The organism is Streptomyces sp. NPDC001373 (assembly GCF_042895815.1).
Classification (GTDB): domain Bacteria; phylum Actinomycetota; class Actinomycetes; order Streptomycetales; family Streptomycetaceae; genus Streptomyces.
Genome location: NZ_JBIAWQ010000006.1, coordinates 57231 through 114901, shown reverse-complemented (window position 1 = coordinate 114901; position 57671 = coordinate 57231). Strand labels below are relative to the sequence as shown.

General features: G+C 69.9%; 38 protein-coding genes and 6 pseudogenes (1 of these 44 only partly in view). 23 read left to right on the top strand and 21 right to left on the bottom strand.

Annotated elements, in window-relative coordinates; all coding sequences use genetic code 11:
* From ACFY15_RS15975 to ACFY15_RS15935, 9 genes are all read left to right on the top strand, one after another.
* Positions 1 to 12343 carry the 3' portion of a hypothetical protein gene (locus tag ACFY15_RS15975; protein WP_390825631.1) on the top strand. The gene continues 2432 nt to the left of window position 1, outside the view, so only the last 12343 of its 14775 coding nucleotides appear in the window; the start codon falls outside the window, past its left edge; its stop codon occupies positions 12341 to 12343.
* A gap of 262 nt (positions 12344 to 12605) precedes the next feature.
* Positions 12606 to 12944, top strand: a complete 339-nt coding sequence (locus ACFY15_RS15970; RefSeq protein WP_390688269.1) for a hypothetical protein — start codon at positions 12606 to 12608, stop codon at positions 12942 to 12944.
* A 46-nt stretch (positions 12945 to 12990) separates the two neighbouring features.
* Positions 12991 to 13311, top strand: coding sequence for a WXG100 family type VII secretion target (locus ACFY15_RS15965; RefSeq protein ID WP_390688268.1), 321 nt, complete (start codon positions 12991 to 12993; stop codon positions 13309 to 13311).
* 435 nt (positions 13312 to 13746) lie between these two features.
* Positions 13747 to 14205, top strand: a complete 459-nt coding sequence (locus ACFY15_RS15960; protein ID WP_390688267.1) for a type VII secretion system-associated protein — start codon at positions 13747 to 13749, stop codon at positions 14203 to 14205.
* A 55-nt stretch (positions 14206 to 14260) separates the two neighbouring features.
* Complete coding sequence (locus tag ACFY15_RS15955; protein WP_390688266.1) at positions 14261 to 17416, top strand: AAWKG family protein; 3156 nt, start codon at positions 14261 to 14263, stop codon at positions 17414 to 17416.
* On the top strand, positions 17413 to 17925 hold the full coding sequence (locus ACFY15_RS15950) for a YbaB/EbfC family nucleoid-associated protein (protein WP_390688265.1): 513 nt from the start codon (positions 17413 to 17415) through the stop codon (positions 17923 to 17925). The genes ACFY15_RS15955 and ACFY15_RS15950 overlap by 4 nt, the downstream gene beginning before the upstream one ends.
* The gene (locus ACFY15_RS15945; protein ID WP_390688264.1) at positions 17918 to 18280 is read left to right on the top strand and encodes a hypothetical protein; all 363 of its coding nucleotides are present in this window, start codon (positions 17918 to 17920) and stop codon (positions 18278 to 18280) included. The genes ACFY15_RS15950 and ACFY15_RS15945 overlap by 8 nt, the downstream gene beginning before the upstream one ends.
* A gap of 1067 nt (positions 18281 to 19347) precedes the next feature.
* Positions 19348 to 20394, top strand: a complete 1047-nt coding sequence (locus tag ACFY15_RS15940) for a ricin-type beta-trefoil lectin domain protein (RefSeq protein WP_390688263.1) — start codon at positions 19348 to 19350, stop codon at positions 20392 to 20394.
* Between the two features lie 289 nt (positions 20395 to 20683).
* The gene (locus tag ACFY15_RS15935) at positions 20684 to 21337 is read left to right on the top strand and encodes a TetR/AcrR family transcriptional regulator (RefSeq protein WP_390688262.1); all 654 of its coding nucleotides are present in this window, start codon (positions 20684 to 20686) and stop codon (positions 21335 to 21337) included.
* 127 nt (positions 21338 to 21464) lie between these two features.
* On the opposite strand, the gene ACFY15_RS15930 is transcribed toward ACFY15_RS15935, so the two are convergent.
* From ACFY15_RS15930 to ACFY15_RS15915, 4 genes are all read right to left on the bottom strand, one after another.
* Positions 21465 to 22058, bottom strand: coding sequence for an XRE family transcriptional regulator (locus ACFY15_RS15930; RefSeq protein WP_390825630.1), 594 nt, complete (start codon positions 22056 to 22058; stop codon positions 21465 to 21467).
* Between the two features lie 590 nt (positions 22059 to 22648).
* Positions 22649 to 23263, bottom strand: coding sequence for a response regulator transcription factor (locus ACFY15_RS15925; protein ID WP_390688260.1), 615 nt, complete (start codon positions 23261 to 23263; stop codon positions 22649 to 22651).
* 74 nt (positions 23264 to 23337) lie between these two features.
* On the bottom strand, positions 23338 to 24177 hold the full coding sequence (locus ACFY15_RS15920; protein ID WP_390688259.1) for an SDR family oxidoreductase: 840 nt from the start codon (positions 24175 to 24177) through the stop codon (positions 23338 to 23340).
* Complete coding sequence (locus tag ACFY15_RS15915) at positions 24174 to 26942, bottom strand: amino acid permease (protein WP_390688258.1); 2769 nt, start codon at positions 26940 to 26942, stop codon at positions 24174 to 24176. The genes ACFY15_RS15920 and ACFY15_RS15915 overlap by 4 nt, the downstream gene beginning before the upstream one ends.
* Positions 26943 to 27105: 163 nt before the next feature.
* Here ACFY15_RS15915 and ACFY15_RS15910 point away from each other — a divergent pair, with 163 nt between their 5' ends.
* From ACFY15_RS15910 to ACFY15_RS15895, 4 genes and pseudogenes are all read left to right on the top strand, one after another.
* Positions 27106 to 27735 carry a TetR/AcrR family transcriptional regulator gene (locus ACFY15_RS15910; RefSeq protein WP_390688257.1) on the top strand — a complete coding sequence of 210 codons (630 nt, stop codon included), beginning with the start codon at positions 27106 to 27108 and terminating at the stop codon, positions 27733 to 27735.
* A 183-nt stretch (positions 27736 to 27918) separates the two neighbouring features.
* Positions 27919 to 28029 (top strand): annotated as a pseudogene (locus ACFY15_RS15905) (hypothetical protein); the annotation flags it as partial.
* A gap of 116 nt (positions 28030 to 28145) precedes the next feature.
* Complete coding sequence (locus ACFY15_RS15900; RefSeq protein ID WP_390688342.1) at positions 28146 to 28271, top strand: hypothetical protein; 126 nt, start codon at positions 28146 to 28148, stop codon at positions 28269 to 28271.
* Between the two features lie 32 nt (positions 28272 to 28303).
* Positions 28304 to 28825: pseudogene (locus ACFY15_RS15895) on the top strand (flavodoxin family protein); the annotation flags it as partial.
* 117 nt (positions 28826 to 28942) lie between these two features.
* On the opposite strand, the pseudogene ACFY15_RS15890 reads toward ACFY15_RS15895, so the two are convergent.
* The 4 genes and pseudogenes from ACFY15_RS15890 to ACFY15_RS15875 all read right to left on the bottom strand — a co-directional run.
* Positions 28943 to 29323 (bottom strand): annotated as a pseudogene (locus ACFY15_RS15890) (trehalase-like domain-containing protein); the annotation flags it as partial.
* A 70-nt stretch (positions 29324 to 29393) separates the two neighbouring features.
* Entirely contained in the window at positions 29394 to 30521 is a 1128-nt protein-coding gene (locus ACFY15_RS15885; protein ID WP_390688256.1) for an enolase C-terminal domain-like protein, read from the bottom strand.
* A gap of 70 nt (positions 30522 to 30591) precedes the next feature.
* Entirely contained in the window at positions 30592 to 33663 is a 3072-nt protein-coding gene (locus tag ACFY15_RS15880; RefSeq protein ID WP_390688337.1) for an FAD-binding and (Fe-S)-binding domain-containing protein, read from the bottom strand.
* On the bottom strand, positions 33660 to 35444 hold the full coding sequence (locus tag ACFY15_RS15875) for a thiamine pyrophosphate-requiring protein (RefSeq protein ID WP_390688255.1): 1785 nt from the start codon (positions 35442 to 35444) through the stop codon (positions 33660 to 33662). Before ACFY15_RS15875 ends, ACFY15_RS15880 begins: the two co-directional genes overlap by 4 nt.
* 1004 nt (positions 35445 to 36448) lie before the next feature.
* On the opposite strand from ACFY15_RS15875, the gene ACFY15_RS15870 reads away from it, so the two are divergent.
* The 4 genes from ACFY15_RS15870 (at position 36449) to ACFY15_RS15855 (ending at position 41588) form a co-directional block, all read left to right on the top strand.
* Positions 36449 to 37267: a polyprenyl synthetase family protein gene (locus ACFY15_RS15870; protein WP_390825629.1), complete on the top strand. Its 819-nt coding sequence runs from the start codon at positions 36449 to 36451 to the stop codon at positions 37265 to 37267.
* 57 nt (positions 37268 to 37324) lie between these two features.
* On the top strand, positions 37325 to 38398 hold the full coding sequence (locus tag ACFY15_RS15865; RefSeq protein ID WP_390688253.1) for a hypothetical protein: 1074 nt from the start codon (positions 37325 to 37327) through the stop codon (positions 38396 to 38398).
* Between the two features lie 155 nt (positions 38399 to 38553).
* Complete coding sequence (locus tag ACFY15_RS15860; protein ID WP_390825628.1) at positions 38554 to 39924, top strand: NAD(P)/FAD-dependent oxidoreductase; 1371 nt, start codon at positions 38554 to 38556, stop codon at positions 39922 to 39924.
* A 293-nt stretch (positions 39925 to 40217) separates the two neighbouring features.
* Entirely contained in the window at positions 40218 to 41588 is a 1371-nt protein-coding gene (locus tag ACFY15_RS15855; RefSeq protein WP_390688251.1) for a histidine-type phosphatase, read from the top strand.
* Positions 41589 to 42332: 744 nt separating this feature from the next.
* Here ACFY15_RS15855 and ACFY15_RS15850 read toward each other — a convergent pair.
* From ACFY15_RS15850 to ACFY15_RS15805, 10 genes and pseudogenes are all read right to left on the bottom strand, one after another.
* Positions 42333 to 42533 (bottom strand): annotated as a pseudogene (locus ACFY15_RS15850) (IS701 family transposase); the annotation flags it as partial.
* A gap of 43 nt (positions 42534 to 42576) precedes the next feature.
* Positions 42577 to 42636 (bottom strand): annotated as a pseudogene (locus ACFY15_RS15845) (hypothetical protein); the annotation flags it as partial.
* 143 nt (positions 42637 to 42779) lie between these two features.
* A complete protein-coding gene (locus ACFY15_RS15840) occupies positions 42780 to 43382 on the bottom strand; it encodes a recombinase family protein (RefSeq protein WP_390688250.1) in 603 nt (200 codons plus the stop codon).
* A gap of 177 nt (positions 43383 to 43559) precedes the next feature.
* A complete protein-coding gene (locus ACFY15_RS15835) occupies positions 43560 to 44987 on the bottom strand; it encodes an MFS transporter (protein ID WP_390688249.1) in 1428 nt (475 codons plus the stop codon).
* Positions 44984 to 45640, bottom strand: coding sequence for a TetR/AcrR family transcriptional regulator (locus ACFY15_RS15830; RefSeq protein ID WP_390688248.1), 657 nt, complete (start codon positions 45638 to 45640; stop codon positions 44984 to 44986). Before ACFY15_RS15830 ends, ACFY15_RS15835 begins: the two co-directional genes overlap by 4 nt.
* Positions 45637 to 47153, bottom strand: a pseudogene (locus ACFY15_RS15825) (transposase). Before ACFY15_RS15825 ends, ACFY15_RS15830 begins: the two are co-directional and overlap by 4 nt.
* Positions 47154 to 47472: 319 nt before the next feature.
* Positions 47473 to 48426, bottom strand: a complete 954-nt coding sequence (locus ACFY15_RS15820; RefSeq protein ID WP_390688246.1) for a ribosome-inactivating family protein — start codon at positions 48424 to 48426, stop codon at positions 47473 to 47475.
* Positions 48427 to 48483: 57 nt separating this feature from the next.
* Positions 48484 to 48945, bottom strand: a complete 462-nt coding sequence (locus ACFY15_RS15815; protein ID WP_390688245.1) for a ricin-type beta-trefoil lectin domain protein — start codon at positions 48943 to 48945, stop codon at positions 48484 to 48486.
* Between the two features lie 37 nt (positions 48946 to 48982).
* On the bottom strand, positions 48983 to 49453 hold the full coding sequence (locus tag ACFY15_RS15810; RefSeq protein WP_390688244.1) for a ricin-type beta-trefoil lectin domain protein: 471 nt from the start codon (positions 49451 to 49453) through the stop codon (positions 48983 to 48985).
* 242 nt (positions 49454 to 49695) lie between these two features.
* Positions 49696 to 49914, bottom strand: a complete 219-nt coding sequence (locus ACFY15_RS15805; protein WP_390688243.1) for a hypothetical protein — start codon at positions 49912 to 49914, stop codon at positions 49696 to 49698.
* A 168-nt stretch (positions 49915 to 50082) separates the two neighbouring features.
* Between ACFY15_RS15805 and ACFY15_RS15800 the strand changes: the two genes are divergently transcribed.
* On the top strand, positions 50083 to 51393 hold the full coding sequence (locus tag ACFY15_RS15800) for a LuxR C-terminal-related transcriptional regulator (protein WP_390825627.1): 1311 nt from the start codon (positions 50083 to 50085) through the stop codon (positions 51391 to 51393).
* Positions 51394 to 51795: 402 nt separating this feature from the next.
* Here ACFY15_RS15800 and ACFY15_RS15795 read toward each other — a convergent pair whose 3' ends face one another.
* Positions 51796 to 52215: an arsenate reductase ArsC gene (locus ACFY15_RS15795; protein ID WP_390688241.1), complete on the bottom strand. Its 420-nt coding sequence runs from the start codon at positions 52213 to 52215 to the stop codon at positions 51796 to 51798.
* Positions 52216 to 52318: 103 nt separating this feature from the next.
* Between ACFY15_RS15795 and ACFY15_RS15790 the strand changes: the two genes are divergently transcribed.
* Genes ACFY15_RS15790 through ACFY15_RS15780 form a run of 3 tightly spaced genes read left to right on the top strand, consistent with a single transcriptional unit; the run spans position 52319 to position 54539 of the window.
* The gene (locus ACFY15_RS15790) at positions 52319 to 52633 is read left to right on the top strand and encodes an ArsR/SmtB family transcription factor (RefSeq protein WP_390688240.1); all 315 of its coding nucleotides are present in this window, start codon (positions 52319 to 52321) and stop codon (positions 52631 to 52633) included.
* A gap of 50 nt (positions 52634 to 52683) precedes the next feature.
* Entirely contained in the window at positions 52684 to 53487 is an 804-nt protein-coding gene (locus ACFY15_RS15785) for an aquaporin (RefSeq protein WP_390688239.1), read from the top strand.
* Entirely contained in the window at positions 53484 to 54539 is a 1056-nt protein-coding gene (locus ACFY15_RS15780) for an ArsO family NAD(P)H-dependent flavin-containing monooxygenase (protein ID WP_390825626.1), read from the top strand. The genes ACFY15_RS15785 and ACFY15_RS15780 overlap by 4 nt, the downstream gene beginning before the upstream one ends.
* A 6-nt stretch (positions 54540 to 54545) precedes the next feature.
* Here ACFY15_RS15780 and ACFY15_RS15775 read toward each other — a convergent pair whose 3' ends face one another.
* Together ACFY15_RS15775 and ACFY15_RS15770 are read right to left on the bottom strand one after the other, a co-directional pair.
* A complete protein-coding gene (locus ACFY15_RS15775) occupies positions 54546 to 55046 on the bottom strand; it encodes a GNAT family N-acetyltransferase (protein ID WP_390688237.1) in 501 nt (166 codons plus the stop codon).
* A complete protein-coding gene (locus ACFY15_RS15770; protein WP_390825625.1) occupies positions 55043 to 55411 on the bottom strand; it encodes an ArsR/SmtB family transcription factor in 369 nt (122 codons plus the stop codon). The genes ACFY15_RS15775 and ACFY15_RS15770 overlap by 4 nt, the downstream gene beginning before the upstream one ends.
* A gap of 166 nt (positions 55412 to 55577) precedes the next feature.
* On the opposite strand from ACFY15_RS15770, the gene ACFY15_RS15765 reads away from it, so the two are divergent.
* Positions 55578 to 55916, top strand: coding sequence for a hypothetical protein (locus ACFY15_RS15765; RefSeq protein ID WP_390825624.1), 339 nt, complete (start codon positions 55578 to 55580; stop codon positions 55914 to 55916).
* Positions 55913 to 57292 (top strand): FAD-dependent oxidoreductase, encoded by a 1380-nt coding sequence (locus tag ACFY15_RS15760; RefSeq protein WP_390825623.1) that lies wholly within the window; start codon positions 55913 to 55915, stop codon positions 57290 to 57292. Before ACFY15_RS15765 ends, ACFY15_RS15760 begins: the two co-directional genes overlap by 4 nt.
* Positions 57293 to 57671: the final 379 nt, after the last annotated feature.

Genomic DNA, 57671 nt, shown 5'->3' with positions numbered 1-57671 from the left:
CCCGGTCCAAGGCGCCACTTCTTCACCCGCGTCCTCGCCACAGACCCTCACCCCGGTCTCCGCCTCTGCCTCTGCTCGGGGTGTGAACCAGCCCGGTACCGATCACGGCCGGCAAGGTAACCCTGCTCCGGACCGGACCGTGAACGAGTCGTCGGATTCCCCCGGCCGGATCCCTACCGTGTCCCAGCCCGGCAGCCGAACCGCGGTGGACGACGAGTTCTCCATGGGTCGATCGGGTGCGTTGGGCCGTGGTGGGGCGCCCGCTGAGCCGGATATGGGTCCGGATGAGGCTCAGGTGTTGGGTGAAGGGGTTGAGGCCGGGCCCGATACGGCGCCCGCGGTGAACTACAACATGGTGAGTGAGGAGGACCTCCCTTACGTTCGCGAAGCGGAGAGCCGTGTCGGCGAGCAGCTGTGGCGGTTCTCGGACAGCCCACCGGAGCAGGTCTTCGGAGAGGGCTTCCGGTCTCCTGACCCCGACAACGTCGTACCAATCTTCGAGTGGGTGACCGAGAACCCGCCGGCACAGTTCGTCGGGACCACTCGGAACCGTGAACTCTGGTACGGAGACAGACGTTACCGCTACCAGATCGACTCGTCCCGCAACGAGGACCCCACCGGGGTAGATGTCAACGGCATGATCGGCATGCAACTCGACGAAGAGGAGGTTGCTTTCACCGGCCGGGTCGACGCGCAGGCCATCGTCAGCGTCTATGACGGGAAACTCAACCGCACGGGAACCTGGAACCCGGCCACTGGGACCGTTACGTGGGCCGATGGTGAGCTGTGGGGTTCGGGTGAGGTGAGTACCGATCTCTGGATTCCGTTCGGTGGCGCTGGCGTGGGGTCCCAGGCGTTTGAGTTCATCCCCGCCGGTCCTGGGGCGCGGAAGGTGGAACGGCTTGTCGACGGCGAGCTCGTCGAGTTCGACGCGCCGTGGCTGGTGCGTCGGCCCCCGATCTCCGGGGAGCGGACTCAGGTCGGCTATTCCTGGGCGTGGTACCGCGGTGCCACGCCCGCGCAGGACACCGTCCACATGACCCGCCGGGTGTATCTGGTGGCGCATCCAGACGACGTGGTGACCGCGGACCAGCTTGCGGCTTTGCGGCGTGGTCTGCGCCAGGCCGTGGAGAGCGTGGTCAACCAGCGGGGCTGTCGTCTGCCGCTTCCCCAGGCCGACCAGGTCACCGGTCCGCAGTTGCCCGGTCCGCGGCTGCGGGTGGACGTACAGTTCGTCGATGCGAAGGACCAGGCGGACACGGTGGTCAAGGTCCGTAGCGGTCTGCCCGGTCCTGGGCGGCCCATGGTGCAGGACACCTGGTTCACCGGTGTGCATCCTGCCGCGTACGTGCATGAGATCGTCCACGGTCTGGGTGTCCGTGACGACGAGGCTGACCCGCGCGTCCTGCTCACCCCGGGGGGCGACGGACGGGTGGTCCTGCGGGCCTGGCAGCGCGGCGCCACGCCGGTGGACGATGTGCTGCTCGTCACGCGGCGGGTGCACCTCGTTTCACACGGCGTGGACGCGGAGCAAATGGCGGGATTGCGGGAAAGCGTTGCCCGGGCTGTGGAGGAAGAGGCACAAAGCCTTGAGTACCGCGTTCCGGTGGTGCGCCCCGATGGCGTGATCGGCCCCCAGTGGCCCGGCCCGCTGTTGCGGATGGAGGTGGAGTTCGTTGCTTCCCCCGCTCAGGCCGACACGGTGGTACAGGTCCGTGACGGGGTGCCCGAGCAAGGGCGGCCGAGGGCGAGGGAAGACTGGTTCACGGGCGAACCCGCTGCCAGGCATGTCCACCGGCTCCGGACCGACATAGGTGTGGGTGACGACGGGGCCAGGCGAAGGGTGCTGCCGCTCACGGACGGACGTAAACCGCAGATCCTCGGTGAGAACGAGTCCAGTCTGATGGGCGCCTTCACCGACCCCGAAGTGCAGTCCTTCGTCCTCACCTCCGACCATCTCCACCAGATCGCGGATGTCCTGACGCCCCATCTCCACCACAACGCCGTCAGCGACCCCTCCGCACAGACGATGCCGCTCACATCCAAGACGGCTGACCGCATGACGGACTCTGAGCAGGACGGCTTTGATGTCCCGCCGGCGGTGAACCCGGCGATGGTGCACCCTGACGAATTTGCGAACCTTGAGCTGGTGGCAGAGAGCCGGGTGTGGAAGTTTTCGAGCAAGCCGCCGGAGGTCATCTTCCGGGAAGGTTTCACGGCCGACTCCTCTGAAACCATCGTGGGATTGGTGGAATGGGTTGAGGAAAACCCCCCCGCACCGTTCCTCTCAACTACTCGAGATCCCGAACTGTGGTATGAGGGAAAGCGGTATCGGTACGAGATCATCCCTCACCTTGACCCCCATGACAAAATCGCGATCGACATCAACGCCAGCTTTGCCCGGATGGGCCGGGAAAATGAGATGGAGGAAGAGCAGGAGATCACCTTCACTGGATCCATCGACCCAAAGGCTGTTATCGCCGTCTTTGATTCGCGCAAGAATCTTACGGGTTTCTGGAATATGGAGGAACAGCGTGTCGACTGGCACGCCGGGAATCTTTGCCAAGTGCACCCCGAGGATCGTCCTCACATTGTGAAGTGCCTTGACGGGGAAACTCTGTGGGCATTCTCCGATGAGGATCCCAGGTTTTCGTTCTCGCGAGGTATCTATCCCGACGACCCCAATAGACTGGTGCGTCTGCAGGACTGGGTGGAAGCGGACCGACCTGTCGGGCCATTCTTTTCCGCCACGAGGAACTTCGCTTTTTCGAGCCCCAGCCGCTACCAGTACCAGATCAACGCGTCCGACCTCTTCGGTGTGGATGTCAACGCCACCCTGGAAAAACAAAGGCTGGCCGACGTCATCCCGGCGGAATGGGAACATCCCCGGGAAGATGACCAGGAGGTCGTCTTCGTCGGCAGAGTCAAGGCAGCGGCCTTCGTCAGCGTTTACGACCGAGTTGACGACCGTACCGGCATCTGGGATCCGAACACGTTCAGAATCGACTGGACCGACGGAAAATTCCCCGCGGACGATTTGGCCACGCTGGCTTCGCTGTTCGGGCTGGGCGGGGGGGAGTCCGCCGAGTCCATGGAGGGGATCGAAGAGGCCGGCGGACCTGCCGACCTCGACGTGTGGTCTGCGGCGAGCTTCTCCATGGAGGATGACGCGACCGGGCCTGACGCGGCGCCGGCGGTGGACTACCGCCCGGCGCCGTCGGCGGTGGCGTCGCAGACGGTCACCCCGGCTTCACAGGATGAGCAGGAGGAGGCTCGGCGGCCGGGACCATTCGCTGTCATGTCCGGTTCTTCTGCCGGTGACGGCCCGATGGGTACCGCTGTCCAGGGCGGCCGGGACGGTGGCGATGCGGTTGTAGACCGCGACGTCCCCGTGCCTGTCACGGATGAGCCGATGGTGCACCCTGCCGAGCCCGCAGTGCAGGGCGCCCAGGTGCGGGGCGTGCCGGAAGTACTCGCGGTTGCGGGCCGCGATGCGGAGTCGGCCCGTGGGCGCGCTCTCTTCGAGCGGGGACTCGGGGCCTACTATCTCGACGACCCCGCGGCGATCGAGGCCGCCCGTTCAGCTGTGAGGAAGCTGCGCGGTGTGCTGCGCGCCGCCTATACGCAGTACCCCGCGGAGGTGGTCGACGCGTCGTTCTTCACCACCGATCCGACCAGCGCGGGGCAGGTCGGTCTCCCTCTCCCGGGCGTCTCCACCACCCAATGGCTCGACTCGCTGCTGGCCACGGGCACGGTTCGTGAGGTGATGACCGCGCTCCTCAACGCCACAGGGAAGAAAGCGCTGTACGAGTCGGACCCTGACGTCCCCTCCTTGGGAGCTGTCATCAAAGCGGTTCTCGAAACCGGGCGGGAGGGGGACGCCCCGCTGACGGCCATCAGGGAGCGTGCCCGGCTACTGGGTCTCGACGGCGAGGCCCTGGCGAGCTACGCGGCGTTTCTGTACGAAGGTCCCCGAGCCCAAATCGAACAGCAAATCGGCGATGAGGAAACGACCCGTGATCAGGCCCACCTATTCGGCCTGGAACCCTACGCACTGGGCAACCTCGCGGTGCACAGCACGAGGGGGACGGTCAAGGATCCTCTGGAGATCGTACGCAGCCAGCAGGCCCGTATCGCCCGACTGGAGGCCGAGCGTGACAGGGGCCCCATGAAGAAGGGGCAGCGCGACTACCAGTATCTCGGTGCCCCGCTCAGCCGCCAGGAACGTACCTTCCTGCGGCAGCACGAGCGGCGGCTTTCCCTGGTGGGATTCGACATCGAGGACATACCGCTCGACACCTTGGAGTTCGACCCGAAGACAGGTGATCCCCTGCTCGAAGCGATACGGAGCCAGCCGGGTGTCATCACCGTCGAGGTGCGGCGCCGATCCCCGGGCGGCGAGACGGCAGCCCGGCCGGACGCGGACGCACAGCCGGCCGCAGCGGGCCCCGTCGAAAGGGTCATCGCCGTCCGCCGGGCCATTCACACGGCGTCGAACCGAAGAAAGGGGGACCTGTCCGGCAGCGGGGAGCAGGGGCCTGAGTTTCCGCTGGGCTGGGTCGAGGGGATCGCGTACTTCGACCTGGACGAACAGTCGCCGTGGTATCAGCAGTGGCATGGCGAGCGGGGCATGCCGCTGATCGCGGGCGTCTCCGGAACGACTCTGCGCATGATGCGGTCCTTTCAGTGGCTGGATGTCCGCGGAACGCACGCGGTTGACTTCCGCAAGGCGTTGATGGGATGGATGCTGCCTGGTCAGGACCACTCGCTGTTCGAGATCATGCGCGCCTGGCACCTCGCCGACGCCTCCTCGCCGGAAGAAGCTGCGGCACTGGAGGGAACCGTCAGCGATCTGTACGCGATCCCCCGCCTGGTGCCGGCCGACTTGACGCAGCGGGCCCCGCGACCCGAGTCCGATGCGGAGTCGGACGACACGTACGTGTCGGGGTCCGAGGGCGGCTACGAATCCGACGACGAGGGCCCGTGGACAACGTCGGTATCCGGTTCCGAGTCCGGCACCAACTCCTCCCGCGGCTCGGAAGGTGACTCCGAAGCCGATTCCGAGGCTTGGTCCGACAGCGAGTCCGAGTCCGACAGCGAGTCCGACAGCGAGTCCGAGTCCGAGTCCGAGGGCCCAGGCGCAGAAGGTGCCGAAAGCGGCCCGGACGACGGGGAGCGACAGGATGCCGTGGGGCCGATCGAGTCCGAACTCGACGTGCACCGGCCGGCCCGCATCGACCGTTCGATGCCGTCGCCGCAGTCCTCGTCGCAGGACGGACCGGTGCGGTTCACCGACGGCAGCCGGCTGCCCGAGTACATGACCACCGGTTACGGCACCGGTGAGGCCGAGGGACGCACGTACGGCCACAGCCAGGTCACCCTGCGCGGTACCGACCTGGTCGTCCAAGAGATCGCTGACCGGCTCGGCGACCCGTCCGCCATGCCCGGCCTGAGCGAGGTGCTCGAAGATCTGCGGCAGGCGCTCGGCACCGCCCCCCAGATCTTCCATGGTGACGGGTACGAATCCCGTTCCTTCGGTGAATCCGGCGCCCAGATGCTGCGGGTGGTCACCCGACCACACGGCAACTGGGAGCGGTTCACCGACACCCACGATGAGCAGGTCAAAGTGGACGCCGGTCAGCGCAGCCAGATCACCACGGGTGCGGGGCACACGGTGAGCACCAGGCGGCAGGCGGGAGCGGGCGTCGGAATCGGACCGCTGGGGGCCTACGGCGCGTTCGGCCGCTTCGGTGCGACCATCAGCGTGACCAGCTCGAACGAGTCCGTCATGCGCGACCAGGCCTTCAGCCAGGTGGAAACCCGTATGGCCGAGAAGTCACACCTGCATCTGGACGACGTGCGGTACGAGCTCTTGCTCAGCGGCGCGACCGAGCCCATCCATTCCTTCTCGGTGCGCAACGGGCTGGCGGTACGACTGGCCGACAGCGAGACCTCGCCTGGCGAGCCGGGACGTGTGCCGCAGAGGATGACGCTCGGTACGCGATCCGACTACCGACTGGTGCACACCGAGGGCTATGGGCCGCTCAGGCCGCTGCGGGACCAGCTCGCCGACAAGCTGGCCGTCGCTCCCGGCACTGCGGCGTACGAGTACATCACCGCGTTCCTCAGCTCCGAGAACTTCCACCGGATGGCGGACCGCCTCGCCAGGGGCAGCATCGCGGCGGACCCGCTGTTCGGTGGGGACGGATCGCCGCTGGGCGCCTTCGTCGTGGAGAGGGTGGTGCCCGGGGAGGCCGAGCTGCTCACCGAGAGCCGGGTCGCCGAGATGCGCAACACCATCCAGCAGACGGTCAGCAACGAAAGGGCACTGTCCAGGACCTCCGCTTGGGGCATCAACGTCATGGCCGGCCCCTCCATGGACCTCGGTTCCTGGGGCCGTCTGATGGCCGGCCCAACCGCCGGCCATGACCGCAGCATCACGCACAGCAATGTGTTCGGGGGCTCGGGAAGCCGCAAGGTCGTCAGCCGCGCCAAGAACGTGCCGACCGTCCTCTACCTGGTCCGCAAGACCATCCATGTGCGCAGGAGTGGAGAAAGCGAGAGCATTCCGTTCGAGACCTGGAGTCTGGACCGGATGACGCACACGGAGGCGCGGCGTCTCGCCGGCTGGGACGACGGCACGACACCGCGTGCCCGCAGCGAGAACGCACCTCAGGCCCCGGTCTACCTGACCGAGAAGAACCCCGTTGTGCTGGGTATGACCAGGCCCGAGGCCTTCACCTACGAAAACGGCGACCCGACACGGGGCGGGGAGCGGCCGCGTGGCTGGCTGGAGGCCTTCTCCGACAAGGTGATCCACGCCGCTGCCGACATATACCCGGGGGTACTGGCTCCTTTGGAGGAGTTCGGTGATCCAACGGACTCCCGCTGGCACGACAAGCAGCACTACTGCATGGCGCTGGCGAACACCTTGCGCGTGATGAACGCCCTGTCCCACCACGGCATCGCCGGCAACCTCGAGGTGCTCACCACGACAGGACTGTCGATCGGACTCGATGTCCCGCCCGGCGTCCTCAGCCGTTCGCACCTTTCCCTCCGTATCAGCGGCGAGCTGACCGGGCGCCGCTACGAAGGCACCCAGAACGACCTCCTCCTGCGCGCCAGCGCGCCGGGCACAGAACGCCTCGACGGCTCCCAAACCATGACCCGCACCTCGGGCGCGGGTCTCGACGTGGCGCTGCGCGGGATCGTCGGGCACGTCAACATCTCGGCCGGTCCCTCGTGGGCATGGTCCCGGGGTCGGGAGACACAGCACGGTGCCACCGCCTCCCACGAGCCGCTGGCCGCCAGCTCCAGCCCTTCCCATCTGTACAGTTACCAGCTGGCTCTCACGGCGGAGATCGAGGGCTTCTCTCGTTTCCGCACAGCGCCGAGGGCTCTCTCGCTGGGGATGCTGGGCGCGGGCCCCCAGGAGAGCACGGACCTGGTGGGTGGCAGCACCAGCGATCCGTTCCGAGGCCGGGTCGTACTTGCCGTACCCGACCAGCACACGCCCCCCGCCCCCACGGGACCGCAGACGCAGGCGGCGACCCGCACGGAGTCCGAGGTCCATGGGCGAAACGTGTTCGGTGATCAGCCGTATCAGACGCTCAGCGTCGGCTCGCCCGCGGCACTCGCTCGCGCCGCCGAGGAGCTCATGGCGGGTCTCACCGGCGGTTCGTGGCACTTCGCGAGGAACGGGGCAGCCCCTCACGACGCCATGGTGCGGGTCTTCCAGCCGCAGTCCCTCACCGCCGGCTTCGACCAGGCGTCCGGTCCCGCGGGCGCCCGGATCTCCCTGTTCGCCGAAGGCTTCCTGCGGAACAGGGTGGGCGAACTGGTCCACCGCACGCGGGTCCTGAACCTGCGTGTGGAGTCCGCGCCGATCAGGATGGGGATGGAGCTCGCGATCGGCGGCGACCTCCAGATGGCGGGGGTGGCGACCGCGGCCAGGAGTTCCAGTACGGGCCTGACCGGCAGTGGCATGGGCGGGACCGGGCTGATCACACTCGCAGGCCTGCACTACCGCAGGGGCAGCTCCCGCGCCGAGGCCACCAGCGTGACCCGCACGGTCACCTGGGAGGTCAACCGTGACGACGGCGGCTACCAGGTCCTGGTGTCCGGTGACATCCGGCACGACATCACCGGTTCCGTCCGCCCCCAGGGGCTGCTCCGCCGGGCGTTCGACCCCTTCTACCGTGACAGCCGGGGCGAGAGGCAGATCACGGTCCCCTCGGGCTACCTCGGCCACCTGCCGGAGAAGTCCGCGTACCGGCTCGGGCTCCTGGACGACGGGCTGGGCGAGGTGCCCCGCTACACGTCCCATGCGTGGGGACAGGCCAGGTGGTGGCACGACCACCCCTTCGGGTCGTATCCCGTCAACTCTCTGGACACCACCGCCGTGCTGGCCCACTTCGACGAGCAGCTGCGGCAGTGGAAGGTCGACGACGCGGACCGTGAGCGGGTGCGGTCTCTGGTCACCCCGCGAGCCGTGCGGGCCCTGCGTGAGCAGATGGCCTCCACCGGCACGGTGGCACGCGCCCGGGTCGGGCGCTGGCTGGCAGGCATCCGCATCGGCAGCCGCACCGGCTCGCTGCGGGTGGAGCTCATCGCGGAGGAGCCGCGCTTCGACGGTCTCGGCCACGGGGTCGCCGTGGAAGACTCCCGGACCTCCACCGTGACCGAGGCGGCGGGACACTCCGCGGGCTCCTCCCGTACGTTCGGGGCGAACGTCGTGCAGGGGGTGGCAGCCGCCTCCCCCGACGCGGTGCCGCGGCCGGGAGACCTCCAGGCCGTACGGGCGACGCTCGACGGGGGGATCACGAGCACGGGGACACGTTCCCGCAGCCTCTCCCGTACACGCACCATAAGGCGCACCTTCTACGCGAGGGAGCCGCACGCCGAATACCTCACCGGCTACACGCTGCGGCTGACCCTCGACACCGGAAACGGCGGACAGCTCTCCTCGGAGGGCGAGGTGGGCACGCTGCGTGAGCAGGTGCCGCTGAGCATGACGGTCCCGGACCAGGGCCCCGGCCGGGCGGACGATCCCCTCGGGACGCCCGCGGTGGACGCTCCGGCTCGTTCGGTCGTCGTGTGGGGGCAGGAAGCAGCCACCCAGCCGGCCATCGACGCCTGGCGTTCCCTGACGCTGCCCAACGGCGCCCGTGGGCCCTTCCAGCCGCCGTCCACCGGCTTCCAGGTCCGCCGGATCGTCGGCCGTGACACGCTGAGGCAAGCCGCCGTCCTGGCCGTCGCCGAGGCCTACGGACCGTCCGTGACCGCCGCCGCCCGCGGCACGCTCACGCTGACCGGCGAGGAGCTGGACGCGGCCGGGGCGAAGGCCGGCGACACCCGGCTGACCCGGTCCGGCACCGCCTCGGCGTTGGCCCTGGACAACGGAACCAGCGACGCCGCGCTGGCAGCCTTCTTCGAGGACAGCGGGACCGCTGATGGTTACATGGTCCCCGGACTGAACGAGGAGGGCGGCGCCCACGGCGAGTACCGGCTCTACTCCAAGCCCGACTTCACGCAGGCCGTACTGCTGGCGGTGGCCCCGGACACCACCATGGAGAGCGCCGAGCGCGACACGGCCGCCCGGAGCGCCACCGTCTCCCGTACGAGCGGGCACAACGCGGCGCCCGGTGCGCAGGCGGTGGTATCCGTCGGCGAGCCCGGCTCCGTCGCCCCGTACGCCTCTGCGCCGGGCCCGAACGCGGCCGAGACCGACCGCCGCGTCAGCTCCGGCGCGGAGGGCGCCCAGCTCACCGTCAAGCTGAACGGCCGCAGTTTTGTGTTCGCGATCCCGACCGCCTGGCTCGGCGTCGCCGACGTGGACCGGCCCAACCCCGTGTTCGGCCACATCAGACGCATGCGGGCCGTCGAGACACAGACCCGGGTCATCGCGCTCGTCCGTGAGGACAGGGCTCGGGAATGGGGCCTGATCGACGACGGGAACTTCCCGCCCGCGGTCGCGGACGCATGGACGCAGGTGGCCAAGGCGGGAAAGGCCTGGGTCGCCGCGGACGACGCCTACTGGGCCCAGCGCCGCGCTCTGGCCGCGTCGGGGGAGCGTACGCCGCAGACGGACGCCGGCGCGTCGCTGGAGTCGCTGCTGCGACGTGCTGAGGACGCGGCAGGCGAGTACCACCGCGTCCGGGCGGAGACCGACCGGCTCACCCGCTGGCACCGGCTGCCCCCCGAGGCGCACCGGCCCGGCCGGCCGCCGTCGCGCGCGGGCCAGCCCGAACCGCCCGCCGTGATGTTCTCCGCGGGGGACACGAAGGTGAAGGCCGAACGCCCCGTATACAAGGTGCTGGAGGGCGAGGCGCCCGGCGATCTCGGGCAGCTCGTCTCGCCGGAGGGCCACAGCTACCGGCTGTACGACGTTCCCGCCGACGGAGACGGCTTCTTTTACGCCCTGGCCGAGGGACTGCACCACGTCGACCCCGGTCTGCTCACGGGACCGCTGGAGGGGGTGACGGACCGGCGGCAGATGGCCGGCGCCCTGCGGGGTCTGTTCGCCACAGAGCTGCGCGATCACGACGACCCCCTGCTGGAGTTCACCTCCCCCGATACCAGGGACAGGTTCAGCGCCGGCGATTTGGATGAAGCCAAAATCGTTTCCAAGAAGACCGTCCAGTTCAACGCGCTGGACCCCGAGACGACGTACTTGAGCAGGCCCGAGCAGCGTGAGTTCTCCGACTCCGGCCACATACCGCTGCACACCGTGCTGCCCGGCCGGCAGCGTGCCGGTCTCGCCCGGGCGCAGCTGCTGCGCGGGGGTGACGCAGCCGACCGCGCGGGATGGGATCACGGTGCGGCCGACCTGCTGCCCGCGCTGGCCGCCCGGGCCTTCGGCGTGCGGGTGACGGTGGTCGACGCTGACGGGCGGTTCCAGGACTTCCGGCCCTTGCCCTACGACACGGAGGATTCCGCCTCCGGTGCGGGGGATCCTGCCTCCGATTCGGGGAACCCCGCCGGGGAACAGCTGCCGCACATCCTGCTGCACCTGAGCAACCGCCACTACCGGCCGGCCCTGCCCGTCGTCGACGACCGGCGGGAGCCTGCACTGCTTCCGGCACCGTCCCCGACCGCCGAGGGCGGCCGGGAGGCGGACGCCGCCCCGTCCGCAACGCCCCAGGAGCGGCCGCCGCGGCCTGCCCACGCCACTGCTCCGTGGGCATCCAGGTCAGCCTCCTGGCGCCTCACTCGCCGGGCCGGGACGACGGAACTGACAGGGCCGGACGGCACCGCCCGCACCCTCCGCGAGCCGACCGGTGACGGCAACGGCTTCTGGTCGGCCGTCACAGCGGGGCTGAGACCGCAGGGCGTCACCGAGCCGCAGGGGGTCACGGAGCGGGCCCTGCTCACCCGCCCGCTTCCCGAAGGAGCCAGGCTGGACCGCGGGGCGCTGTTCACGGACCAGGAACTCGCATCGGCCGGGCTGTCCGCGGAGACGATTGCGTCCGTGCGCCGCCGACGGGCCGACGGTGTGCTCCCGCACGACCTGGAACTCACCGCACAGCAGGAAGAGACGCTCATCCGCGAGCAGTTGCTCACCGCCCGCGGCTGGAACGAAGCGACCGAGCGGACAGCCCTCGCGCAGGTGGCGGCCTCCTTTGGCGTGATCGTCACCGTGGTCGGCGAGGACGGCACCTTGAGCAGCAGCCACGCCCGCAGCGACGGATCGGGCCGGCCCGAACTGATTCTTTACCGCAGAGGCCGGGAGTACCTGCTGGCCGAGCCGGTGACCGCTGACGACGCCCGGGGCACGGCGCCCACGGACGCCGAAACCCCGCTACGGGCGAACCCGCCCGTGAGGACCCCGCCTGACCGGCGCGACCATCTCGCGCAGGCCGCGACCGGCGACCGCCAGGACGGGACCGGTGACTCGGCGACCGGTGTCGTGCCGCACGGCTCGGCCGAGGCCGGCCCCGACAGGGCGCTGCCGGCACAGCCGGGCAACCAGACCGGAGTTTCGCCCGACACCGCCGATGGCACGGCGCGGCCCGCGCCCCCGGACGACACCGCCTCGTCATCCCCGGCGGAGGGGACCCCCGAGCGGGGTAGCCGCAATTCGCAACTGCGCCGGCTACTCGCGAACAAAGCCGTGCGGAACACCCTTGTGCAACGCCATCACGTGGAAGGTCGGCACAATTCGCGGTCATTCGAGGTCAGCTGGGACCTCGCACCGGGCGGACTGCCGCTGCACGTTCTCGCACTCACCCCGGAGGATTTTGCGGACCTGCTGAGTAGGCATCCGGAGCTCTTCCCCGCAGAGGCGCGGGGGATCCCTGACGGGGCTGATGACGGGGCTGACGGGGGCACGCTGCACGCGTAAGGCGCATACGGGACGCCCGCCGCCCCTGCCGTTCATGCCGCGGTGTGGACCGGACCTGCACTCGGCAGCGAGCGGGGCACGTCAGCCGCCAGCCGCCAGCCGGCGATGAGGGGCGGGGCGGGCTGACGTGGTGCGTTGTACGAAGGTGCAGAGATCGAGGGACCTACAGCTCAGATGTTCCTCAACGGCGAAGGGGCTCTTGGACCTTCGGCCCTAGCATCGTGCCGATCCCCCAGCGATACACCGACCAAGGAGCAAGCTCATGGCAGGCGGCGAACAGCAGTCAAGTGAACTGGCGACCCGGAACGGCGTTCAGGCGCTGGAGATGGCCTTCAGCGGCATTCTCAGGTGCCGTCAGGACGTCGACCACATCGCCGGTCAGCTCGCGACGAGTTATGGCGGCACCGATGGCAGCAAGTTCGGGGAGCTGCTGCGCGCCTGGGACGGGCAGGCCAACATCATCCTCAAGAACCTCGAGTCGATGGTTGAAGCCCTCAACATGAGTCTCAAGCAGCACAACATGACCCAGGGTGCGGCCGACGAGGCCATCAACCAGGCATACAACAAGTCGATCTCGGAATTCGACGCGCTGTACGGCTGACCTGCCCTGCCCCTCCGGCCCCGACAACACGAGAAGAGGTCTTACGATGTCCGATCTGACTGACGGTTATATCCACGTCCAGTACAGCGGAGTGAACAACGCCATCGACGACATGGTCCTCCAGACCAAGGCGATCGCCACCACCCTGTCGAACCTCGAGGCAGAGCTCGGCCAGCTCAGGCGGACGTGGGTCGGCGATGACGCTCGGACCTATGCAACGAAGCAGGCTGCCTGGAACAACGCGGTCGGCGCGATGGAGCGGATGCTCACGTCCAACGCCAGCCTGCTGGACAGCATCGGGGGCAACTACAAGTACAGCGAGGCCTCATTGTCCGCAATGTGGCAGGACGTCACGATCGGCCGCTGAACGGCGGACCGGACCATTCGCTGTGTGCCGTCCGTCAGAGCGCGAGAGGGCACACGGCGGATCCGCGGAAAGGTGACGAGGAACGGTTCACCCGGCGACCGGAGTGCGTGCGGCACAGGCTCCGCAGGGACCGGGCCGAATGAAGTGAAGGCCCGCCGCCGGTGGCCGGAGAACTATCCGCAGCACACCGACACTCACACGTACGTCACACCACACGGCCGGCTGCATCCGCGACCCGGTCACTGCCTCCGCCACGGTCGGACGGTACCGCCGTGAGTGCCGACCGAGATCTTCCGCATCCACCCGTGTGAGAAGTCGCCGTTCCGGCCGGGTCGAGGCCGCCATCGGTGCCGCCGCGCGGCGGACCGGCCCCTTCGCTTCGCGTGTGCAGACCGTACACGCCCGACGGTACCCGGAAGACTCAGGAGGTAAACGGTGGCAGACCTGACCCACCTCGACGCCAAGGGCCTGCAGACCTTCGTCGACAACGACGTCGCCGACTTCATCAAGGCTCTCAAGGCCATTCGCGAGGACGCCCCCAGCGGCAAGGCGCTCAGAAGCGCCATCGTAGGCAAGAACAGCAGCACCGGCGATCTGGGACGCAACAAGTTCCTGGTCATCGGTGGCATGGGCGCGGATGCGGAGTCCGAGCCGAACGGCAAGGTCCTGATCGAGGCCGTCAAAAAGGGCGCGAAGGCCATCGACGACATCCTCGTAGCGCAGCAGGCCATGTTCAAGGACATTGACCGCAACCTGACCGAGACCATCAGGACGCTGTTGAAGACGCAGGGTGCCTCCCTGGGCGGCATCAGTGCGGAGAAGCTTCTCGACATCTTCTCGGATGTTGACGGTGGCCCGGGGTCGACGGCCGGGTCAGGCGCTTCCGCGAAATAGAGCAGGCGGCGCACGCCCCCAACCATCCCCTTCCTACCTCGCGGAGCGCACTGCTGTGGCTGACACCGACTACTGGGCCAAGGTGGTAAAGCAGTTCACCGGATATCCCCTACCCGAAAGAGAGACGCTCTTCAAGGCGCCCAAAGACCTGGATGCCCCGCAGACCCCGCTCTTCGGGCTGGCGTTGCACCTCACCGAAATCCAGCCGGTTCATCTCAACGAAATCGGTTGGAACAAGACCAAGAACGATGAATACAACCTGGTGTTCTATACGACCGGGCAAGGGGATGGCGCACACACTGCCGCGTCGATGGTCCGGGCAGAGATCAACTTGGTCGCGGCCCCCCGGAGCGGGAGCGGCGAAGGATTGCGCAGCGACCGAATGAATTCAAGCAACACTCCGCTGGCGCAATACATCTGGGGAAGTAGGGCCGTGCTTGACCGGCTGTACTGCCAGCACACCACCGAGGGGTTCAGCGGAAACGGGCTGGGTGTGCCGTCGAGTAGCGTCGTCGACCTCAAGTCTTTCGACCGAACCGCCAGGGCGTTCGACAGGGCGAAGAGGTTCTTCGAAGCCCAGGCCGCCACGTTGGAGCAGTGGGAGAAGTCCTTCGGCGCGGAGCAGTCCTCATGGAAGGGGCAGGCGGCCGAGGTGTTCAGGGACCTGGTGGTCCAGGTACACCGGAACTACGAGAGCTACGTCAATCAGCTCGGAGGCAGGAACTACAAGCCTGCACACGTCTCCATCAACAGTGACCCGGCCACCTCCAGTCTCGGTGACGCGGTGATCGGAGCCCAGCAGGATGTGCTCCGTAACGTCCGTCATCTCAGAAGAGCTTGGGACAAGTGGGCCGCCGACGGCAAGCACCTCCCACACCAGTGGTTTGTGGAAGAGCTGGAAAAGCTGCAACAGTGGCTGTTCCAGAACAACATCACACAGGTCCTCACCACTCGGAGTGCGAGCCTGGAAGACGGCCGGATACTCATCGGATTCAAGACCACGTCTGCCTTCCGGCAGATCTACCCGGGCTACGGGGATATCTCGAATCCCGACACCTGGAAGAAGATAGGTGACAGAGCGGTCCAGCGATGGAGCGCGCACGCCGAGGCCGTGATCGACCAGCACGCCAAGAGCGCGTTGATGAACCTCAACAACCACTGGCTGGACGCCGCGACCGCCTTCGATGAGCCGCTTCGGACCAAAGGCGCGGGCTCTCGAAGCCAGACCAAGGCCCTCGGCGCCGGCGCCCAGGGCCTCAGCGGATCCCTTGGAGGCGCTGACGGCGCCATTGACGGCCTGAAAGCCGATATGGCCGCAATGGGCAGCCTCGGTGCCGCCGGACCGGCACTGAGATCCGCCAGCCTGAACGCCGCCCTCGACGGCCTCGGCGCGGGTCCGGGCGCCAAGGGGAATCTTTCGGACAGCCGAGACGCCGCCTCCACCGACACCAGCAGGTCCGCCGCTGCCGGCGCGTTCACCGACACCCTTCCGATCCGGTCCTTTGCGGCGCTGAACGACATCCCTGCCGACGCCATGGGGTCCCGCCCGGACTTCGGCACGACCGGCACCGACAGCCTCACGAATCCGGGCGGCGGTACGACGACCCGCACCGCCGACGGGTCACTGGCCACGTCCTACCCCAACGGCGTCCTCAGCCTCCTCAACCCGTCGACCGGGCTACTGACCACCACCTTCCCGGACGGCAAGACCAAGAAGAGCACCCTGGACCCAGGCGTGGCGGTGACCAACCCGGACGGCAGTACGTCGAAGCTGAACCCGGACGGTTCTATGACCACGACGTTTCCGGACGGGACCGTCCAGAGCATCGGGTCCGACGGGGCCGTCACCACCAGGCGGCCGGACGGTGCGGTCACCACGACGCACCTGAATCCGGCGGCAGGCAGCTTCTCCACGCCCGGTGGTGGTACCGGCCGCCTCAATGCGGACGGTTCGCTGTCCACGTTGTTCCCCGGCGGTGTCACGGACACGATCGATCCCAGGACCGGCACGGTGACCACGACTTCGCCGGAGGGGACGACGAGCACGAGCTCGCTGAACCCGGGGGCGGCGTTCACCAATCCGGACGGGAGTACCACGACCCTGGGCCGGGACGGGGCGCTGACCACGGTGTTCCCGGACGGTACGACACAGACGGTCGGCTCCGACGGAACGCTGACGACCACCCGGCCGGACGGTGTGGTCACCACGACGCACCTGAATCCGGCGGCAGGCAGCTTCTCCACGCCCGGTGGTGGTACCGGCCGCCTCAATGCGGACGGTTCGCTGTCCACGTTGTTCGCCGGCGGTGTCACGGACACGATCGATCCCAGGACCGGCACGGTGACCACGACTTCGCCGGAGGGGACGACGAGCACGAGCTCGCTGAACCCGGGGGCGGCGTTCACCAATCCGGACGGGAGTACCACGACCCTGGGCCGGGACGGGGCGCTGACCACGGTGTTCCCGGACGGTACGACACAGACGGTCGGGTCCGACGGAACGCTGACGACCACCCGGCCGGACGGTGTGGTCACCACGACGCACCTGAATCCGGCGCCAGGCGGCTTCTCCACAGGCGGTCGCGTCAGCTTGCCGGATCCGCCCGACCCCTACTCCTCCCAGCCCGACGAAACCGCGCTCAATGCAGACAGATCCGGCTTCTCCTCGATCGACTCCGAGGGCTCCGGCCCCTCCTCGCTCGACTCGACCACCGCCGCGTCTTCCGCCGGGGAGAGTTCCTACGAGGAATACGACAGCACTCCCTATAACGCAGGCTCACTCGGCGCACCCCCCGCCGAACCCACCGACTCCGCGGCGAGTACGACAGCCGGCGGCGTACCGCTGAACCCCATGGCTCTTGGCGGCATGGGCGGTATGGGCATGGGTGGTATGGGAGGGGCCGGCGGAGGCGGTGGGGGCGGATCGAACAGCGAACGGGTCCGCAATGTGCTGAGCGACAACGATGGCGCCGCGCTGCGCAGGTCGAGGTCGCGTACGGCGAGGCCCGATGAGGAAGACGACGTGGTCTTCACCCGAGGCGGACGCCCCGTCACCACGTCCTCCAGCCCGTATCTCCCGGCGGTCTCCCCGAGCGGTCAGGGCGGCCAGTCCACCGAGTCAGGCGACCGTCAGCGGGCCAGTTGGGTGCAGGAGGAAGAAGACGTGTGGGGCACGGACGAAGGAGGAGCGCCGGCGGTGATCGGAAGATGAACAAGGGCAACAGCGAAGACGACAGCAGGATTCGGCAGCCGACGGCGCCACTGGCCTCCATCGAGGAGAGACTGGCGCAGGCAAGGGCCGAACTCGAAGCGACCCAGAAGGCCGTCGCCAGGGCCGAGGCGGAACTGCGCGAAGCATCCTTCACCGTGCGCTCTCGGGATCGCGCGGTGGAGGCCACGGTGGGCCATCAGGGGGAGTTGACGGCACTCAGATTCCTGGAAGGCAAGTACCGCACCATGTCGGCGGGTGAACTCGCAGCCAGTGTCCTGGAGGCCGCGGAGCGCGCCCGGACACAGATGTCCCGGCAGGTGATGGAGACGTTCCAGCCCTTCACCCAGCCAAGCACGGCAGTGCCCGAGCTGACCGGGATGGACCTCGACTGGACCGCGATATTCGGCCCCTCCGTCCTGGAGGAGCCGCACCCCGCAGTCGGCCACCCCACCAGGAGCCGGCTGCATGACGAGATCGGCGAGGACATGGAGGACGAGCACGATGTCTGACCCCCGCAACGCCTACACTGCGAGCCCGTCCGATATCCGGGCTATGGCGGACGCCATGGACGGGATCACCGTCCTGTCCCGGTCCGTTAAGGCTAACCACGTTGCTACGTCGGTGCCCGTCGAGGGTATTGCGGGTAAAGACGATGCTTTTGCCAAGCAGGCGGGCCCGCCGTTGAAAGATCAGGATGCGATGACCATAAACGTCCTGGACGCACTTTTCGAGGCGCTCGACGCCAACACCAGGGCCACCCTCGGGAACGCTGGCGAAATCGAGTCCACCCAGAATGCGAACCTGGATTCCATTGGCCAGTTGACGGCCCAGACCGCCGCCGGTATCACCACGGGGAAACACTGATCACTTATGGCGATCCGTGTCTCCGAGCTTGACTGCTGCCCGGAAGGTGTTGCCCCCGCGGGTGGGGACGACTGTGTGCGGGCGATGGGCCCGTTCACGGGTGATGACGGTCATCTGTGAATCGGGGCTGGCATCTACCGAGGTGGATTCCCTTTGTATTGATTTGAGAAAGCCCTGGCGGGAGCCGAGGGAGGCTGGAGCATGGCGCCCCGAGCTGCCGGGTCCGCCACGGCGCAAGCGATCGAGTCTGTCGGCCGAGGACGGGCGGGCCATGGCGCGGGTGGGACTGGCAGGGTGGAGGGACGGGCGGCTTTTCCGTTAGTCGCGGATGTGGCCGCTTCGGGTGCCGCATTGCTTGACGAGCTCGATGGCTGGCGTCAAACAGTGGCCGGTCGGCCCTCATGCGCAGGCGGGACGGCGGTGTTGCGGGCGGGACACGGTAGCCCAGGAACAGGAGGAGGCGGCGTCCGGCAGCTCATCCTTGACCCAGGCACCGAACGCCCCTGCCGAGCAGGACCGGCGTGCGGCACTCGACGAGCGCACCACGTGGAAGGACTTCCATACGCAACCCTTGGCCGCGGTGGCCTGGTCACTCGAGAAGGACGCCGAATTGCCGCTGAGTGGACTGGCACTCACCCCTGCGGACGATGCAAACCTGCTGGCCGGGTCCCCGGAGCTCTTCCCCGACCGCGCCCGAACACGGTGGCCCGCTGCCCACCGAATGAGCAAACCGCCCCGGGACGGCGTGCAGACGTGGGGCGTGGCCGGGCGGTGAGTCGCCCGCTGCGAGCCGCAGTCACCGGGCTTCGGGGAGACGGCCCGCGCACCCACCCCGAGAGGTGTCACGAACCGGCGCCGACCTTCCGGAACACCACCTCGTACCCCCCTTGAACGTCGGAAAGGACACCATGAGCGCGCCAGAGACGCAGGGCCCTCGGCAGCAGCCCTCCCAGGCTGCGGAACCGGAGGCGGCGATCGCGGCACCTGGGACAGGACGGCCCGCTGGTTCGTCGACCGCTGGACAGGCCGGCGACGGCGAAGCGGCCGCCGCGGGGACGGTCAGGTCGGTGCCGGTCGCCGAGCGTGCGGAGCAGTCGGCCCCGGGCGTGGAGTCCGCATCCCTGCCCGCCACCGTGGCGCGGCAGCCGGACGCAGGAACCGCCGCCACCGCCATCGCCGAACGCGGCGAGACAGAGCCCGAGACCGCCACCGCCGTCGACGGTGAGGAGGTGGAGGAGGCGGAAGGGGCGCCTGAGGGTATGGCGGAGGCCGAGCCGGCCGCCCCGCCCGGGCGGCCGCACAAGAGCCTGCTGGCCGGAGCGGCCATAGTGGGGGCGCTGCTGATGACCGTACCGTTCCTGGTGGGCGGTGACGGTAAGGACCCTCATGCGGCCCCCGCCGGTGCGGTGCCCGGTACGGTACTGGGTTCCCCGGGGGATGGGAGCCTGCCCGGTGCCGTCGGGTCGGCATCGCCGACCCCTGGCGGTACCGCTGTGACGGGCGGTCCGGCCGGGGAGTCTCCCGCATCGCCCGGTGCCGCCGATTCGGGCGCGCACGCGGATTCCGGCGGGGCCTCTGTCCTGAGCGGCGGGGGCGGCACGCCCGCGGGCCCGGTGGAGCGGCAGGGCGAGGACTCGTCCGCTCAGCAGAAGACGGCGGCTGCCGCGCCGCCGCCCGCCCCGCGGAAGGCCTCACCCACCGCCAACGCGGCGCCGGAAGGTCTCGCACAGGCCGCCGGCGTCTCCGTCCGCAGCCATGCCTCGGGCCGCTGCATCGACGTCACGGGAGGCCAGGGCGACGGTACGCCGCTGCAGATCTGGGACTGTAACGGGCTGTCACAGCAGAGCTGGCGCTTCATGAATGACGGGACGGTGCGGGCGCTGGGTATGTGCATGGACGTCGCCTGGGGTGCCACGGGTAACGGCGCGGTGATCCAGCTGGCCAGGTGCAACGGCAATCCCGCCCAGCAGTTCCGGCTCAACTCCGCGCACGACCTGGTCAATCCGCGGGCGAACAAATGCGTCGACGTGAAGGACCTGCAGACCGGCAACGGCACCCGCCTGCAGTTGTGGGACTGCAACGGCTGGGACAACCAGAAGTGGAGCAGGAGCTGATCCGGTGATCCGCTCCTGCGGGCGCCATCCCCGGTCCCCGCGGCCGTGACACCCGCCGGCGCGGGCCCGGGGGGTGACGAGTGGCGATGTCGCATGAACGGCAGCCGGTATGACCGTCAGCGTGGCCGAGGCGGGAGCGGTGGTCGGCGAGTTCGTCAGTAACCTGGTCGTCCGCGACGGAGCGGTGGAGCGAGCAGGCCCTCCCTGTGCCGGCCAGTGGTGAACCGGAAGCAGAGGAAACGTGTCAAGTGGCCCAAATCGGTTAGTCGAGATGTGAGACACTGGGCTCGTGGCCGAGATACGCAACCCGAGCCGACGTCGCGACGACGGTCGGCGCACCCAGCTCATCCAAGCCGCCACTCGCGTCATCGCCAAGGAGGGGATCGCGGCGGCGACCATCCGCCGCATCACCGAGGAGGCCGGGGTGCCCGGAAGCCTCGTCCACTACTGGTTCGCGGACAAGGACGAACTCCTCCAAGAGGTGCTCCTCGCTGATCTCGACTCGGTCTCGACCGCCGTCACCGAGGCTGCCGAGACCGGGGACGACCTGCTCGGCCGCCTCCGGGCGGCGTTCCATGTCATCGAGCAGGACGACCGCGGCCGCCAGGTCCTTCCGTACGAACTGACCACGTGGGCGCTCCGGAAGCCCGAGTTCGTGCATGTGGCGAGGAAGCAGTACGCGGCCTACCGGGAACTGGGAACCGAGACCATTGCATCCTGGGTGCAGGCCACCGGAGCACAACTGCCTGCCGACGTCCCCGTCGTCGGGCAGCTCATCACCTCTCTCTTCGACGGACTCGTTCTGGCATGGCTCGCTGATCCCGACAACACTGATGTGGACGCCGTGCTGAGGCTGGCGCACGACCTCCTGAGCTCGAGTGCCACGCATACGCCGGATACGCCGGATGTGCCGGATACGCCGACTCCATCTGACGTGTCCTGAACGCGCTTTCGGGTTGTGTGGCGCGGCTCCGACAGCGGGCTGACGCGCCGGCGATGAGTCCGCCAGGCAAGGCCGCCCCGCCCGTCACTGCCGGTGCGAGGAGGCCGTCACCATCCCTGCGTCGAGATCAGAATATCCGCGATTGTCCGGTATCGCTCGAAACGACAAGATCCCAGGCTTCCGCGGACGCAGTCACCGGCTCGTGGGCACCCGCCGCCGGTGCGGCCGGCTTCCACGGCCACAGGTGGCTCCTTCTGCGCTTGCGTGGCGTGACGGAGGATTCCGCGGCGAGAGCGGCCGACCGGCCTGTTGCATCTGCCAACTGGCGCAAGGAGATGTTCAACGCGCTCAGAAGTGCGAGCGTTTGATGGAGGTCACCCGCCCACCGGTTCTCCTCTTCGGCCCACGTGTACACGAAGACGTCCATATCGATGCGCTGGGCCAGCCTGACCGCGCTCAGCTGCCGGGCCAGCCGAAGCTGCCTGAGAGTGCAGGGCTTTTCAATGCCCATCAACTCGGATGTGCTACACCACAGTACGTTGGCCATGGCGAAGAGTTGCTGCTCTGTGGGGCGGTAGGCGTCGCTCTCCCACGCGACCACCACCTCGGGATCAACGGGAGTCCACAGAACGCTCATCTGCTCCGACACCTGCTGGGGTGACAAACCAAGGCGCTGCCGAGCTGACTGGGCGCTGGCCGGTGAGAAGGGCGGTTGGTTCACTGTTCGGTGCTTCCTTGCTGGTGCGGCCATGGTTCTGGTTCCATGGCCATTGACGTCTTCAGGCCGATGCGCCGGGTTGATCACCACAACGTCGAAGAGATGCCCCGTCGGCAGCAGTTGACAGTCATACGGCTGGGGATGACCAGGCACGCGCCCCCACGTTTCACCCGGCGTGCCGTGCTGCTCGCACGAGGCCGTCCGGCATGCTGATCGAGGGACGCTCCCACCTGGTCCGGTGGGGCGGCGTTCCCCGGGCCGGGGTTGGGCCGGTCGGGCTTGGGGGGCCGGTGCGGCTACCCCGGGACGGGGGGGACCCGGGGCGGCCGAACGGACAACACACTACGGCGCCCCCCACATTCATGTGAGCGGTCCGCCGCACAAGGGGTCTGGATGGGCAGGCTGAACGTCCCCTCCGGGCAAGACCGCAGGCGTCCGCGGTCCGAGTGCGGGAATCGGGTGCCCGTGGGCGTCATGCAGCGGCACAACAGCGGATGACGCCAAGAGGAACGATTCATCCCGGCCCGGACCCGGCGCCGCACCTGTTGACCGTCCGGGGACTCCGCCCGGCGGAGCCTAGCCGGAGCCGACCGTCAGATGAGCCCGGCGCGGATGGCGTACGAAACCGCCTGCACCCGGTTGCGCAGGCCGAGGCGGAGCATGACGGCGGACACTATGTTCTTGATGGTGCGCTCGGAATAGCACAGTTTGACGGCGATCTCCGACAGGGTCATGCCCTCGGACACCAGGCGCAGGACGTCGATTTCGCGGGAGCTGAGCCCGGAGGCCGTCAGGCCCCTTGAGCCGAGGACCTCACGCTGGACGTATGCGAGCTGATCCAGCAGTCGGCCCTGGACGACCGGGGGCAGACACGCCTGCCCGACCGCCACGGCACGTACCGTCCGTACCAGCGACGTGACATCGGCCTCGGGCCGCCACAGCACGGCTCGCACCCGGTGCTCGGCCACAGCGGCGGGGTCGGCGTACAAGCCGCCTTCCGCGACCAGCACGAACCGGGCCCGTGCCGGTGCGGGCAGGCCGCGCAGCAGCTCCAGGGCAGCGGCGTCGACCGTGCTGACCGCGACCACCACGGTCTCCGCTTCCCCGACAGCCGTCAGGGTGACATGCGCACTCTTTTCCAGACATGCCGCCAGGCCGACTTCGGTCAGCGGATCCGCAGCGTGCACGGCTACAAGCACCGAGTTCATGCCTGCTCCTACAGGTTGGAACGGGAAATATCAGGGGCTGCACTCCTGCGGGGCAGGAAGTGTGAGACACCGCGCTACGGGTTGCGGAAGCCCGCCTCTTGTTTGCCGGCGCCCCTGCGGGCACGGGCGATCGTCATATCGACGTACAGGTTCAGCAGGGACGGTGCCCCGCCGGCCGCCCACTTGATGACCTTGGTGCCGGCGCCGGGGACGACGCTGGCGCGGCCGGACTCTGTTCCCTTGACGATGGCACGCGCCACGGTGCGGGCGGTGAGAGGTCTTTCGCCGTTGGACAGTGCGAGCAGCTCCGGTGGCTTGAGGGGTTGTTCGCCGGCGAGCATTGGGGTGTCGACGTCCGGCGGGTAGACACCGGTGACGGTGATGCCATGCGGCCGGTACTCCTGGCGCAGGACTTCGCACAGGCCGCGCACGGCGAACTTGCTGGGGCAGTAGGCGCCGTAGCCGAACACCCCGACCAGCCCGGCCGCCGAGGAGACACACGTGACACTCGCACCGCGGCCACCGCTCATCAGGTCGGACAGTGCGCCCCGGACCGTGTGCAGGGTACCGAAGTAGTTGATCTCCATCTGACGGCGCAGATCACTGTCGGTGAGCTCGTGGAAGTACGCCGGTTTGGTGATCCCGGCGCAGGTGATGACCGACCTGATCGGACCGTGAGCGGTCCGGCCGCGGTCGAGCGCCGTGGCGACCGCGCCGGCATCCGACACGTCGCCGGCCGCGAAGACCACGTTCGCCAGTCTCCTGCCGCGCAGCGTCTGCGCTTCGACACCGTCGAGGGCGATCACCGTGACGCGGGCTCCCGCCTCGGCCAGCAGTTCCGTCGTGGCCAGGCCTATGCCGCTGGTTCCCCCTGTCAGGACCACATGCCGGCCGTTCCAGAAAGGGCGTTTCATGAGATGGCTCCTGCTTTCGGGGAGCCGCCCGCGTGGCTCGGAAGCGGTTGGTAGGTCTGCTCGTCGGGGTCGGACCACTCGAAACGGTCGCGCAGGCCGGCCAGGTAGGAGACGTAGGCGGCCATGTTGACGTAACTGGCGTGCCGAGGGCTGTCGACGTAGGCGACACCGCCGCGCAGGTCGGGTTGGTCGTTCTTCTTGAGTGCGGTGAGTTCCGCTCGGTGCACGCCGGTCTCCCGGGCCCGGATGTCGATGAGCACCATCTGGGCCATCTCCTCGAAGCGGGCGTAGGCGCCCCCGGCGAATTCGACGAAGCCGAGTACGTAGAGGCTGTCCAGTTCGCGGGAGAAGATGTTGAGGTACAGCTGCGGGTGGTCGTCTTTCCAGGTGAGCAGGGCCGGATCGAGGAACGGCAGCAGATAGCGGTAGCCGGTCGCCAGCACGATGACGTCTGCCTCCTCCTCGGTGCCGTCGGCGAAGACCGCGCCGGTGGGAGTCAGCCGGGTCACGTCGGGCTTGGCTGTCAGGTCCCCGTGCGCCAGGTGGTGCAGGACCTGGGTGTTCATGATGGGATGAGTCGTCAGGAAGTCGTGGTCGGGGGCGGGCAGACCGAGCCGGGTGAGGTCACCGACCAGGCTGTCCACGAGTTGTGCGGGGTCGCCCGGCAGACTGACGCCGCGTGGCGGGTCGAGGAGGCCGGCGAGCAGGGCATCGGTGGGCAGGCCGTGAACGTGCTTGGGCACGAAGCGGTAGCCGCGCCGCACCGAGAGGAACGCCCGCTCGGCCCGGCGCGCGGCGTCGACGGCGATGTCCACGCCGGAGTTGCCGGCGCCGACGATCAGGACCCGCTTGCCCCGCAGCTCCGCGTCCCGGAAGGTGGCCGAATGCCGCAGGTCACCGGTGTAGGTGTCGGCTCCCGTCAGGACGGGGGTGTGCGGGTGCCAGGTGACGCCCGGGGCGGCGACGAGCCCGTCGTAGGTACGGGTCTCGCCGGTCGAGAGGCAAACCTCCCAGCGGTCGCCGGGCAGGGGCTGGGCGCCGGTCACCGCCACACCGAGGGTGACATGCCCGTAGAGCCCGAAGGTGCGGGCGAAGCCGCGGATGTAGTCGCGGACCTGCTGCCAGGACGGGTAGTCCGGGTAGTGGCCGGGCATCGGGTAACCGACGAATCCCGAGGTGTACTTCGAGCTGATGAAGTGCGCGCTCTCGTACATGGGGCTGCCCGGGTTGTCCATGTCCCAGACGCCGCCGACGTCGCAGTGACGCTCGAACCAGTCGAAGGGCACACCCTCGGCGATCAGCGCACGGGCCATCACCAGGCCGGCCGGCCCCGCACCCACCAAGCAGTAGCGTCGCGTGTAGGCCACAGTCTCGGTGGTGGCGCTCCGCCGACGGGAACGGACCTTCGACTGTGCGAGAGCCGCGTACGTGGCGGGCCGGTGACGGCGCAGCCACAACGCGACGACGACGCCCGCGACGGCGGCGGCGCACAGCACCGCCGGGGTGGCGTTGACGGCCGGGTCGGTCGAATCCGTCAGCGTCGCATAGTTGAGCAGGGCCAGCGCGAACGCGGCGGTCAGGCCGACCGTGCCGATCACCGGTGCGATGACGCAGCGCCACAGCTCCCGGTCGCTGCGGTGCCAGAAGAAGGCGACCACGGCCACGGACGCCCCTGCCTGAAGGGCGACGATGCCGAGCGTCCCGACACCGATGAAGGCGGGCACCAGGATGGCGTACGGGTCGGCGCCGGATGAAGCGGCGATCCCGGTGGCCAGTACCGACAGAACGCTGACGGCCGCACTCGCCACGTGCGGGCTGAAGTGACGGGGGTGGTAGCGGCCGAGCCGGCGCGGCAGTACGCCCTCCCTCCCGAGCGCGAACAGGTACCTGCTGGACGCGTTGTGCAGGGCGAGCAGTCCGGCGAGCACGCTGGTGCACATCAGGACCGCCGCCGTGTCGTGGAGCAGACCGCCGCCGTACTGCTGGAGCAGTACGAACACGAAGTCGCCGCCTTGCTCTCCCGTGAGCCGGACGACCTGGTCGGGGCCCGCGGCCCCGACGACGATCCAGCAGGTGAGTACGTAGAACAGGCCGATCGAGGTTACCGCGATGTAGGTGGCACGCGGGATGCTGCGTTCCGGGTCGCTGGTTTCCTCACCGTAGAGGGCTGCCGACTCGAATCCGATGAAGCTGAAGAACGCGAACATCAGCGCGATGCCGATCGATCCGGACAGCACGTGCGAACCGGAGAACGCGGCGGCCGGGAAGACGGCCGCCCCCCGGTGCCCGACGGCGAGCGCGTCGAAGACCAGCAGCACCGCGAACTCGGCGGCCACCAGAGCACCCAGCACCTTGGCCGACAGATCCACTGAGCGGTAGCCGAGTACGGCCACCAGCGCGAGCGCGGCGGCGCTGTAGAGGTACCACGGCAGGCCGACGCCGGAGCTCGCCAGAACCAGGCTGCTGAAGTAACCGAAGGCGCCGGCCAGGCCGATCGTCAGGGCGAGGTAGGCGATGACCGCCACGTAGGCCGCCGCTACACCGGTCGGCTTGCCGAGAGCGCGGGCGATGTAGGTGTAGAAGGCGCCGGTGTTCACCACCCGTCGGCTCATCGCCGCATAACCGACCGAGAAGCACAACAACACGGCAGAAGAGATCAGGTAGACGGCGGGCAGCCCGGCACCGTCCCCGTGGCGGATCGCCAGCGGAACGTTTCCGACTATCGAGGCCATCGGCGCCGCAGCGGCGAGGACCAGGAATATCACCCGACCGGTGGTCAGTTTCGTCCCGCCCCGGGCTCTTCGGCTGTTCCATCCACCCTTGCCACGCACCATTGCAACTTCCCTTCTTCTCAGGCGAGTTTGACCAGGGCAGGTGTTCAGGTCAAGTGTTCAGATCAACTGTTCAAAGTGTGCCAGACTCGAAGTCGTGCTCGACGACACGAACAGCCGGCGCCGACGTCAAGACGACGGCAGGCGGACTCAGTTGATCCAAGCCGCCGCCCGCGTCATCGCCAGGGACGGGATCGCGGCGGCGACCATCCGCCGCATCACGGAGGAGGCGGGGGTGCCCGGCAGCCTCGTCCACTACTGGTTCGCCGACAAGGACGAACTCCTTCAGGAGGTTCTCTTCGCCGAGCTTGAGGGCCTCTCGGTCGCCGTCTCCGCGGCGGCCGAGGCCGCAGACGACCTGCTGGGCGGTCTCCGGGCGGCCTTCCGCGTCATCGAGCAGGACGACCGGGGCCGCCGGATCCGGCCGCGCGAGTTGACCACGTGGGCGCTGCGGAAACCCGAGTATGTCCACGTGGCGAGGGAACAGTACGCCGCCTACAGGGAATGGGGGACCGAGGCCATCTCCTCCTGGATGAAGGCCACCGGAGCGCAGCTGCCTGCCGGCGTCCACGTCGTCGGGCAGTTCATCACCGCTCTCTTCGACGGACTCGTTCTCGCGTGGCTTGTCGATCCCGACAACACCGATGTCGATGCCGTGCTGAGGCTGGCGCACGACCTCATGACACCCTCGGTGCCGGATTTGCCCGATATCCCCGAAATGTCATGAGCGCGCCCCGCAGACCCACCCGGCCGCCTGCCGCCGCCGACGCACCGCGCACGCGACGCAACCGGGTGATTCTGAGGTGACGAGGCCCATGGGACGGCCCATCACTCCGGATGGCCACCGCCTCACCGTTGAAGACGTCCGCGCCACTGCGACCGGCACCGGCCGGAGCACGGCCGCTCGACGCAGGCCAAGGAGAAGCAGATCGCCTCGGGTACTGCTCTGTACGGCGTGACGACCGGGTTCGGCGACAGCAGCGACCGGCAGATCTCGGCCGCCAGGGCGGAGGCGCTCTGAGGCTGTTCCCGGATGCTTCGCACAACGAGTCCGCCCGCGGCGAGGACGCCAGCGCGCTCGGCGAGGACGGGGCGCGGGTCGACATCTCGTTCGCCACGCAGAATTGGCAGAGGGCCGTGGTCGACAGGAGCAGGCCGGGCCGGTTCGTCCGCCGGCACTTCGAGGCGATGGTCTTTACCCACCTCGCCGAGGAACTGCGCGCGGGCGGCGTTGCCGTGGTCGGCTCGGAGGCCGTCTGCTGATCGCAGCGGGCTCGCCGGGGTAGGCGGGCGGCATGGAAGCCAACGAGACCACTCCGCTGCGGGCCGTCGCCCTGGTATGCACCCTGTCCCCGTCCCCGAAGCCGTCCTCCTCCCACCTGCTGGCCGGGCAGACCATGGAAGCGCTCGCCCGCCACGGCGTGAGCGGCAAGGTCATTCGCATCGCCGACCACAACGTCCGGCCGGGTGTGGCCGTCGACATGGGGGAGGGGGACTTCTGGCCAGAGATCCGCGACACGATCCTCGGCACCGACATCCTGATCCTGGCCACCCCGATCTGGCTCGGGCACCCCTCCAGCCTCGCGCAGCGCGTCATGGAGCGCCTGAACGCGGAGTTCGGCGAGAGCGACGGGGAAGGCAGGATGCTCACCTACGGGAAGGTGGCCGGAGTCTGCGTGGTCGGCAACGAGGACGGCGCCCACCACGTCAGCGCCGAACTGTTCCAGGGCCTCAACGACTGCGGCTTCACCCTGCCCGCCAACGCCGTCACCTACTGGGTGGGCGAGGCCATGCAGAGCACCGACTACCAGGACCTCGCTACTGGAGCACCGCTCCTGATGTGCTCGTTCCGGCGTTCGCGTTCCGGACTGCAGGCCTGCGGCGCGGGCCGTCCAGCGCCCGGTCTCCTCGCGCCTGACCTTCCGCAGCCGGTGCTCTCCGAATCCGGCGGCCGCCCGGAGGTTCACCGCCACCTCGGCCGGGCCGTCCACGGCCGTGATCCGGCGCAGCAGCACGGCGCGCTGGGCCTGACCGGGGTAGGCGAGGGCTTCGCGGCACTCGACGATCCCGCCGGTGGTGGCCCAGCGGCTGTGCCAGATCAAGGTGCCGTCCTCGTAGTAGCCGCCCCACACGTAGACGCTGTACCAGCCGGGCCCGCCGATCAGGGAGGCGAACAGGGCGTCGCTGTCCCAGCGCGGAGCGCACATCCACCCGATGTCGCCGCGGGGGCCGACGAGGGCGCCGCGGTGGCCGTCGGCGAGGAGGGCGTAGTCGCGCAGGGCGTGCGGGGCCGGTGCGCCGGAGTTCTTCGGCACTCGGATCCTTCCCTCCGGTGCAGGGGCGAGGGCGGTGGCGTGATCGCCGGGCCCTGCGCGGCCCCAGTGGTCAGCGTCCCGCCGACGCGCTCGTGGTGGTGTGGCGTTCGAGAACGTCGTCGCGCGGCGTCACCCCCGTGCCCGAAGCGCCGTTCCGGCCGGGGCGGAGCACGCCGCCGGCGGGGTCGAGGGTGCCGTCGAAGAGGAGGTTCTCGATGCGGACGTGGTCGTGGAACCACTCCAGGTGGCGCAGGTTCGCGACGGCGGCCGCGGCGTGGGCGTGGACGTGCGGGGCGCAGTGTCCGGACAGATCGAGTCCGTGGGCCTGGGCGAGGGCGGCCGCGCGCAGCCAGACGGTGATGCCTCCGCAGCGGGTGGCATCGGCCTGCAGGCAGTCCACGACCGGCGCCATGGCGGTGAAGTAGGGAAGCGCGGAGCCGTACTCGCCGGCGGCGACGTCTGCCGTGGTGGCGTCCCGGACCCGGGCGAGGCCGGTGAGGTCGTCGGAGGAGACCGGCTCCTCGAACCAGCGCACGTCGTACTCCTCGAAGCGGCGGGCCAGGCGGACCGCCTGCTTGGCGGTGTAGGCGCCGTTGGCGTCCACGTACAGGTGCGCGCCGGGCCCGATGACGTGGCGGGCCTGACGGATGCGGGCCAGGTCCCGGTCCTCGCGGGTACCCCACGCCTCCCCGATCTTGATCTTGACGCGGGGAATCGCCTGCCGCCCCACCCAGCCGCGCAGCTGTTCCTCGAGCTGCCGCTCGTCGTAGGTGGTGAACCCGCCGCTGCCGTAGACGGGCACCAGGTCCCGCGCCCGTCCGAGCAGGTCGGCGAGGGGCAGGTCGAGCAGGCGCGCCTTGAGGTCCCACAGGGCGATGTCGACGGCGGACAGTGCGTAGCCGCCGACGCCGGGACGCCCCGCATTGCGCAGCGCCCGGTGCATCGCCTCGTGCGCGGCGGGCACGTCGAAGGCGCTGCGGCCGACGGCGTGCTCGGCGAGCAGGCCGGTGACCACGTTCGCGCAGGCGCCGGCTCCGTAGGTCCAGCCGTATCCGCGGCCGCTGCCGGATCGCGCCTGGACGAGGACCATGGTGGTGCTGCTCCAGGCGGCCGTGCCGTCCGCCTCCGGGGCATCGGTGGGGAAGTCGAGGACCCACACGTGCAGGCCGTCGACGAGCGGTGTCGTCGAGGTGGTCATCGGTCCTCGCCGTTCGCTTCGCGGGCGCCGGTGCCGCGCACTTCCTCCTTCGGAGGGACGGTGGGTGACGTCATGGCGTCCTCCTCAGCCGACGGCGGGCGATCGCCACGGCTCCCGCGATCAAGGCGCCCGCGACGGCCACCGCCAGGAGCCGGGCGGCCACGGGGCGGGACCGCGGACGGGCGACGGCTCTCTCGGGATGGTCGGCGGGTGTCGGGCCGTCGAGGGCCAGGGCGAGGGCCTCGGCCAGGTGTACGGCCCGGCGGCCGGTGTCGGCCTGGTCGATCTGGGTGCGGCAGCTGAAGCCGTCCGCCATCACGAACGCGCCGGGCGCGGTGTCGCGGACCGCGGGCAGGACGCCCTGCTCGGCGATCGTCCGGGACAGGTCGTAGTGTCCCCGCTCGAAGCCGAAGTTGCCGGCCAGGCCGCAGCAGCCCTCGTCCAGCACGGTCGCGTCGATCGCGGCCCGGCGCATCAGCTCACGGTCCGGATCCTTGCCCAACACGGCGTGCTGGTGGCAATGGGTCTGCACGGTCGCAGCCCGGCCCACCCGGGGCGGACGCCAGCCGTCGGGAGCGTGGCCCGCGAGCTGTTCGGCGAAGGTCCGGGTCTGCGCGGCGAGACGAACGATGTCCTGGTCACCGGCGAGCAGGTCCGGGGCGTCCGCACGGAACACGGCAGCGCACGAGGGCTCCAGCACGATGATCGGCGTGCCGGCCTCCAGCCACGGCCGAAGCACCCGCGTGGTGCGGGCCAGGACGCGGCGGGCGGTGGTGAGTTGACCGGTCGAGATCCAGGTCAGGCCACAGCACACCGGTCCTTCGGGGACGGCGACCTGGAAGCCGGCGTCTTCCAGGACCCGCACTGCGGCCTCCGCGACGTGAGGGTGGAAGTGGTTGGTGAACGTGTCCGGCCACAACAGCACGGTGCGCGGATCGTGCGGGTCCGGCCGCGGCCGGACGGCCCGCTGCCGGCCGCCCTGGAACGTCTCCTCGGCGAACACGGGGGCGTCGCGCCGCGGGTCGATGCCGCCGAGCAGCTTTCCGAGCCGGCCCAGGCCCGGGGCGTGCAGGGCGGCGTTGGCCAGCCAGGGCGCCGCACGGGCACACTGCGTCCACAGCGGGAGCCAGCCCATGGTGTAGTGGGCTGCCGGGCGCACACGTCCCCGGTAGTGGTGGGCGAGGAACTCGGCCTTGTAGGTGGCCATGTCGACCCCGACCGGACAGTCGGACTTGCAGCCCTTGCAGGCCAGGCACAAATCGAGGGCGTCGCGGACCTCGGCGGAGCGCCAGCCGTCCTTGACCGGCGAGTCCGGGTGGCCGCCGAGCATCTCGAACAGCAGGCGGGCCCTGCCCCGGGTGGAGTGCTCCTCCTCCAGCGTCGCCCGATAGGAGGGGCACATGACCCCGCCCTGGTGGGTGCGGCAGTTGCCGATGCCGACGCACCGCATGACGGCCTGCCCGAAGTCGCGGTCGTCGTCGGGGTACGCGAAGTGTGTGTCACGGAGGGGTGCCGGGCGCCAGTCGGCGCCCAGGCGCAGGTTCTCGTCGACGCGGTACGGGTGGACCACCTTGCCGGGGTTCATCCGGTTGTCCGGGTCGAACAGCGCCTTGACCTCGCCCATCGCGTCGACGAGGTTCTGGCCGAACATGCGGGGCAGGAGTTCGCCGCGGGCCTGTCCGTCGCCGTGCTCTCCGGACAGGGAGCCGCCGTAGGAGGCGACCAGGTCGGCCGCGTCGCACAGGAACGCCCGGAACGCCTCGACGCCCTTGCCCTCGCGCAGCGCGAACGGGATCCGGGTGTGCACGCAACCCTGCCCGAAGTGCCCGTAGAGGGGGGCCTGCTGGTAGCCGTACCGGTCGAAGAGCCGCTCCAGGTCCCGCAGGTAGTCACCCAGCTTCTCCGGCGCGACGGCGGAGTCCTCCCAGCCCTCCCAGGTCTCGGAGCCGTCCGGTGGCCGCGCGGTCACCCCGAGGCCCGCCTCGCGGGCCTTGAGCATCTCGTGCTCCCGGGCCGGGTCGTCGGAGAAGGCCACCGACGGGTCGTCCTTCGCGCGGCCGACGGCGCGCAGCAGGTCGTACGCCTGCGCGTCGGCCTGCTCCCTGGTGTCGCCGGTGAACTGGAGCAGCAGCCAGCTGTCGCCCGCGGGCAGCCGCTCGAGCGAGTCGAGATAGGCGTGCTCCTCGCGCATCAGCTGCGCCATGCGGCCGTCGATGGCCTCCAGCTGGGAGGGGCGGCTGTGTTCAAGCAGGTCGGGGACGGCGTCGGCCGCCTGGTAGATGTCGTCGAACCCGAGCACCAGCAGCGCCTCGGCGGCGGGTACCTCCACCAAGTGCAGTTCGGCGCGCAAGACGGCCACCAGGGTGCCCTCGCTGCCGACCAGGGCCCTGGCCACGTCGAAGCCGTTCTCCGGCAGCAGGGAATCGAGGTTGTAGCCCGACACGCGGCGGGGGATCTCGGGGTAGCCGCGCCGGATCTCGGCCAGGTGGCGGGCGGTGATGTCCTTCAGGCCCTGGTACAGCCGGGCGCGCGGCCCACCGCCGGCCACGACCCGGGCGTACTCCTCGTCGCTGGTGGGGCCGGCCCAGAACCGGGCGCCCGCGTACGTGAGGACTTCCAGCCGTGCGATGTTGTCCACGGTCTTGCCGTAGGCCTGGGCGGAGGCACCGCAGCTGTTGTTGCCGATCATCCCGCCCAGCGCGCAGTGCGTGTGCGTCGAAGGCTTCGGACCGAACATCAGATGGTGCGGGGCGAGCTGCCGGTTGAGCTCGTCCAGCACGATGCCGGGCTCCACGACACACGTCCGGGCCTGGGGGTCCACCGAGACGAGCCGGTTGCAGTACTTCGTCCAGTCGATGACCACGGCGGTGTTGGTGCACTGGCCGCCGAGGCTCGTGCCGCCGCCGCGGGAGAGCAGGGGGGCGGCGAACCGCGCGCACACCGCGACCGTCGCGGCGCCTGCCTCGACCGTGCGCGGCAGCACCACTCCGAGGGGGAGCTGCCGGTAGTTGGAGCCGTCCGTCGCGTACGCGCCCCGACTGCCTGCGTCGAATCGGACTTCCCCGTCGACCTCGGCCCGCAGCGCCCGCTCCAGGGCGACGAGGTCCAGATCGTCGCCCGTGTGTGTGGCGGCCACGGTCAGCTCCCGCTGCCGGGAAGGAACTCCTGCATCTTGGCCTTCACCCCTTGCCGCAGGACCGAGCCGCGGTCACTGTCGCCGCGCAGCACCGCCGTGGCGGCGGCCTTGATCTGGTCCCAGGTGGCGTGCGGCGGGATCGGCGGCACGGCCGGGTCCGTGCGGAAGTCGATGACGAACGGCCGGTCCGCGGCCAGCGCCCGGGTCCAGGCCGGACCGACGTCCTCGGGCCTCTCCACCCGTACGCCGCCCAGGCCGAAGGACTGGGCGATGTCGGCGTAGCGCACGTCGGGCAGGGCCTGGGAGGGTTCGAACTGCGGGGCGCCCTGCATGGCGCGCATCTCCCAGGTGACCTGGTTCAGGTCGTGATTGTTCAGCACGGCCACGACCAGGCGCGGATCCGTCCACTCGCGGTAGTACTTGGCGGCGGTGATCAGCTCGGCCAGTCCGTTCATCTGCATGGCGCCGTCGCCGACGATGGCCACCGCCGGCCGCCCGGGATGCGCGAACTTGGCGCCGATCGCATAGGGCACCCCGGGCCCCATGGTGGCCAGGGTGCCCGACAGGGAGCCGCGCATGCGGCCGCGCATGCGCAGATGGCGGGCGTACCAGTTCGCCGCCGACCCGGAGTCGGCGGCCAGCATCACGTCCTCGGGCAGCAGCGCATCGAGGGCATGGACCACGTACTCGGGGTTGACCGGATCCGCGGTGACCTCGGCCCGCCGCTGCATGACCTCCCACCAGCGGGCGGTGTTGTCCTCGACCGTCTTGCGCCAGGCTCCGCCGGATTTGCGTTCCAGGAGCGGGATCAGGCGGCGCAGGGTCTGGGCGGCGTCGCCGACGATGTTCGCCTCGAACGGGTAGCGCAGGCCGATCATGGAGGGGTCGAGGTCGATCTGCACCGCCCTGGCCTGTCCGAAGTCGGGCAGGAAGTTGCTGTAGGGGAAACTGGAGCCGACCACGAGCAGCGTGTCGCAGTCACGCATCATCTCGTACGAGGGCCTCGTGCCCAGCAGGCCGATCGAGCCCGTGACGTACGGCAGCGTGTCCGGGAGGGCGTCCTTGCCGAGCAGGGCCTTGGCGACGCCGGCGCCGAGCAGGTCGGCGACCTGCTCGACCTCGGCGCGGGCTTGGCGGGCGCCCTGGCCGATCAGCATGGCGACCTTCTCGCCGGCGTTGAGGATCTCCGCCGCCTGGGCGAGGTCCTCGTCCGCCGGGACGGGAGCGTAGCGGGGGGTACCGAGGCTGGAGGGGACCTGCTTGAAGGCGTGCGCGGGGGGCTCGTAGTCGAGTTCCTGCACGTCCGCCGGGATGATCAGCGTGGTGACGGTGCGCCGGGTCGCCGCGATGCGCATCGCCCGGTCCAGGACGTTGGGCAGCTGCTCAGGAACGGTGACCATCTCGCAGAATTCGGACGCCACGTCCTTGTAGAGCGAGAGGAGGTCGACCTCCTGCTGGTAGGAGCCGCCCATGGCGGTGCGGTCGGTCTGGCCGACGATGGCGACCACGGGCACGTGGTCGAGCTTGGCGTCGTACAGGCCGTTGAGCAGGTGGATCGCCCCGGGGCCGGAAGTGGCGGCGCACACGCCGGTGCGGCCGGAGAACTTGGCGTAGCCCACCGCCTGGAACGCGGCCATCTCCTCGTGCCGGGCCTGGATGAAACGGGGCTGGTTCCCGGCTCGGCCCCAGGCGGCGAGCAGCCCGTTGATGCCGTCGCCCGGGTAGGCGAAGACGTACTCGACCTCCCACTCCCGCAGCCGCTGCAACAGGTAGTCGGCAACCTTCATCGTCTGCTCCTCCTGGGTACCGGTGCTGGCCGTCGGGCGCTGCGGTCAGCCGCCCCGAAAGCGCGGCTAACCGGCATCGGCGGATGCGAAACCCCTCACCGGAGATTGCCCGGAGAAGCGGCCTCTTCGGTGGGTCGTGGCGGAAGTATCGCGGAAGGCCGCCCCGCGTCCCGGCAGGCGTGCCCGACGAGGTGTGGCCGGTTCACCTGCCCGTGGCACTCGGCGCGCCGAGGGAGGACGACTCGGTCCGGTGATCGTCTTCGACAGCGCCACGCTTCATCGCGCACGTCGACATGCCGGACGCCTTCGACGCCCTCGTGGCCGATCTTCCGGACGCTGCTCGACGTCGTCGGCCTCGCCGACGATGCCCCGGAAGATGCCCTGGCCGGCGTCCGTGTCCACCTCGCGGCCTGAAGTCGGGCCGGTCCCCCCCCCGTCAGCGGCTGTGAGACAGAACGCCGGCGCGCCCCGGTTCGCGGGCGTGGCCCGACCGTCGCTCCCCGATCGGCGTAACGGCAGCGGGGTGCGGACGACAGGCTCCGCCGGGCGTGGGGTGCCGGGGTCACGCGCGGAGAACGTGCTGTGCGCCTACGCGAGCGAAGTGGGGTGCAGGTGGTTCGCTGTGCGAGGGCCGGCCGGCCCTTCCCGACAGCCGGCGGGTGTGCGCGTCAGCGGCAGAACGGCGCAGATCGGTGTTCCCGGTCGCCCCACGAGTGGACAGAACCGGGACGACGTGCGGCTCATCGGGTTTCCGGCAGTGGGAGGCGACAAGAGTGACGGTGGTGCCCTCGGCGGGTGCGGTGCGGCACGCGGATCAGGTGCTCCGGGATGCGGAGGCGTTGACGCACCCGGCGCTGCGGGCCGCGGTGGAGAGGCTACCGGCGGGGATCCGGCATCCGGTAGGGGTGCATTTCGGCTGGTGGGACCGGGTGGGCACGCCACTCGAAGGTGCGCGGGCGGGCAAGGCGGTGCGCCCGGCACTGGTGCTTTCGGCGTGTGAGGCGGTGGGCGGGGTACGTCAGGCGGCAGTCGCGGCGGCGGTGGCGGTGGAGCTCGTGCACAACGCCTCCCTGCTCCACGACGACATCATCGACGGGGACCGGCTGCGCAGGGGGCGGCCGGCGGTGTGGGCCGCCTTGGGGGTGCCGGCGGCGGTCCTGGCCGGGGACGCGTTGTTCTTCCTCGCCGTCCAGACGGTCGCCGAGGCTCCGGGCCCGCTCGGCCTGGCGGGGCCGGGCATGCTGACTCGTGCGGTGCAGGAGCTGATCGACGGCGAGTACACGGACACGCTGCTGGAGGACCGCGAGGCGGCGTCGGTGTCGGTGGCGGAGGTCGCGGCGATGGCGCAGGGCAAGACCGGCGCGCTGATCGCCGTCTCGTGTGCGCTGGGGGCAGTGGCCGGCGGCGCGGACGGGCAGCGGGTGGGGTGTCTGCGGGCGTTCGGGGTGCATGTGGGGGCCGCGTTCCAGCTGATCGACGATGTGCTGGGGATCTGGGGTGATCCGGTACGGACCGGCAAGCCGGCCGGGGCGGACCTGGCGGCGCGCAAGATGTCCCTGCCGGTCGCCGCGGCACTCGCTTCGGGCTGTGCGGCGGGGCGGGAGCTGGGCCGGCTGTATGCCGGGGGCGGCCCGCTGGGCGCGGCCGAGGTGGTGCGGGCGGCGGCCCTGGTCGAGGAGGCCGGCGGGCGCAGCTGGGCAGTGCGCGCGGCAGAACGGCACACGAGGCGGGCGCTGGAGGAGCTCGCGGCCGCGAGGCCGCAGCGGACCGCGGCTGCCGAACTGCGTTGTCTCGCCCATCTGGTGACGGCCCGTGACCACTGACCGCGCCGGCCACGCCGGTGGCGGCGTCCTGATCCCCACGATATGGCAGGAGCGACCATGCCCCTCTCCCCGTCGGCCATCTCCCCGGACCGGCCGCTGGCCTTCACCCTCCCGGTCCTGACCGTCCGACTGCCCGCACCACGCCTGCACCCGGCCGCGAGCCAGGAGAGGCGGCGCACCGCCGACTGGTGCCGGACCCACCTGCGCTGCATCCTGCCCGACGACGAAGCCCTGGACCTTTTCATCGCCGAGCACGCGGAGTACTTCGCGCTGTGGTGCTACCCCGACGCCCCGCTCGAACGCCTCGGCCTGATCACCGACCTCATGCAGTTCTTCGGAGCCGTGGACAACGTACTGGACGACGTCCGCGCCACCGATCGCACCGGCTCCACCACCCGGGCCCTCCTGGAGCCCGTCCTCGATGCCCTGAAGTCCGGCCCTCCCGAAGACTGCACCGGCACAGCCCCTGCAGTCCTGCGGGAGCTGCTGGACCTGATGACGCGGTTGCGCCGGCACCTGAGCCCGCGCCAGGGCGAACGGCTCCTGCACGCCGTGTCCGAATACGCCGAGGGGTGCATGCGGGAAGACCGCCTGCGCTCTGCGGGCGCCGTGCCGGACTTCGACACCTGCCAGCAGGTGCACGTGGGCACCAGCTTCCGCGGCCTGGTCATGGTCCTGATCGAGTACGCGCTGGGCATCGACGTCAGTTCCGCGCTGGCCACCTGCCCCGCCCTCCGCACCACCGTCGAGATCGCGATCCGCCACGTCCTCCTGGTCAACGACCTGTTCTCCTATCGCCGCGAACACTTCCTCGGCGACGCGTCGATCAACCCGATCACGATTTTTCTCCAGCGGCCGGGCGAGAACCTCCAGGGAGCCGTGGACCGGCTGAGCGCACTGATCCTGGACGCCGAACGCGATCTGTACGACGCTCGTGCCGCCACACTGACCTCACCAGCAGCCGCCGAACCCGCAGTCGTCGCCTTCCTGGAGGGGCTGGAGACGTTCTGCTCCGGCTACCTCCGCTCGGTCTACCTCGCCGGCCGCTACAACGGCGTCGGCCACACCTGGAACGGCCTCACCTCCGGCACCGTGGTCCTCCACCCCGACCGCACCGAATACCTGCCCTGAACACCCGGCCGGCACGACGGCGGCTGCTGCCCGCCCCCGCAGGCAGCGAAACCGGTCCGGCCGCCCACCCACGGGGCTCCGACCGGGGCCTCTGGCAGACGGGCACAGGCGGGCCGGAAGGCTCGCTCCCCGTCCACCCGTTGGAGGTCGTCCCGATGCGCCGCTCCGAGGACCCTGCTGCCCGTGACCACGCCGTCGTGCTGGGCGCGGGCATTGCGGGATTGTGCACCGCCGCCGTACTCACCCGTCATTTCACCCGCGTGACACTGGTGGAACGCGACCGGATCAAGGGGCGGCGGGCAGTCGGCAGCGCCAGACGGGGAGTCCCGCAGAGCCCGCACATCCACACCGTCCTGGCACACGCGGTACGGCAGATGGAGCAGGTGTTCCCCGGACTGACCGACCAGTGTCTGGCCAACGGTGCCGTGAGCGCCGAGCTCGGCAGTCAGAGCCGCATCACCTACCACGGTCACATGTTGCCGCAGCGGTCCGCGGGAATTGACGCGATCATGGCATCACGGCCGTTCCTGGAGGCCGAGCTCCGCGAGCGCGCGCTGCGGCTGACGGCCCTGTCCCTCCGTGACGGTGCGGAGGTCACCGGGCTGGTCACGGACGGCACCAGGGGAGAAGCGGCCGTACGTGGCGTAGGCCTGTATCCACGCAGGGGACAAGCCGGCGGTGAGGTTCTGGAGGCGGACCTCGTGGTCGATGCGATGGGCCGCGGTGCGCGGAGCGGAGCCTGGATGGAGCAGATGGGCTATCGAAGGGCCCCGGAGGAACGCACCCGGATCAACGTCACGTACGCCAGTCGGCACTTCGCGCTCCCACCCGATGCCCTCGGCGCCGACCGGGCCGTCATGATCGGCGCCACCGCCTCCCGGCCGCGCGGGATGGTCTTCGCAGCTCAGGAGAACGGCACTTGGGTGGTGTCCCTGCACAGTTACGGCAACGACCGGCTCCCTGAAGACGGCCAGGGATTCCTGGAATGCGCCGCCGCGATCGCCCCTCCCGACGTCATGAGCGAGCTACGGCGTGCCGAACCACTGGACCCGATCGCTGTCTACCGCTTCCCCTGCGGGGTCCGACGCCGCTACGACCGGCTCAAGCACTTCCCAGACGGGTTGCTGGCCATCGGGGACGCTCTCTGTTCAGTCAACCCCGTTTACGGAGCGGGGATTTCGCTGGCCGCACGCGAAGCCGTCCTGCTCGGCGAATGCCTTGCCGCGAAAGGCGCCGAGCCGTTGGCTCGTCGCTTCTTCGCCTCAGCACACGACGCGACCCATGCGGCGTGGTGGCTGTCCAAGATCGGCGACTACAGCCTCATGCCGAATGGACTCAGCCCCCGACTTCTCGGCTCCGCCTTCCGCCGCCTCATGGCCGCCGCCGCGAACGACCCGAAAACCGCATCCGCGCTCCTCAGATCGCTCTCCTTCGTCGATTCCCCCCTCGAGCTCGCCCGCCCCCGCGTTCTCCGCCAGATGCTCCACCAGCCGACTCCACCGCGGCCGCGGACGAAGGCGAAGTGACTCGAACCACGAGCTCTGCACCGGTCACCCGGTGCGCCCACGTCTTCGGCGGCCCGCCACCGCTGGTCCCTGCCGCGACATCACCGCAGCCCGCGCGACCGAGGCTGTGACCCCGGTCGTCCCCACGTCCTGCGCCGGCACGGCCGCGCGGGATGCCGGCCGGTCCGCCGCGGGTGTTCAGGCGCCCTTAACCCTGGCCATGGGACAATGTCGACAGGCATTGGCGTGGTCGTGGCACCTTGCGGCAGACCTGAGCTACCGACCGGTAGCCCGACCCGAACCGAAGGGCCGCTGTGAAGCGCACTGCCCCCTTGTCCGCCGCCATGGCCGTCTCCCTCGCCGCCGGCGTGCTGTTCACCACAGGCACCGCCTCCGCCGGGGAGCAGGCCGGCACCTCACGTGCCGGGCGCGACGTCTACGGAACGAAGACCCCGTACGCCCCGCAGGGCAGGCCCGGCCGCTACCAGAACGCGCCGGAGGGTTTCGTGCCGGTCTTCACCGAGAGCGTGGCCCGCCACGGCTCCCGCGCCATGACGGACAGCGGCGACGGCGACGCCGTGCTCGCCGTCCTGCGCCGGGCGCAGGACCAGGGCGCCCTCACCGGCCTCGGTACGCGGCTGGGCCCGCAGGTGCAGTCCCTGCTGGCCGCTGCCTCCGCGCTCGGCTACGGCAACCTCTCCGCCCGCGGCGCCGAGGAGCACCGGCAGACCGCGCTGCGCCTGGAGCAGCGGCTGCCGACCCTGGTCGCGGGCATCGCCGCCCGGCACGAGTCCATCGCGGTGGAGACGTCGGGGGTGCAGCGCGCGGTGGCGAGCGCCGATGCGTTCACCGGCGGTCTGGCCTCCGGGGAGCCGGCGCTGGCGGGCTTGATCAAGGCGCCGGTCACCGACAAGAACCTGCTGTACTTCCACAAGCAGCCGCAGAACGCCGACTACCAGGCGTACGTGAAGAGCGATCCGCAGCTCGCCGCGGTTCTCACCGGGATCGACGGTGACCCGCGCACCGCGGAGGCGGCGCACCGCGTCGTCGCGCGCCTGTTCCGGGAGGACTTCGTAGGAGCCACGTCCGCCGAGGCGCAGGTCTCGTTCGCCCGTTCGCTCTACCAGCTCTACAGCGCGGCACCCGACCTGGCTGTGGAGGCGCCGGACGTGGACCTCGGCCCGTTCCTGACCCACCGCGACGCCCAGTGGTTCGCCTACCTCGACGACGCAGAGGAGTTCTATGAGAAGGGCCCCGCGTTCAGCGGACGCACGATCACCTACAGGATGGCCGGCGTCCTCCTCGACGACCTCCTCGCCCAGGCCGAGGCCAAGGCCGCCGGTACCAACCACAACGGCGCGGTGCTGCGCTTCACCCATGCCGAGGAGATCGAGCCGCTCGCCGCGCTGATGGGCCTGCCCGGCAGCACCGAGCCCGCCGAACCCGGGCAGCCGTACGCGTACGGGAACAACCCGTGGCGCGGGGCCGAGGTCTCGCCGATGGCGGCGAACATCCAGTGGGACCTGTTCGCGAACACGCCGTCCGACGGCCGACCGGCCGGCTACCTGGTGCGCATGCTCTACAACGAGAAGGAGACGGCCTTCAAGCCCTCCTGCAAGCCTGTGGCCAAGGGCAGCTACTTCTACGACCTCGACGAGCTCAAGCACTGCCTCGCACACGCCTGAGCGACGCCCGGCGGGCCGCGGTGACGCTCAGGTCCGTACGCCGCCGGTCCCCCCGGGGGGCGGTGCGCGCAGGGCGGCTCGGCTCGGACGGCTCACGCAGCTGTTCGGCGGTGCAGGCGGCGGTGCCGGCGAGACTGGGCCCGCCGGGCCGGCGCGAACAACAGCGCCGGCCTCCCTCGGCCTGCCGGCCTGGGCCTGGCCGCCCCCTCCGCGCCCGTCCAGGCGCACGGCGGCGAGCTGGAGCTGGAGACGGGGCCGGGCCGGGGGGCGCGTTCCGGGTCCGGCTGCCGCGCTCCGTACAGGGCCGCAGTGCCCGTCCGGGCCCAAGCCCCGTCGTCCCCGAGGTGTGGGCCACGGCCGACCGGGCCACCATGACGGGGAGGGCGACGGGCTCCAGCGGGACGCCCGCCACCAGGGACGGCTGGGTACGGACGGGAGGCCACGTGGACCTGGACGAATCGGCCCGGGCCTGGGTCATGATCATCGGCGTCGTCGCCGTCATCCTCGCGGACCTCACGGCGATCATCCTGATGAACGTCATCGGCCGCTAGTAAGCAACGGTGCTTACTGTGACGAGGCTTCAGCTTCTTGGGCTGTGGCCTCGTCTCCTGTAGTGGCTGGTTCGGACCTGTTGTTGGCGTCGGCGGCGCCATCGGGACCAGTGCAGGACGTGGTCGACGCTGCGGCGGACAGGCCGGGTGAGATGCGTGATCAGCCGGCGGATCACGGGGACGGTGAGGGGTATCAGGTCTGGCGTTCGAGCAGGTCCAGCCCCTTTTCGAGCTGCTGGGCCCGCATGACGGCGAGGTAGGCGTGGGCGGCCATGGCGAGGGTGATGTGCCGGTACCAGCCCGGTTAGCGCCGGACCTGGTAGTCGTCCAGGCCGCACTGGCCTTTCGCGCTCTGGAAGCACTTCTCGATCGCCCAGCGCGCACCCGCACCGCGTGCACAGCCGCATCCCCGGGATCTCCGCGACGTCCAGGGCGCGCTGCACATCGAGCAGCGGCGCACCCTGCGGGGCTTCCTCGCAGTCCGGCGCGTGCAGCACACCCCGGGCCGGGCCCCGGCCCGCGCGGACCTTCGCCAGGACCCAGCCCGAAGGCGGGCGCTCACCGAGGACCTCGCGGACCGTCGACTTGGCCCCGGACTCCCAGCTTTGTCCCCAGGGGCAAAGTAACCCGCTGGTTGATTTCAGGACTTCGGGGCGGCGGTCTTCTTGGGTTGGCGGGGCACGGTCTTGGTCTTGTCAAGGTGCCCGTACACCGTCGACCTTGGCACGCTGAACATGTCGGCGATCTGCTGGACGGTCTTCTCTCGCTCGTCGTAGAGCCGTTGGGCGAGCGTGGCCTGGTCCTCGGTGAGCTTCGGCCGGCGCCCGCCAACCCGGCCCCGGGCGCGGGCGGAGGCAAGCCCGTCGTTGGTGTTCGCCACGATCAGTTCGCGCTGGAGCTCGGCCAGCACGGACAGCATCCCGAACATCGCCCGTCCCTCCATCGTGGACGTGTCGATGCCCTGCTCGATCACGTGCAGCCCGATGCCGCGCTCGCGCAGGTCGGCGCCGAGCGTCACCAGGTGGAGCACGGAGCGGGAGAGCCGGTCGAGCCGGGTGACCTTCAACGTGTCGCCCCCGCGCAACAACTGGAGCACGAGGTCGAGCTTCGGCCGGGATGCCTTCGCGCCGCTCGCGGTGTCGACGTGGATGTTGTCGCGGTCGACGCCGGCCCGCAGCAGGGCGTCGATCTGATGATCGGGGTTCTGGTCGGCGGTCGAGACCCGCGCGTAGCCAATGAGCATGTGTCGGAATCTATCGGGGGCACCGTTCACCGACGCTGTTTTCCGACGCGAGTTTCCGACACTGCCCACCTGCGGGTTCGTGATCACGTCCCCAAGTGTCGGCAGACGATCGTTTGCCGATACTGAAAGATCGGTCTGATACATGACCGGATCAGCCTGGGTGTGTTCGGCGGTTGCTCAACTGTTTGAGTGTCCAGCGGGTGCTGCCTGTGGTGTTGGTGCTTGCGCCGGGCGTGAGGCGGTCGTGTCGTCTCCTTCTTGGCGGGCCGGGCGCCGGGGCAGCCGCGACGAGGGCAGCAGGCCGAGAGCGGCGAGTGCGGCCAGGATCAGCAGAGTGGAGCTCATGGTTGAAGCAGCCGTGCCGGCTGCGCTGGCCGCGACGGCGATGCCGAGGGTCGGCCCGATATTCATGGCGGTCTGCTTGAGTCCGCTGACGACCCCGGCGTACCCGGGCGGCGCGTCACCGACGACGGTCCCGGTGGCGGTGACCATCACGGTGGCGAACCCGGCACCGATGGCGGCAAAGGCTGCAGCCATGGCCATCCATGTGCTGGCGGAACCGAGCCGGGACAGCCCCGCGATGCCGACCACGACGAGGACCGTACCGGCGATCGCGGTGCGGCGCGCACCGTACCGGCGCAGTGCGGTGACCGCAGCGGGTGAGCCGAGGACCATGAGCACGGTCAGCGGGAGTACGCGCAGACCGCTGGCGAGTGGGTCGAGGCGAAGTGCGTCCTGGAGGTAGAAGGTGGCCCTGAACAGCGCGCCGAACAGGCTGGCGGTGGTGACCAGCAGGATCGCCATCGACGCGGTCACCGGTACGGACCGCGCTACGGCCGGCGGAACGATCGGGTGTGTGGTGCGGCGTTCGTGGCAGGTGAGCACCGTTGCGACGCCGATGACAGCGAGGAATTCGAGCAGCGTCGGCGCGGCGGTCCACCCCCGCGCGGGTACGTCGGCCAAGGCGTGGACCAGGATTGCGAGCGCGACCGCTAGCAGGCCCGCGCTGGTGAGGTTGAGCCGTGGAGAGTTGGCACGTTGAGGTGCCGGCCTCCGTACGGCGAGGGCGAGGACGGCGATGACGAACGCGAGGGGCACGTTGACCCAGAAGACGGCGCGCCATCCCAGATGAGCCACGAGAACACCGCCCAGGAGCGGACCGGACCCTGCCGCTACCGCGATCGCACTGGTGCGGATGGCGATCGGCTTGCCGAGCCGGTCCGCGGGATACGCCAGCCGTAGCAGCGCGAGCGTCGCAGGTTGTAGGAACGCGGCGAACCCGCCCTGCACCGCGCGCAGGACGATCACCCAGCCGACGGCCGGCGCGAGCGCGATCCCGGCCGAGGCAGCCCCGAAACCGAGGACGCCGACGAATAGCAGGCGCGGGTGCCCGTACCGATCCCCGAGGCGCCCGGCAATCACGAGTAACGCGGCCACGGCGACCAGATAGCCGGTGCTCGTCCACTGGATCTGCGCCACGCTCGCGCCGAGATCACGCTGCATGCCGGGCTGCGCCATGAGCAGGATGGTCCCGTCCAGTGCGACGATCACCGCGCCGACCACGCTGACCAGAAGTGCAATCTGCCGCTGTGCGGGTGCGGTCATGAGGTCACCGGGCCGAGGTGGGCGTCCAGAACTGCCGCGATGAGCCGGTCGCGTTGGTTGTCGTCGGGGTCGCCGTCCAGCGGTGGGGCGCCGAGGGCGAGTTGCAAGCTGCCCCAGGCCCACAGCTGGGCGATGCCGTGCAGGTTTGACCACAGGGCGGCGGCGGTCACCGCAGGCGGCGGTCCGGCCTCGTTCGGCCCGTCGGCGCGTCGCGCGGCATCCCGCTCCGATCGGCATCGGGCGACGAGCCCGGTGAAGTGTCCGAACAGCGGGAGGGTCGACTCGCGCAGCCTCGGTTGGTCTGATGCCTGCGCCGCGCCGTCGAGCAGGTCGTGCCGCCACATGAGTTCGAACATGCCGCGGCGTTCCAGTGCGTACCCGACGTACGCCCGCGCGAGAGCCTCCAACTGGCCGCGCGGTGTGGTCGTGCCGGCGACAGCGGCCTCGAACATGGCTGCGAGATCCTCGAAGCCGCGACGACCGATAGCCGAGAGCAGCGCGTGGTGCGTGGGGAAGTACCGACGCGGCGCCCCGTGCGACACCCCGGCTCGACGGGCTATTTCCCGCAGACCCACGGACGCGGAGCCCTCGGTCAGCACAAGGTCGACCCCGGCATCGATCAACCGCTCCCGAAGGGAGCTCTCATCAGTCATAGACAGTGTCTACCATGCATTCGTAGACACTGTCTACTCATTGAGTGGGTGATCATTCTGCTCAGCGGGTGGCGGGGTCCGCCGGCTCGCTCGCTCACGGCGGCACGCTGACCGGGAGTGGTAACGCCTGATAGGTCGAGGCGCTTGTTCATGTCGAGGCGGAACGTGCCGTACGGGTTGATGTTCGACCAGAACAGCGCGGTCAGCCCACGCCGGTCCTCTTCGCTCAGCTTCTTCGCCCAGGCCGGCTCGGCGAGTACCCGCTGAAGCAGCAGGGTGTTGATATGTACGAGACTGCTCTGGAGCAGGTGCAGGGCGAGCATCGAGGTCTCGGCGCGTTCCTTGTCCGGGCCGGTCAGGGCGCCGTCCTTGGCGTAGTGCAGGACGGTGTTCGCGCTGTTCCAGTTCTCCACGACCTGGAGCCCGCCGTGGACCTCCCGGCGCAGGCCGGGGCTGGCCGGGTAGTCACACGCGAAGATCGTGCGCACCGCGCGGCCCAGCTCTTCGAGGGCCTGGTAGGTCGGGTGCTTGGGGCCGCCGCGGGTGAAGCGCCGCAGCACGTGTTCCGCCTCGGTGGTGCCCAGGCGCAGGGCGGTGGCGTACTTGACCACCTGGTCGTACTGCTGGGCAATCAGGTCCCGGCGGATCGAGCGGGTCAGGGAGCCGCCGAGCGCCGGCCAGCCGGGCGGGTCGTCGTCGAGCCGGTACAGGCGGACGCTGCCGATATCCTTCAGCCGGGGCAGAAGCCGGAAGTTGAGCAGCTCAGTGAAGGCGAACCCGACGATGCTCGCGCCGTGGGTGTCGACGTAGTTGGACTCGATCTCGGCGTCCGTGATGTGCCGCAGCAGACCCTCGATCATCGCCGCGACCTCGGACGACGAACAGCTCTTGAGCTGGGAGTAGATGCAGACGTTCTTCCGCTCCACGTGCCAGTAGATCATCACGCCGTTGCCGCCGTAGCGGGCGTGGTATTCGGTCATGAAGTTCGAGGACCAGGACCCGAACTTCTTCGAATCCGACGCGCATGCCGTGCCCTGCCCCCACCGCGCGGTGTCGCGGGCCGCGAAGGTGGCGTTCACCAGTTCGTCACGGCGGCGCGCAGGTTGTCGACGGTGATGAAGTGCCGTCGCACGTGCCGCAGGGCGGCTGCGGTCTCGCCGTGCTCGCCGGTCGCCGCGATGGCGCGAATGCCCCTGTTCGTACCGAGTGCGAACAGGGCGAGCAGCAGCCGACGCTGGAGGACGGCGCGGTCGATGCGCTCGTAGGCGGCGACGGAGGCGAACTCATCGGTGAAGCCGGTGGCGAAGTCGGCGTTCTTCACCACGTCCAGGAGGTCGATGGTGCCCCAGCGTCGTACGACCTCGTCCTTGAGCGCTTGGAGGCCGGTGGGTTCGTCCAGCTTTTCCAGCTCGGGAACGGTGATCCACGGCTCGCCGTGCCGGGTGGTGACCTTCACCCCGCCCGCGGAGCCGTCCGCGAGCGCGGCCGACAGCCGGTTCAGGCCGGCCGTCATGCGCTGCTTCAGGTCCGTGATGAACGCCTGCGGGTCGGGCCGTCGCCAGGCCGGCACGCAGGCGCGGGCTCCTCCTCTTCACCCCTATTCGTTCCCGGCCACTCGAGTCCGGCGGGGGATTCGGAACCTCCAGGATTACTTGCCCTGTCCGGCCCATGCGCCGAAATCGTCGCTGGCCCGGACCAGGTCGGCCATTCGGCTCGAGGAACAAGCAGTCCGTCACCCGCTATGAAGCGGGCAAAACAGCCAAACGCATAGCGGTCTGATCGAAAAGTACCGATACCGACCTCTGACAGGGGTGGAAAGGCCAGCTGGAGGGTCAGGCGCCGCCCTGGAACATCATGTATCCGAGTCCCGGCCCCTGTCCGGGATTACCCGCGGGCTGCAGGTTCAGCAGCAGCGGATTCGTGTACGTCTGACCGAGAACGGTGATGGTGAGCTGACGGCCCGGGAAGTAGGTGTTCACCCAACGGGAGAGCGGGCCCCACAGGTTCTCCAGTTCCACCAGGATCCCGATGGGGTTCCCGCGGACGAGCCGCATGTTGGTCGCGTGGTGGCGGGCGATGACGTCGAATCGCACGGACTCGGCGGTCACCTGAATCAACTGGGTCAGCGCAGCCTGCATGTTGGCCTGGTTGTAGTTCTCGCCACCGAGCCGGCGCAGGACGTTGATGGAGCGGAGGATGTCGCCCGCGCTGACGTTGCGCTGGCCCCGGTCCCCGGCGTCGAGATTCCCGCGTCCGGCGTAGTTGCTCCCGATTCCCAGGCTGTCGACATTGACCGTCGGGAAGCCGGCGGCCCGGATGTTCTGCTGCATGAGGCCCTGGAAGTCATTGAAGGCGTAATGCGTGTTCAGATGCCCCTGCACTCCGTTCGCCGACCAGAACCCCATGAGGTACAGGTTGTCGGATCGGAAGTACAAGGAGACCTGATGCCCTCTGACCTGTCCAGGAGGCGTGTTGCGGTCGATGATCCTCAGCTCGATGATGCGGTTGGCCACGGCAGACGTCACCGCCGAATTCCCGGTTCCGGTGCTCGCGCTGTGCGCTATCTCGCGGAACTCCCGGATCATTTCCTCGTACCGGCCCGCGATTTCCTGGGCGTTCGCACCCACGTTGACCATCGACGTGATGTCCCAGTCGACGGGGTTGATGCCGGGGCGCGGAAGGGCGGAGGCCGTCGGGGCAGCGAGCAGAGTGGACAGCACGGCCCCTAGAAGCGCCAGGGCGAGCGTGATCCTCCGAACGATGTCGCGCGTAATGGTCGTATGCATGTACGGGTCTTCTTCTTTCCTGTGCCGGGTATGGCGCTCGATGTTCCGCGGGGCTGATCAGCTGGTGCGGTACCAGTGCTGGTAGGGGTTGTCGCGCCCGTACTCGTGCACGTACGCGTTGCCCTTGTAGTCGGAGTCGAGCGCGGTCCCGGACGATTCGTTGACCATCGCGTAGACCCCGTCGCGCACCCAGGTGTTGGCCCACTGCTGAGAGCGGTCCTGCGCATTACAGGCGGCGCCGATGACGGACGATCCCTTCGCCGCCAGACAGCGGCCCGTCTTGGTGCTCTGGATCATGACGTCTCTGTACCAATCACCGGTGTGCAGCATCCAGTGCTGGTAGGGATTGGTCGATCCGCAGTCCTTGGTGTAAATGTTCCCCTGGAAATCTCCGTCGAGGCAGAGCCCGGTCTTCTCGTTCTGCAGTGCCACACCGTCGATGGCCGCCGCCGGAACCGTCAGGGCCGCGGCAAAGACGGCAGTGAGGACACCGCCGATGAGGCCGTTTCTGAACTTCATCAAGTTGTTCCGTTCTTTGCGCGAGAATGCCGAAGCCCTACTGCATGATCCACTGCATGTAAGGGTTGCCCGTGCCGAAAATCGACACATACGTTGACCCCTTGGCATCGGAGTCCAACGCGTACTTGTTCTCGTAATTGACGAGGGCACTCACGTTTTCGTCGATATACCATCGCTGCCACCGCTGCGCGTACTCCGTGGAGTTGCAGCGAACTCCGTATACCTCATTCCGGCCCGGCCCGAAGCCGGAGAGGCACAGTCCGGTTTTGACGCTGCGCATCTGAAACGTGTCGGTAGCGGAGACGGGGGTCAGGACCCAGTGCTGATAAGGGTTGTCCCCGCCGCACGCATGGGTGTAAATGTTCCCCTTGGTATCTCCGTCGAGGCACAGGCCGGTCTGCCTGTCCTTGAAGGCCACACCGGATGCGGCATGGGCCGGGGTGGCGAGTGCCGCGAGGCAGGCTGCCGCAACGGCAGTGCTGCACAACGCGAATCTCTTCTTGCCCACGTGGATCTCCGTTTCGTCGGACTTTCATTCGGGACCTTGCACGCCTCTGGAAACGGCGCCTGGGCACCGCCGGTCGACGGCGGCGTCCGGGCGCTGCGTTCGTTCGTGTGTCAGGCCGTTGTGCCAGGGCCTCTGTGCCGTGCATGCTGCGCGTACGGCTGAATCGGGACAGGGCCCACGACCACCCAACCCAGGGAGGATGGGAACCGCCGCACGGACTCTCTCCCGGTCCTCCGGGAGGTCTAGTACTGCCGAGCCGGGCAGATGGCGTCGCCCCACGCGGTGGTCACGATGCAGTCCTTGCCAGGGTCGATCCCCGGGATCTCCACGCCGGCGCCGACCCGGTGCCCGGTCCCGGGCACCTCCGAAGCAGCGGCTGCAGCGGAAGCGGCGAGGCCGCCCATCCCGATCCCCGCGGCCAGTACGAGGGCCACCAGTGCCCGGCGCGTGTTTCCCCGCATGTGCGTCAACTCCTGCTGTCACCCGGCGGCGGTCACTCCGCCGGTGTGGTCATCTGTGCACCGCCGCCCGTCCCGGCCGGCTGTGATCACCACTGTGTCAACCCGGTGACGGGCGCGGCAGACCTCCGGGGGATCATCTGTGTGCCATGCACTTTTAGGAGGGATTACGTGGACGTACCAGCAGTTGACAGCGGGTCGGCGGGCATACCGGGCCTCGACGGCGCCGCGGTGCTGCTCTACCGCTGGACCGTCGTCCATGCCCACCTCACCCGCGACACGCTGGCCCGGGCCGCGGCGGAGACCGGCATCGACGACCTCGAGGCCGCCCGGGCACTGGACTCCCTCCTGGGTGCCTGCCTCCTCCAAGAGCTCCCCGCCGCCCCCGGGAATCCGGACGTGCGCTGGCAGCCGGTCAGTCCGCAGGCCGCCGCGAGCCGCCTGCTCGCCGACCGCGACGCCGCGTTACGCGCACAGGAGGAGGCCCTGCGCACCCAACGCCACCGCATCCAGCAGGAACAGGACGGGCTCGCGGCCCTCACGCCCGTCTACCTCCAGGCCCGCCAGCACGCCTTCCCCCAAGGCACGATCGACCACCTGCCCGACAAGTTCGCCGTCCGGACCCGGCTCACCGACATCATCGACTCCTGCCGCAGCGAAGTCCTGGTCTCCAAGCACGGTGGCTCCTTCCCTGTCGCGGCCCTGCGCGAAGCCCTCCCCCGAGACCTGGCCCTCCTCGCCCGCGGCATCCGCATGCGCAGCCTCTACCAGCACGCCACCCGCTTCGACCAGCCCACCCGCACCCACGCCGAACGCCTCGTCGCCGCCGGCGCCCAGATCCGCACCCTGCCCGAAGTCCTCCCCCAGATGATCATCGTGGACCAGGCCCTGGCCCTGCTCCCGGCCCGGTCCGGCGGCGCCCTGATCATCCGCGAACCCGACCTCCTCGCGTACCTCCTGGACGTCTTCGAACGCGACTGGGCCCAGGCCACGCCCTACGCCAGCGGCCCGCACGCCGCACAGGGCGTCTCCCAGGCCATGAAGCAGACCATCCTCGTGATGCTCGCCAAGGGGCTCAAGGACGACACCATCGCCCGCCGCCTCGGCATCTCGCTGCGCACCTGCCGGCGGCACGTCTCCGAACTCCTCGAGACCCTCGGCGCACACAGCCGCTTCGAAGCGGGCGTCATCGCCGAACGCCAGGGCCTCCTCACCCACCACCCGGCACCCGCACCCGCACCCGCACCCGCAGCCCCGATGGCAGCCCCGCTGAAAACCCCAGTGGACGCCGTCCACCCGGCCCTGGAAACCGCCCGGCCCGGCCCCGCCCCCGCGTGCCCGGCCTGCGGCCAAGCCCTGCCCACACGACCCCAGGGGCAGGCCACCGGACGGCCAGCCCGCTACTGCTCCCCCAGTTGCCGCTCCCGCGCGTACCGCGCGCGAAGGTCCCCCGGGGAGGCAACGAAACGGGCCGGCGCCTGACGACCGTCACGAAACCCACCGCCCGCGTGACGAAACCCCTGCCCGGCACCAGTGCGTCCTTCGCCAGAGCGCACCGAGGAAGACGTACGCGGTCATGGGGGCCTGGTCCGCCACGGGGTGCCGCAAGCCGGCTCGGCGGAGGCGTGCGCCTGCCGCCGGTACGACTGCGACGGCCTGGTCCCGGCGTCCTGGTGCGCCGAACACGGGGACGCAGCCGGCCCGGTGATGGAGTGCCACCCTGGCGGCGGACTGAGGTGTGCGGACCTGGTCCGCAGCCGTACGGGGAAGGAGCCGGCCGCCTCGAGGTGACCGCCTGGTCTGGTGTCGGGGCAGGGTCGTGCCTCACGGGGGAGGACTGTCCTGCGCGGCCGGGGTGTGTGCCCCGGCCGGGCGGTGCTCTGCTTACGCCTGCTGCTTGGCGTCGATCTCGGCGATGAGGCCCTCGATGAGGTTCTTGATCTCGTCGCGGATGGGGCGGACGGCCTCGACGCCCTGGCCGGCGGGGTCTTCGAGCTGCCAGTCGAGGTAGGTCTTGCCGGGGAAGTACGGGCAGGCGTCGCCGCAGCCCATGGTGATGATGTAGTCCGACGCCTGGGCCGCCTCAGGGGTGAGCACCTTGGGGGTCTGGCCGGAGATGTCGATGCCGAGCTCGGCCATGGCGGCGACCGCGGAGGGGTTGATCTGGCTGCCGGGCATGGAGCCGGCGGAGCGGACCTCGACGCGGTCGCCGGCGAGGTGGCGCAGGAAGCCGGCGGCCATCTGGGAGCGGCCGGCGTTGTGGATGCAGACGAACAGGACGGACGCGAGCGGGTTCGCGGGCATCGGCTCTTCCTTGGGGTGGCAGGCGACTGCGGCACGCCGGCGGGCGGCGGCATGGTTCAGCCAGGGCTGGTATCAGTCTTCAGTGATGTGACAGTATCAGCGGATGATGACGTCAGTCGACACTGATCTGATCCGGGTTCTGGCCGACCCGCTCAGGCTCAAGATCGTGACTCTCCTCGCCCAGGAGACGCTGTGCACCACCCACCTCGTGGAGGAGACGGGTGCCAAGCAGACGAACCTCTCCAACCACATGAAGGTGCTGCGCGAGGCCGGGTTCGTGGACACCGAGCCGTGCGGGAGGTTCATCTACTACCGGCTGCGCCCGGAGGTCATCGAAGCTCTCGCCGGTCAGTTCGCCGACCTCGCGAAGACCGTGCGAGCCACCGCGGAAGCGAACCTCAAGCGGTCCTGCCCCTAGGGTCCCGCGGCCTTGCCCGCCCCGCCTCACCTGCCCGAGGAGAACACGTCGTGACCGCCACCGAGCCCGTCGGCGCTGCCCCCGCAGCTCAGTCCGTCATAGCCGCCGACGCGCCCCAGCCCGCGCCCGGCGCGACTCCGCCCCGTACTCCGCTGGTCGCCCGCGCCGCCGCCGAGCTGGTCGGCACTGCCGCCCTGGTCGCGATCGTGGTCGGCTCCGGCATCCAGGCCACGAAGCTGACCGGCGACGTCGCGCTGCAACTGCTGGCCAACTCCACCGCCACCGTCTTCGGCCTCGGCGTCCTGATCGCACTCCTCGGGCCGGTCTCCGGCGCACACTTCAACCCGGCCGTCACGCTGGCCGAGTGGTGGACGGCCCGCCGCGGCGGCGCCGGAGTCAATGCCCGCGAACTCGCCGTCTACGTCCCCTCGCAGATCGCCGGCGCGATCGGCGGCGCGATCCTGGCGGACGCGATGTTCGGCGAGCCGCTGGTGAAGTGGTCCACCCACGACCGCTCCGCCGGCAACCTCCTCCTCGGCGAGGTCGTGGCGACCGCGGGCCTGATCCTGCTGATTTTCGGCCTGGCCAAGACCGACCGGCTGCGCTTCGCGCCTGTCGCGGTCGCCTCCTACATCGGGGCGGCGTACTGGTTCACCTCCTCCACCTCCTTCGCGAACCCCGCGGTCACGATCGGCCGGGCCTTCACGGACACCTTCGCCGGCATCGCCCCGGCCTCCGTGCCCGCGTTCATCGGCATGCAGCTTCTCGGTGCCGTGGCCGGCCTGGCGCTGGTTGCGCTGATCTTCATGAACGGCAAGCACGGCAAGGCCGCTGAGGAGTCCTCGCCGGAATGACGCAGCAAACGGATGTGGTGGTGGTTGGCGGCGGGCAGGCTGGGCTCGCCGCCGGCTACCACCTGCGCCGCCTCGGAATCGAGCACGTCATCCTCGACGCCCAGACGGCGCCAGGCGGGGCGTGGCAGTACATGTGGGAGTCCCTGCGCCTGTTCTCCCCGGCCGCCTACTCCTCGCTGCCGGGCCGTCTCATGCCTGTACAGAAGGGCCGGCTCTACCCTGATGCCGCGCACGTGGCTGCCTACTTGGCTGACTACGAGAAGCGCTACGAACTCCCCGTCCAGCACGGGGTTCGGGTGGACGCCGTTCACGACGAGGGCGCCCTGCTGCGGGTCGAGACCGGCTTCGGCACCTGGCGGGCCCGCGCCGTCGTGAGCGCGACCGGCACCTGGTCGCGGCCCTTCGTCCCCGCGCTCGCGGGCCGCCACGCGTTCGCCGGCCGCCAGCTCCACACCGTCCAGTACGCCGGCCCTGCCGAGTTCGCGGGGCAGCGGGTGGTCGTGGTGGGCGGTGGCAACTCCGGCGCGCAGATCGCCGCCGACCTCACCGGCCACGCGGCCGTGACCTGGGTGACGCAGCGCCCGCCGCGCTACCTGGCCGACGACATCGACGGCCGCGCCCTCTTCGACGTGGCGACCGCCCGCCGCCGCGCACTCGACGAAGGCCGCAACGACACCGGTGGCGTCGCCTCCCTCGGCGACATCGTCGCTGTACCCCCGGTGCGCGCGGCACGTGACGCCGGACTCCTGGCCGCCCGCCCGATGTTCACCAGCCTCACCGCCACCGGCCCGCAGTGGGCGGACGGCACCCGCCAGGACGCCGACGCGGTCATCTGGTGCACCGGCTTCCGCCCCGCCCTCGCTCACGTCGCCGCCCTGCGCCTGCGCGGCACCCGCGGCCACATCCCCACCACCGGCACCCGCGCCGCGGACGACCCGCGGCTGCACTTTCTCGGCTACGGCGACTGGACCGGCCCGGCCTCCGCCACCCTGATCGGAGTGGGACGGACGGCCCGCGACGCCGCCCTCGACATCCGAGCCCTGCTCAGCTGACCGGCCTCACACCACCACGGTGCTGCGGCGTTCCAGCAGGACGACATCCCGCCACGCGCCGTGGTGGCGGCCGATGCGCTCGCGGGTGCCGATGATGCGGAAGCCGGCTCGCTGGTGGAGGGTGAGACTGGCGGTGTTCTCGGGGAAGATCCCGGACTGGATCGTCCAGATGCCCACGGCCTCGGTGGAGGCGATCAGGGCGTCCAGCAGTGCGCGGGCGATGCCCTGGCCGCGGGCGTCGGGGTGGACGTAGACGGAGTGCTCGACCACGCCGGCGTACGCGCACCGGTCGGAGACGGCGCCGGCCGCCACCCAGCCCAGCACGGTGCCGGCGTCGTCCAGGGCGACGAAGCGGTGCCGGGGCAGCTTGGCCTTGTCGAACGATGCCCAGTCCGGGGCCTGGGTCTCGAAGGTGGCGTTGCCCTCGTCGATCCCGGCCTGGTAGATCGCCAGGACTTGCTCGGCGTGCTCGGGCAGCAGCGCTTCGATCCGGACCACCGGGCTCACGCGGTGGCCTTGGCGGCGCCGGACAGCAGGGCGCCCATGGCGGCGAGTACGGAGGGCTCGACCTTGTAGTACACCCACGTCCCGCGTCGCTCGGAGGAGAGCAGCCCGGCCTCCTTCAGCTTCTTCAGGTGGTGGGAGACCGTCGGCTGTGAGACGCCGACATCGGAGATGTCGCAGACGCACGCTTCTCCGCCCTCGTGGGAGGCGACGGCGGAGAACAGGCGCAGCCGGACCGGGTCACCGAGTGCCTTGAACATCTTCGCCGCGACCTCGGCCTCGTCGGCGGACATGGGGCGCTCGTTCAGCGGGGGGCAGCACGCGGCGACGTCGGGCTCCAGGAGCGGCAGGACCTTCACGTTCGACATACGTCTATGTTGACACGTGTCGAATCAACCCGGTAGGGCGGACGGCTTCGACGGGTGGTGTGCGGCGAGCCCGCGGGCGCCTGGTGCGCACAAGTCCACGCCCCGCGGCGCTCGGCTCCCCTTGATTAGACGAATGCCTATGTTGACGCTTGTCAAATCAGCTGCCATGCTGATCACGCAGGACATCGACAAGTATCGAAACACGGAGGAGGTCGTCGTGAACGAGCAGCCCGTACCCGCCACCCCGAACCGCACTGAGACGACGGCCGCCTATTGCGTCTCGGCACCCGCGCAGGCGCCCGGCGAGACGGTCCCCGCCCCGTCCGCCCCGTCCTCGCCGTGCTGCGGCACCGGCGATGACGCGGAGGCCGCCGGGTCCTGCTGCGCTCCGCAGGCCAAGCGGGAAGCCGTCGCCACCGGCGCCGGCTGCTGCCGACCACCCGAGCCCGCCCCACCTGCCCCACCCACCCGCCCGCTGTACGAAGACCCCGGAGAGACGCCATGAGCGAGACCACCACCGACCTGCCCGTCGTCGTGATCGGGGCCGGCCCCGCCGGCCTGGCCGCGGCCGCCCACCTCCACGAGCGCGGCCTGGACTTCCTCGTCATCGAGGCCGGCCCCCACGCCGGGACCGCGACCCGCGAGTGGTCGCACGTGCGCCTGTTCTCCACCTGGGGTGAAGTGGTCGACCCGGCCGCCGAGAAGCTCCTGGCCCCCACCGGCTGGACGAAGCCCGACCCGGCCACCTACCCCACCGGCGGGGACTGGGCCGCCCTCTACCTCCAGCCCCTCGCCGATGCCCTGGGCGGCCGCGTCCGCTACGGGGCGCGCGTCACCGGCGTCTCCCGCTCCGGGCGGGACCGGATCGTCGACGCCGACCGCGACGCCCAGCCCTTCACCGTCCACACCAAGACACACGACGGCCGCGAGGAGCGCCTGTTCGCCCGCGCGGTGATCGACGCCTCCGGCACCTGGTCCACCCCGAGCCCCGCCGGCGCAAGCGGCCTCGCCGCCCTGGGAGAGAAGGCGGCCGCCGACCGCATCGCCTACCGCGTCCCCGACCTCACCGACCCCGCCGTCCGCGCCCGATACGCGGGCAAGCGCACCGCCGTCATCGGCTCCGGCGCCTCCGCCTTCACCGCCCTCGCCTACCTCGCCGACCTCGCCAAGACCGACGACGGCATCGGCACGCACGCCACCTGGATCCTGCGCCGCGGCATCTCCGGCTCCACGTTCGGCGGCGGTGACGCCGACCAGCTGCCCGCCCGCGGCGCCCTCGGCCTCGCTGCCAAGGCCGCGGTGGACGGCGGGTACGCGGACGCGGTCACCGCCTTCCGCACCGATGCCTTCGAGCGGGACACCGACCACCGTCTGGTCCTGGTCGGCGAGGACGGGCGCCGCCTGGACGCGGTGGACGAGGTCATCGTGCTGACCGGGTTCCGCCCCGACCTGTCCTTCCTGGACGAGCTCCGCCTGGGCCTGGACGAGCGCCTCCAGGCCCCGCTCGTCCTGGCGCCGCTGATTGACCCCAACCAGCACTCCTGCGGAACCGTCCACCCCCACGGCCAGGCCGAGCTGTCCCACCCGGAGAAGGACGTCTACCTCGTGGGCATGAAGTCCTACGGCCGCGCCCCGACGTTCCTGGCCATGACCGGCTACGAGCAGGTCCGCTCGATTGCCGCCCACCTCGCCGGCGACCACGAGGCCGCCGAGCGCGTCGAGCTGACCCTGCCGGAGACCGGCGTGTGCGGCGGCGCTGGCCTCTTCGACCAGCTCGAGACCACCGGGCAGAGCGATGGAGACGGCGGCGGCTGCTGCGCGGCGCCGGCCACGCTCACCATCGGCGCCCCAGCCGCTGCGGATTCCTCCGGCGGCTGCTGACGGTGGCGCATACCGAGGCCGGCGTGGCCGCGCGACCAGGACGGGGGTCCGGTCGCGGCCACGCGCCGTGCTGCCCGCCCTGTGTGCCACGCAGATCCCCAGCTGGGGGGCGTTCTCGCCCTCGCCGGGGGACTGGCTTCCTCGGGGGCAGGGGGGCACACCTCCGGCGCGACCGGCGGCCCCGCATCGCTGGCAAGTTCATCCTTGGTGGTCCCCCTGACGGTGGCCCAGCTCAAGGACGCGGCCTTGATGGATGCCGACGTACCGCAGGTGAAGGCGGAGATGTACGTGCAGGAGGTGAAGCACCAGCCCAGCAAGTTCCGGCCGGTATCGGAGCCCGCCTGCCGGACCTACCTCGGCATCCGCACCGGCGAGCGGT

What these genes read in the sequence shown, in the direction of transcription:
- ACFY15_RS15765 (WP_390825624.1), top strand. Translation starts at nt 55,578, where the DNA reads ATGCTGATCACGCAGGACATCGACAAGTATCGAAACACGGAGGAGGTC.
- ACFY15_RS15840 (WP_390688250.1), bottom strand. Translation starts at nt 43,382, where the DNA reads ATGCTCATTGGCTACGCGCGGGTCTCGACCGCCGACCAGAACCCCGAT.
- ACFY15_RS15920 (WP_390688259.1), bottom strand. Translation starts at nt 24,177, where the DNA reads ATGAAACGCCCTTTCTGGAACGGCCGGCATGTGGTCCTGACAGGGGGA.
- ACFY15_RS15945 (WP_390688264.1), top strand. Translation starts at nt 17,918, where the DNA reads ATGTCTGACCCCCGCAACGCCTACACTGCGAGCCCGTCCGATATCCGG.
- ACFY15_RS15820 (WP_390688246.1), bottom strand. Translation starts at nt 48,426, where the DNA reads ATGCATACGACCATTACGCGCGACATCGTTCGGAGGATCACGCTCGCC.
- ACFY15_RS15875 (WP_390688255.1), bottom strand. Translation starts at nt 35,444, where the DNA reads ATGAAGGTTGCCGACTACCTGTTGCAGCGGCTGCGGGAGTGGGAGGTC.
- ACFY15_RS15830 (WP_390688248.1), bottom strand. Translation starts at nt 45,640, where the DNA reads ATGACTGATGAGAGCTCCCTTCGGGAGCGGTTGATCGATGCCGGGGTC.
- ACFY15_RS15805 (WP_390688243.1), bottom strand. Translation starts at nt 49,914, where the DNA reads ATGCGGGGAAACACGCGCCGGGCACTGGTGGCCCTCGTACTGGCCGCG.
- ACFY15_RS15970 (WP_390688269.1), top strand. Translation starts at nt 12,606, where the DNA reads ATGGCAGGCGGCGAACAGCAGTCAAGTGAACTGGCGACCCGGAACGGC.
- ACFY15_RS15950 (WP_390688265.1), top strand. Translation starts at nt 17,413, where the DNA reads ATGAACAAGGGCAACAGCGAAGACGACAGCAGGATTCGGCAGCCGACG.
- ACFY15_RS15865 (WP_390688253.1), top strand. Translation starts at nt 37,325, where the DNA reads ATGCCCCTCTCCCCGTCGGCCATCTCCCCGGACCGGCCGCTGGCCTTC.
- ACFY15_RS15835 (WP_390688249.1), bottom strand. Translation starts at nt 44,987, where the DNA reads ATGACCGCACCCGCACAGCGGCAGATTGCACTTCTGGTCAGCGTGGTC.
- ACFY15_RS15925 (WP_390688260.1), bottom strand. Translation starts at nt 23,263, where the DNA reads ATGAACTCGGTGCTTGTAGCCGTGCACGCTGCGGATCCGCTGACCGAA.
- ACFY15_RS15885 (WP_390688256.1), bottom strand. Translation starts at nt 30,521, where the DNA reads ATGACCACCTCGACGACACCGCTCGTCGACGGCCTGCACGTGTGGGTC.
- ACFY15_RS15790 (WP_390688240.1), top strand. Translation starts at nt 52,319, where the DNA reads ATGATGACGTCAGTCGACACTGATCTGATCCGGGTTCTGGCCGACCCG.
- ACFY15_RS15780 (WP_390825626.1), top strand. Translation starts at nt 53,484, where the DNA reads ATGACGCAGCAAACGGATGTGGTGGTGGTTGGCGGCGGGCAGGCTGGG.
- ACFY15_RS15965 (WP_390688268.1), top strand. Translation starts at nt 12,991, where the DNA reads ATGTCCGATCTGACTGACGGTTATATCCACGTCCAGTACAGCGGAGTG.
- ACFY15_RS15860 (WP_390825628.1), top strand. Translation starts at nt 38,554, where the DNA reads ATGCGCCGCTCCGAGGACCCTGCTGCCCGTGACCACGCCGTCGTGCTG.
- ACFY15_RS15795 (WP_390688241.1), bottom strand. Translation starts at nt 52,215, where the DNA reads ATGCCCGCGAACCCGCTCGCGTCCGTCCTGTTCGTCTGCATCCACAAC.
- ACFY15_RS15770 (WP_390825625.1), bottom strand. Translation starts at nt 55,411, where the DNA reads ATGTCGAACGTGAAGGTCCTGCCGCTCCTGGAGCCCGACGTCGCCGCG.
- ACFY15_RS15760 (WP_390825623.1), top strand. Translation starts at nt 55,913, where the DNA reads ATGAGCGAGACCACCACCGACCTGCCCGTCGTCGTGATCGGGGCCGGC.
- ACFY15_RS15815 (WP_390688245.1), bottom strand. Translation starts at nt 48,945, where the DNA reads ATGAAGTTCAGAAACGGCCTCATCGGCGGTGTCCTCACTGCCGTCTTT.